The 56,495-nt window shown below is 71.6% G+C and carries 49 protein-coding genes and 4 pseudogenes (1 of these 53 running past the window's edge); 27 read left to right on the top strand and 26 right to left on the bottom strand.

Features of this window, described 5'->3' with window-relative positions; translation table 11 throughout:
* From ABT186_RS20405 to ABT186_RS20390, 4 genes are all read right to left on the bottom strand, one after another.
* Window positions 1–263, bottom strand: the 5' portion of a protein-coding gene (locus ABT186_RS20405; protein ID WP_351224959.1) for a helix-turn-helix transcriptional regulator. It extends 568 nt beyond the left edge of the window; only the first 263 of its 831 coding nucleotides appear in the window; it begins with the start codon at window positions 261–263; its stop codon lies beyond the left edge, outside the window.
* 20 nt (window positions 264–283) lie between these two features.
* Window positions 284–793 carry a TetR/AcrR family transcriptional regulator gene (locus ABT186_RS20400; RefSeq protein ID WP_351926196.1) on the bottom strand — a complete coding sequence of 170 codons (510 nt, stop codon included), beginning with the start codon at window positions 791–793 and terminating at the stop codon, window positions 284–286.
* Between the two features lie 28 nt (window positions 794–821).
* Complete coding sequence (locus tag ABT186_RS20395) at window positions 822–1,250, bottom strand: DUF4260 family protein (protein WP_351926153.1); 429 nt, start codon at window positions 1,248–1,250, stop codon at window positions 822–824.
* Between the two features lie 81 nt (window positions 1,251–1,331).
* Window positions 1,332–1,949 (bottom strand): TetR/AcrR family transcriptional regulator, encoded by a 618-nt coding sequence (locus ABT186_RS20390; protein WP_351926151.1) that lies wholly within the window; start codon window positions 1,947–1,949, stop codon window positions 1,332–1,334.
* Window positions 1,950–2,133: 184 nt separating this feature from the next.
* Between ABT186_RS20390 and ABT186_RS20385 the strand changes: the two genes are divergently transcribed.
* The 3 genes and pseudogenes from ABT186_RS20385 (at window position 2,134) to ABT186_RS20375 (ending at window position 5,163) form a co-directional block, all read left to right on the top strand.
* The gene (locus ABT186_RS20385) at window positions 2,134–3,696 is read left to right on the top strand and encodes an FAD-dependent monooxygenase (RefSeq protein WP_351926194.1); all 1,563 of its coding nucleotides are present in this window, start codon (window positions 2,134–2,136) and stop codon (window positions 3,694–3,696) included.
* 48 nt (window positions 3,697–3,744) lie between these two features.
* Window positions 3,745–4,567, top strand: a pseudogene (locus ABT186_RS20380) (MerR family transcriptional regulator).
* The gene (locus ABT186_RS20375) at window positions 4,564–5,163 is read left to right on the top strand and encodes a hypothetical protein (RefSeq protein ID WP_351926149.1); all 600 of its coding nucleotides are present in this window, start codon (window positions 4,564–4,566) and stop codon (window positions 5,161–5,163) included. The pseudogene ABT186_RS20380 and the gene ABT186_RS20375 overlap by 4 nt, the downstream one beginning before the upstream one ends.
* Here the strand turns inward: ABT186_RS20375 and ABT186_RS20370 are convergent.
* On the bottom strand, window positions 5,114–6,553 hold the full coding sequence (locus ABT186_RS20370) for an RNB domain-containing ribonuclease (protein WP_351926148.1): 1,440 nt from the start codon (window positions 6,551–6,553) through the stop codon (window positions 5,114–5,116). The two genes, ABT186_RS20375 and ABT186_RS20370, sit on opposite strands and share 50 nt — an antisense overlap.
* A gap of 76 nt (window positions 6,554–6,629) precedes the next feature.
* Between ABT186_RS20370 and yaaA the strand changes: the two genes are divergently transcribed.
* Together yaaA and eda are read left to right on the top strand one after the other, a co-directional pair.
* Entirely contained in the window at window positions 6,630–7,439 is an 810-nt protein-coding gene (yaaA, locus tag ABT186_RS20365) for a peroxide stress protein YaaA (protein WP_351926146.1), read from the top strand.
* An 82-nt stretch (window positions 7,440–7,521) separates the two neighbouring features.
* Window positions 7,522–8,220, top strand: coding sequence for a bifunctional 4-hydroxy-2-oxoglutarate aldolase/2-dehydro-3-deoxy-phosphogluconate aldolase (eda, locus tag ABT186_RS20360; RefSeq protein WP_351926144.1), 699 nt, complete (start codon window positions 7,522–7,524; stop codon window positions 8,218–8,220).
* On the opposite strand, the gene ABT186_RS20355 is transcribed toward eda, so the two are convergent.
* The 3 genes from ABT186_RS20355 to ABT186_RS20345 are packed head-to-tail and all read right to left on the bottom strand — an operon-like array spanning window position 8,195 to window position 11,418.
* Window positions 8,195–9,799 (bottom strand): bifunctional RNase H/acid phosphatase, encoded by a 1,605-nt coding sequence (locus ABT186_RS20355; RefSeq protein WP_351926142.1) that lies wholly within the window; start codon window positions 9,797–9,799, stop codon window positions 8,195–8,197. The two genes, eda and ABT186_RS20355, sit on opposite strands and share 26 nt — an antisense overlap.
* A 12-nt stretch (window positions 9,800–9,811) precedes the next feature.
* On the bottom strand, window positions 9,812–10,555 hold the full coding sequence (locus ABT186_RS20350) for a zinc ribbon domain-containing protein (protein ID WP_351228046.1): 744 nt from the start codon (window positions 10,553–10,555) through the stop codon (window positions 9,812–9,814).
* On the bottom strand, window positions 10,552–11,418 hold the full coding sequence (locus tag ABT186_RS20345) for a Nif3-like dinuclear metal center hexameric protein (protein WP_351926140.1): 867 nt from the start codon (window positions 11,416–11,418) through the stop codon (window positions 10,552–10,554). Before ABT186_RS20345 ends, ABT186_RS20350 begins: the two co-directional genes overlap by 4 nt.
* 278 nt (window positions 11,419–11,696) lie before the next feature.
* Here ABT186_RS20345 and ABT186_RS20340 point away from each other — a divergent pair, with 278 nt between their 5' ends.
* Window positions 11,697–13,043, top strand: coding sequence for a hypothetical protein (locus ABT186_RS20340; protein WP_351926138.1), 1,347 nt, complete (start codon window positions 11,697–11,699; stop codon window positions 13,041–13,043).
* A gap of 48 nt (window positions 13,044–13,091) precedes the next feature.
* On the top strand, window positions 13,092–13,256 hold the full coding sequence (locus tag ABT186_RS20335) for a hypothetical protein (protein WP_351227984.1): 165 nt from the start codon (window positions 13,092–13,094) through the stop codon (window positions 13,254–13,256).
* Between the two features lie 269 nt (window positions 13,257–13,525).
* On the opposite strand, the gene ABT186_RS20330 is transcribed toward ABT186_RS20335, so the two are convergent.
* From ABT186_RS20330 to chsH3, 3 genes are read right to left on the bottom strand one after another with little or no spacing between them, the layout of a single operon-like run.
* Window positions 13,526–14,533, bottom strand: a complete 1,008-nt coding sequence (locus ABT186_RS20330; RefSeq protein ID WP_351926136.1) for a 3-oxoacyl-ACP reductase — start codon at window positions 14,531–14,533, stop codon at window positions 13,526–13,528.
* A gap of 44 nt (window positions 14,534–14,577) precedes the next feature.
* Entirely contained in the window at window positions 14,578–15,654 is a 1,077-nt protein-coding gene (locus tag ABT186_RS20325; protein WP_351227988.1) for a Zn-dependent alcohol dehydrogenase, read from the bottom strand.
* 28 nt (window positions 15,655–15,682) lie between these two features.
* Window positions 15,683–16,540, bottom strand: coding sequence for an enoyl-CoA hydratase ChsH3 (gene chsH3, locus ABT186_RS20320; protein ID WP_351926134.1), 858 nt, complete (start codon window positions 16,538–16,540; stop codon window positions 15,683–15,685).
* 240 nt (window positions 16,541–16,780) lie between these two features.
* Here chsH3 and ABT186_RS20315 point away from each other — a divergent pair.
* The 3 genes and pseudogenes from ABT186_RS20315 to ABT186_RS20305 all read left to right on the top strand — a co-directional run bounded on the left by ABT186_RS20315 (window position 16,781) and on the right by ABT186_RS20305 (window position 19,744).
* Window positions 16,781–17,685 (top strand): annotated as a pseudogene (locus ABT186_RS20315) (ABC transporter ATP-binding protein).
* Window positions 17,685–18,401, top strand: coding sequence for an ABC transporter permease (locus ABT186_RS20310; protein WP_351227994.1), 717 nt, complete (start codon window positions 17,685–17,687; stop codon window positions 18,399–18,401). Before ABT186_RS20315 ends, ABT186_RS20310 begins: the two are co-directional and overlap by 1 nt.
* A gap of 17 nt (window positions 18,402–18,418) precedes the next feature.
* Window positions 18,419–19,744, top strand: a complete 1,326-nt coding sequence (locus tag ABT186_RS20305; RefSeq protein WP_351227996.1) for a sensor histidine kinase — start codon at window positions 18,419–18,421, stop codon at window positions 19,742–19,744.
* Here ABT186_RS20305 and ABT186_RS20300 read toward each other — a convergent pair.
* Window positions 19,722–21,308: an alpha-L-arabinofuranosidase B gene (locus ABT186_RS20300; protein WP_351227998.1), complete on the bottom strand. Its 1,587-nt coding sequence runs from the start codon at window positions 21,306–21,308 to the stop codon at window positions 19,722–19,724. The two genes, ABT186_RS20305 and ABT186_RS20300, sit on opposite strands and share 23 nt — an antisense overlap.
* A gap of 321 nt (window positions 21,309–21,629) precedes the next feature.
* Here ABT186_RS20300 and ABT186_RS20295 point away from each other — a divergent pair, with 321 nt between their 5' ends.
* The 6 genes from ABT186_RS20295 to ABT186_RS20270 all read left to right on the top strand — a co-directional run bounded on the left by ABT186_RS20295 (window position 21,630) and on the right by ABT186_RS20270 (window position 28,114).
* Entirely contained in the window at window positions 21,630–22,262 is a 633-nt protein-coding gene (locus tag ABT186_RS20295) for a response regulator (protein ID WP_351926192.1), read from the top strand.
* 278 nt (window positions 22,263–22,540) lie between these two features.
* A complete protein-coding gene (locus tag ABT186_RS20290) occupies window positions 22,541–24,280 on the top strand; it encodes an MFS transporter (protein WP_351228000.1) in 1,740 nt (579 codons plus the stop codon).
* Between the two features lie 132 nt (window positions 24,281–24,412).
* Complete coding sequence (locus ABT186_RS20285; protein ID WP_351228002.1) at window positions 24,413–25,075, top strand: class I SAM-dependent methyltransferase; 663 nt, start codon at window positions 24,413–24,415, stop codon at window positions 25,073–25,075.
* Window positions 25,076–25,085: 10 nt separating this feature from the next.
* A complete protein-coding gene (locus ABT186_RS20280; protein ID WP_351228004.1) occupies window positions 25,086–26,030 on the top strand; it encodes an N-acetylmuramoyl-L-alanine amidase in 945 nt (314 codons plus the stop codon).
* 158 nt (window positions 26,031–26,188) lie between these two features.
* On the top strand, window positions 26,189–26,953 hold the full coding sequence (locus ABT186_RS20275) for a DUF5336 domain-containing protein (protein ID WP_351228006.1): 765 nt from the start codon (window positions 26,189–26,191) through the stop codon (window positions 26,951–26,953).
* Between the two features lie 126 nt (window positions 26,954–27,079).
* Entirely contained in the window at window positions 27,080–28,114 is a 1,035-nt protein-coding gene (locus ABT186_RS20270; RefSeq protein WP_351228008.1) for an LLM class F420-dependent oxidoreductase, read from the top strand.
* A gap of 55 nt (window positions 28,115–28,169) precedes the next feature.
* On the opposite strand, the gene ABT186_RS20265 is transcribed toward ABT186_RS20270, so the two are convergent.
* Complete coding sequence (locus ABT186_RS20265; protein WP_351228010.1) at window positions 28,170–28,721, bottom strand: hypothetical protein; 552 nt, start codon at window positions 28,719–28,721, stop codon at window positions 28,170–28,172.
* Between the two features lie 127 nt (window positions 28,722–28,848).
* On the opposite strand from ABT186_RS20265, the gene ABT186_RS20260 reads away from it, so the two are divergent.
* Window positions 28,849–29,142 (top strand): hypothetical protein, encoded by a 294-nt coding sequence (locus ABT186_RS20260; protein WP_351228012.1) that lies wholly within the window; start codon window positions 28,849–28,851, stop codon window positions 29,140–29,142.
* A gap of 79 nt (window positions 29,143–29,221) precedes the next feature.
* Here ABT186_RS20260 and ABT186_RS20255 read toward each other — a convergent pair whose 3' ends face one another.
* Both ABT186_RS20255 and ABT186_RS20250 read right to left on the bottom strand, forming a co-directional pair.
* Window positions 29,222–31,405, bottom strand: a complete 2,184-nt coding sequence (locus ABT186_RS20255) for a trypsin-like serine protease (protein ID WP_351228014.1) — start codon at window positions 31,403–31,405, stop codon at window positions 29,222–29,224.
* Between the two features lie 16 nt (window positions 31,406–31,421).
* Window positions 31,422–31,931, bottom strand: a complete 510-nt coding sequence (locus tag ABT186_RS20250) for a hypothetical protein (RefSeq protein ID WP_351228016.1) — start codon at window positions 31,929–31,931, stop codon at window positions 31,422–31,424.
* A gap of 309 nt (window positions 31,932–32,240) precedes the next feature.
* Here ABT186_RS20250 and ABT186_RS20245 point away from each other — a divergent pair, with 309 nt between their 5' ends.
* Together ABT186_RS20245 and ABT186_RS20240 are read left to right on the top strand one after the other, a co-directional pair.
* Window positions 32,241–35,618 carry an ALF repeat-containing protein gene (locus ABT186_RS20245; RefSeq protein ID WP_351926132.1) on the top strand — a complete coding sequence of 1,126 codons (3,378 nt, stop codon included), beginning with the start codon at window positions 32,241–32,243 and terminating at the stop codon, window positions 35,616–35,618.
* Between the two features lie 79 nt (window positions 35,619–35,697).
* Window positions 35,698–36,087, top strand: coding sequence for a hypothetical protein (locus ABT186_RS20240; protein ID WP_351926130.1), 390 nt, complete (start codon window positions 35,698–35,700; stop codon window positions 36,085–36,087).
* A gap of 36 nt (window positions 36,088–36,123) precedes the next feature.
* Here ABT186_RS20240 and ABT186_RS20235 read toward each other — a convergent pair whose 3' ends face one another.
* Genes ABT186_RS20235 through ABT186_RS20225 form a run of 3 tightly spaced genes read right to left on the bottom strand, consistent with a single transcriptional unit; the run spans window position 36,124 to window position 39,328 of the window.
* Window positions 36,124–37,194: a prenyltransferase/squalene oxidase repeat-containing protein gene (locus ABT186_RS20235; RefSeq protein WP_351228022.1), complete on the bottom strand. Its 1,071-nt coding sequence runs from the start codon at window positions 37,192–37,194 to the stop codon at window positions 36,124–36,126.
* Window positions 37,191–37,943 (bottom strand): class I SAM-dependent methyltransferase, encoded by a 753-nt coding sequence (locus ABT186_RS20230; protein ID WP_351228024.1) that lies wholly within the window; start codon window positions 37,941–37,943, stop codon window positions 37,191–37,193. Before ABT186_RS20230 ends, ABT186_RS20235 begins: the two co-directional genes overlap by 4 nt.
* Entirely contained in the window at window positions 37,937–39,328 is a 1,392-nt protein-coding gene (locus ABT186_RS20225; protein ID WP_351228026.1) for a glycosyltransferase family 4 protein, read from the bottom strand. Before ABT186_RS20225 ends, ABT186_RS20230 begins: the two co-directional genes overlap by 7 nt.
* Window positions 39,329–39,544: 216 nt before the next feature.
* Between ABT186_RS20225 and ABT186_RS20220 the strand changes: the two genes are divergently transcribed.
* Window positions 39,545–40,174: a TetR family transcriptional regulator gene (locus ABT186_RS20220; RefSeq protein ID WP_351228028.1), complete on the top strand. Its 630-nt coding sequence runs from the start codon at window positions 39,545–39,547 to the stop codon at window positions 40,172–40,174.
* A 337-nt stretch (window positions 40,175–40,511) separates the two neighbouring features.
* On the opposite strand, the gene ABT186_RS20215 is transcribed toward ABT186_RS20220, so the two are convergent.
* Together ABT186_RS20215 and ABT186_RS20210 are read right to left on the bottom strand one after the other, a co-directional pair.
* The gene (locus ABT186_RS20215) at window positions 40,512–40,745 is read right to left on the bottom strand and encodes a ferredoxin (RefSeq protein ID WP_351926128.1); all 234 of its coding nucleotides are present in this window, start codon (window positions 40,743–40,745) and stop codon (window positions 40,512–40,514) included.
* Window positions 40,746–40,748: 3 nt separating this feature from the next.
* Window positions 40,749–42,245: an aldehyde dehydrogenase gene (locus ABT186_RS20210; protein ID WP_351228032.1), complete on the bottom strand. Its 1,497-nt coding sequence runs from the start codon at window positions 42,243–42,245 to the stop codon at window positions 40,749–40,751.
* Window positions 42,246–42,446: 201 nt separating this feature from the next.
* Here ABT186_RS20210 and ABT186_RS20205 point away from each other — a divergent pair, with 201 nt between their 5' ends.
* Entirely contained in the window at window positions 42,447–43,466 is a 1,020-nt protein-coding gene (locus ABT186_RS20205) for a Strvi_7410 family MBL fold metallo-hydrolase (RefSeq protein ID WP_351228034.1), read from the top strand.
* A gap of 40 nt (window positions 43,467–43,506) precedes the next feature.
* Complete coding sequence (locus ABT186_RS20200) at window positions 43,507–43,959, top strand: nuclear transport factor 2 family protein (protein ID WP_351926127.1); 453 nt, start codon at window positions 43,507–43,509, stop codon at window positions 43,957–43,959.
* Between the two features lie 14 nt (window positions 43,960–43,973).
* Here ABT186_RS20200 and ABT186_RS20195 read toward each other — a convergent pair whose 3' ends face one another.
* Entirely contained in the window at window positions 43,974–44,645 is a 672-nt protein-coding gene (locus tag ABT186_RS20195) for a phosphotransferase (RefSeq protein ID WP_351926126.1), read from the bottom strand.
* 117 nt (window positions 44,646–44,762) lie between these two features.
* Here ABT186_RS20195 and ABT186_RS20190 point away from each other — a divergent pair, with 117 nt between their 5' ends.
* The gene (locus ABT186_RS20190; protein WP_351926125.1) at window positions 44,763–48,134 is read left to right on the top strand and encodes an ATP-binding protein; all 3,372 of its coding nucleotides are present in this window, start codon (window positions 44,763–44,765) and stop codon (window positions 48,132–48,134) included.
* A 13-nt stretch (window positions 48,135–48,147) separates the two neighbouring features.
* Here ABT186_RS20190 and ABT186_RS20185 read toward each other — a convergent pair whose 3' ends face one another.
* Window positions 48,148–48,930: a hypothetical protein gene (locus ABT186_RS20185; protein WP_351228042.1), complete on the bottom strand. Its 783-nt coding sequence runs from the start codon at window positions 48,928–48,930 to the stop codon at window positions 48,148–48,150.
* A 52-nt stretch (window positions 48,931–48,982) separates the two neighbouring features.
* Window positions 48,983–50,791, bottom strand: coding sequence for a serine/threonine-protein kinase (locus tag ABT186_RS20180; RefSeq protein WP_351228044.1), 1,809 nt, complete (start codon window positions 50,789–50,791; stop codon window positions 48,983–48,985).
* Between the two features lie 245 nt (window positions 50,792–51,036).
* Here ABT186_RS20180 and ABT186_RS20175 point away from each other — a divergent pair, with 245 nt between their 5' ends.
* Window positions 51,037–51,579 carry a hypothetical protein gene (locus tag ABT186_RS20175; protein ID WP_351225529.1) on the top strand — a complete coding sequence of 181 codons (543 nt, stop codon included), beginning with the start codon at window positions 51,037–51,039 and terminating at the stop codon, window positions 51,577–51,579.
* Here ABT186_RS20175 and ABT186_RS20170 read toward each other — a convergent pair.
* Window positions 51,569–53,479, bottom strand: coding sequence for an ATP-binding protein (locus ABT186_RS20170; RefSeq protein WP_351225527.1), 1,911 nt, complete (start codon window positions 53,477–53,479; stop codon window positions 51,569–51,571). The genes ABT186_RS20175 and ABT186_RS20170 overlap by 11 nt on opposite strands.
* A gap of 644 nt (window positions 53,480–54,123) precedes the next feature.
* Between ABT186_RS20170 and ABT186_RS20165 the strand changes: the two genes are divergently transcribed.
* The 3 genes from ABT186_RS20165 to ABT186_RS20155 all read left to right on the top strand — a co-directional run bounded on the left by ABT186_RS20165 (window position 54,124) and on the right by ABT186_RS20155 (window position 56,094).
* Window positions 54,124–54,543, top strand: coding sequence for an aggregation-promoting factor C-terminal-like domain-containing protein (locus ABT186_RS20165; protein ID WP_351225525.1), 420 nt, complete (start codon window positions 54,124–54,126; stop codon window positions 54,541–54,543).
* A 253-nt stretch (window positions 54,544–54,796) separates the two neighbouring features.
* The gene (locus ABT186_RS20160) at window positions 54,797–55,492 is read left to right on the top strand and encodes a YoaK family protein (RefSeq protein ID WP_351926124.1); all 696 of its coding nucleotides are present in this window, start codon (window positions 54,797–54,799) and stop codon (window positions 55,490–55,492) included.
* A 44-nt stretch (window positions 55,493–55,536) separates the two neighbouring features.
* The gene (locus ABT186_RS20155; RefSeq protein ID WP_351926123.1) at window positions 55,537–56,094 is read left to right on the top strand and encodes an alpha/beta fold hydrolase; all 558 of its coding nucleotides are present in this window, start codon (window positions 55,537–55,539) and stop codon (window positions 56,092–56,094) included.
* On the opposite strand, the pseudogene ABT186_RS47995 reads toward ABT186_RS20155, so the two are convergent.
* Window positions 56,074–56,214: pseudogene (locus tag ABT186_RS47995) on the bottom strand (IS630 family transposase); the annotation flags it as partial. The gene ABT186_RS20155 and the pseudogene ABT186_RS47995 sit on opposite strands and share 21 nt — an antisense overlap.
* Before the next feature lie 151 nt (window positions 56,215–56,365).
* Window positions 56,366–56,495 (bottom strand): annotated as a pseudogene (locus ABT186_RS20150) (IS5 family transposase); the annotation flags it as partial.

The raw sequence follows: 56,495 nt of genomic DNA, 5'->3' as shown, positions 1-56,495 counted from the left end.
GCGTAGCCGTCGGTGGCGGTGGCGGGTGCGCCGGTGTGCATCTCACCGGGGTCGAGGACGACGATGGTGCCCGGGCCGGTGCGGATATGGCCGCCGCGGTAGTCGATGACCTCGGAGCCGCCGACGCAGACACCGATGGTGAACTCCTCATGTGCGTGCGGGGCGTAGACGTGCTTGTCGAAGCGGGCGGTGAGCAGGTCGAGCGGCGGCCCGCAGCGGCCGAGGCGCGCCCTGGTCCACAGTGCCTGTTCCCGTGTGCTCACCGTGCCCCCCTTCCATGGCTCTAGGGGTGCAACGCCTGGAGGCCGCGTTTCCATGCCGCCTCCAGGTCCGCGTCGTCGGGAAACCGTCCGTGGATCTCCAGGATCACCATGCCGTGCGCGAACGCCCAGGCGGCCCTGGCCCGGTTCAGGTCGCCGCCGCAGGTGCGCAGCAGCGGCAGCGCGGCCCGGTCCTCCAGGCCCTGGGGCAGGGACGCGCGGGGCAGCGGGCGCTCGGTGGCCAGGCAGTACAGGTGGGGATGGGCGAGGGCGTAGGTCCGGTAGGCCTCCGCCAGCGCCGGCAGCGACCCGGGGCTGCGGGTCTCGGCGGCTTCCAGGGCCTCGGCCGACTCGTCGAGCATCTGGGCGATCAGCTCGACCTCGACGGCCTGTTTGTCGGGGAAGTGCTTGTAGAGCGACGGGGCCTTGATGCCGAGGTGGTCGGCGAGGGTGCGCATGGTGAGCGCGGACGGCCCGGACTCCTCGAGGAGGGTCCGGGCCGCCGCGACGATCTCCCGCGCCCGGGGCGACAGATGCGCACCGGCTGTCGGGGTGGGACGGTCAGCCACGCTGGAAGCCCTCCTTCGTCCGCAGTCCGTAGCCGAAGGCGCGATCGTACGAGATATGGGCGAGCCAGCCGCACAGGGCCGCGAAGGCCGGGGCCCAGGTGATGGGCGCGACGGTGTAGAGGGCCATCAGGGCCAGCGGCACGAGGGCCCGGTGCATGGCGTTGTAGTACGGCACCGCGCGCGGCGCCAGCTGTCCCTTCGCCATGTGGGGCGCCTCGTCGAGGGCGACCAGGAAGGTCAGGTCCGGCAGCACGAGGAAGACCAGGGCGAGCGTGCCCGCGAGCCAGCCGTGGTTGACGCCCTCCAGCACCGCGAACGCCGTCCAGAACAAGGCGCCGGCCAGCCAGGCCGTGCGGCGGAGGAGGGTGGCGGTGGTACGAGGTGCCTTCACACTCACGTTGATGTTGGTCGTGCTGGTCATGGCTGCCTCCAGAGGGCATTTCAGCTAATGCCGTTAGCCATGACGATATGGCTAACGGCGTTAGCCGTCAAGCGGACGTACTCACAGCCCCATCCGCTCCAGCGCGTCGAACGCCGCCCCCATCCGCTCCCGGTGATCCCCGACGACCTCCGCGAACGGGTCGCCCGCGAGCTGGCGACGCACCGAGACGACACACACCGAGCGGTACGCGGCGACGGTCACGGCCGCCACCAGTTCCGGCTCGGCGAGCCCGGCCTCGGCGAGCGCTCCGGCGAGCGCCTGCTCCACCTCTTCGGCGCCCTCGCGGGCGCGGGCCCGCAGCGCCGGCGAGTCGGCGACGACGTGCCAGAAGCCCGGGAAACCCTCCCCCACCCCACCCAGCGGATGCCGTGCGTCGATGAACCGGAAGGCGAGGCGGCGCAGCGCCGCGAGCGGGGACTCGCCCGGGGCGCGGTCCCGTACCGCCCCGGCGAAGGCCTTGACGGCCTCCGGGATGCGGTCGAGGAACAGATCCTCCTTGCGCGGGAAGTAGTTGAAGACGGTCATCGCCGAGACCCCGGCCGCCTGCGCGACCTCGGCGACCGTCACCTGGTCGAAGCCGCGCTCCCGGAACATCAGCGTCGCGACGTTCGAGATCCGCTGCCGCGTCTCCCGCTTCTTTCGCTCCCGCAAGGACTCCCCTGGCCTGTTTTCATCCATCACAAGAAAACTATAGCCGCTCGAAATTTTTAGTGACTACAGTGAAGGGGTGACCGAGAACCTGACCGAGAACCTGACCGAGAACCTGACCGAGAACCTGACCGAGGACGTGACTGAGAACGTGACTGAGGACGTGACCGAGAACGTGACCGAGAGCATGACGACGACGGAGCGCACGAACGGCATGGACTACGACGTGGTGGTGGCGGGCGGCGGGCCCGTCGGTCTCTTTCTCGCCTGCGAGCTGCGGCTCGGCGGGGCGAGCGTGCTGGTCGTGGAGCGGCTGGCCGAGGTGGACGAGACCATCAAGGCGGGCGGGATCAACACGGCGGGCGCGGTGGCGCTCTACCGGCGGGGGATGCTGCCCGAGCTCGCGGCGGCCTGGGAGAAGTCCCGGTGGCGGCTGCAGGCCTTTCTCGGGGAGCAGGGTGCCGGTGCGCCCCGGACTCCCCCGAAGTTCGCCGGGCACTTCGCCGGAATCATGATGCGCGGTGACCTGTTCGACGACTCCGACCCGGCGTTCGCCGACATCGGCCCTGCCGACGGCGTCGGCCTCGGTGTTCCGCAGGCCGAGCTGGAGCGGATCCTGGCCACCCGCGCCGAGCGGCTCGGCGTCGAGGTCCGCCGGGGCGTGGAGCTGACCGGCTTCGATGCCGACGACGACGGGGTGGTCGTACACCTCGACGGAGACAAGACAATTCGAACCGGCTGGCTGGTGGGGTGCGACGGCGGGCGGAGTACCGTCCGCAAGCTCGCCGGGTTCGATTTCCCCGGTACCGCTCCGGAGATCACCGGCTATCAGGCGGTCGTCGAGATGAGCGGGGGCGAGCGGCTGGGGACGGGATGGAACACGACGGACGTCGGGACGTACGTCAACGGGCCCTTCCCCGGCCGGATCCTCACCGTCGAGTTCGACGGGCCGCCCGCCGGCCTCCCCCACGCTCGACTTCGCTCGCGCGGGGGGACCTCCATCGCGCACGTCACCGCCGAGGAGCTCCAGGCCTCCCTGCGCCGGGTGTCGGGCGTGCCCGAGGTGACCATCCACCAGGTGCACTCGTCGACCCGGTTCACCGACAACGCCCGGCAGGCGACCGGTTACCGCATGGGCCGGGTGCTGCTCGCGGGGGACGCGGCGCATGTGCACTCGCCGTTCGGCGGGCAGGGGCTCAACCTCGGAATCGGCGACGCCATGAACCTCGGCTGGAAGCTCGCCGCCGTCGTACGCGGCCTCGCCCCCGACTCCCTCCTGGACAGCTACACCACCGAACGGCACCCCATCGGCGCCTGGGTACTGGACTGGACCCGCGCCCAGATCGCAGTGATGCGCCCCGACCGGCACGCCCGCGCCCTGCGCCGGGTGGTCACCGATCTCGCGCTGACGACGTCCGGAACGACGCACCTCGTCAAGCAGATCTCCGGCGTCTGGCAGCACTACGACCTACCCGGCGAGCACCCGCTGACCGGCCAGAGCGCCCCCGACCTGGAACTCGCCGACGGCACCCGCCTCGGCGACCATCTGCACGGCGGCCGCGCCGTTCTCCTCGACCTCGCCGACGATCCCAAGCTGCGCGCCCGCGCCGAGGGGTACGGCGACCGGGTGGGCGTTCTGACCGTGGCCTGCCCCGGGCGGCCGGAGCTGGCCGCTCTCCTCGTACGGCCCGACGGGTTCGTGGCCTGGGCCGCAGGTGAAGGCGACACCGGGGACGGGTTGGAGGAGACCCTGAGCCGCTGGTTCGTCGCCGCTTGACCCCTCATCGTGTGACCCTGCCGCGACGTCAGCGTTTGTACTGAACCCATGCGGATCGGAGAACTCGCCGCGGCCGTCGGCGTCACCACGCGGGCCGTGCGCCACTACCACCACCTCGGGCTGCTGCCCGAACCCGACCGGCTCGCCAATGTCCCCCACTCTCGACTGCGCTCGAGCGGGAGGTGCCCCCATCCGGGACTACGGCCTGCGGCACGCCGTCGTCCTCGCCCGGATCCGGCGGCTGACCGAGCTGGGCCTTGGTCTCGCCGAGGTGCGCGACGTCCTCGCGGACGGTGGGGGTCCCCCCTGCTCGAGCGAAGCCGAGAGCTTGGGGGCCGGCCGCGACCTCGCCGAGGTGCTCGATGAGCTGGACGAGGACCTGGCCCGGCAGGAGGCGGCGATCCACGAGCGCCGGGCCCGGCTGCGCACGCTGCTGGGACAGGGGCTGCCCGCCGAGGGTCCCGTCTCCCCCGAACTGGCCGCGCTGTTCGCCGGTATGGAGGACTTCCTCGACTCCCCCATGGCCGCCAAGGACCGCGAGGTGCTGGCGCTGATCGAGACCGCTGCGGCACCGGAGGAGCGGGAGCGGCTGAGCGCCGCACTGGGCGGCGCGTTCGGGGAACCGGGCGCCGTGGAGCGGGCGCAGGAGGCGTACGCGCTGCTCGACGCGCTCGTGGACGCGAGACCGGACGATCCGCGCGTCGACGGGGCGGCCCGGGCGATCGCCGGCCTTCTGCCGGACGCCCTGATACCCGGGGAGGACATCGACCACGACCACGGCTTCCTGCGGGCGCTCTACGCGGATCTGGCCCCGGCCCAGGCGGAGGCGCTCCGCCGGGCGCTGCGGTTGCTCGCCCGGGGCCGGCGATGAGAACGGCGTACCTCCTGGTGCGGCACGAGATGCGGCTCTTCACGAGCCTCGTGCTGTGGGCGGCGCGCCGGATCCATGGGACGGAGGCCGGACAGGCCTTCGGGTACGCACGGGGACAGGGCGCCGTCATGTCAGGGCTCGCGTTCGTGTGCGTGGTCAAGACGCTCACCATGTCCGTGCTGCTGCGCAACTGGCCGCTGCACCGGGTGATGCTGGTCCTGGACGTCTGCACCGTCCTCTTCGTCGTCTCCCTGTACGCGGCCTTCGTGGTCCGCCCTCATGTCCTGGACGCCGCGGGCCTCCGCATCCGCTGCGCCTGCCACGTCGATCTGTGCATACCGCTGGAGAGGATCGCGGCCGTGCGCCGCGAACTGCGGACCACGCACGAGCGGGCCCGCGGCGAACTCGACCTCCCGGTCGGCTCACAGACCTCCGTCACGCTCGAACTCACCGAGCCCGTCGCCCACTTCACCCTGCTCGGCCGCCGGCGGGCGGTCCGCGTCGTCCGTCTCCACGCCGACGACGCCGGCCGTTTCGTACGAGCGGTCACGCAGGCGCGAACCGCAGCTTCGCCGCTCCCGGATCGGCCCGGGTGAGCCGGACCCTCAGCCGCTCCCCCAGCGGCAGCGGGTCCGGTCCGCCCTCGATCCGGGCGACGACGGCCGGGGACTCCAACTGGACGGTGCCGACGGCGGGTTCGTCCTCGTGCACGTCCACCACACAGCCGTCGAAGGTGTCGCCGACGCGGTCCTCGAGCAGGGCGGCCTCGACGATGTCCACGCTCTCGCGCTCCACCGCGGCCGCCCGGCGGGCGCCCTCGGCCATCTCGTCGGGGAGGGCGTCGAGCGCGCCGAGGACCCAGTCGGGCGGGGCCTCGTGCGCGACGGCCGCGAGGCAGATCTCCGCCGCGTACCGGTCGGCGAGGCGGCGCAGCGGGGCCGTGCAGTGGGCGTAGGGCGCGGCGACGGCGGCGTGCGTGGTGAACTCCGGGAGCTTCCCGTCCCGGAAGACGGTGTAGCCCGCGCCGCTCAGCAGCGTCGTGCACTCCTGGAGGAAGGCCGCGTGGTGTGGGCGGTGCGGGTCGAGGGAGCGGACGAGCGCCGCGTACGAGACGTGGTGCGGCCAGTCGATGCGCAGGGCGTGCGCGGTACGGCGCAGCCTGCCGACAGCGCCGTCCGGTGCAGGCAGCAGGGTGCGCAGGACGCCGGTGCCGTGGGCGAGCATCAGGTCGGCCGCGGCCATGCCGGTCAGGAGCGAGATCTGGGCGTTCCAGCCCTCGGCCGGGAGCGGGGCGCGCCAGGTGAGTTCGTATCTGTGGTCACGCTCGACGACCTCCTGCTCCGGCACGACGAGCGAGATTCCGCCGCGCTCGGCCTCCAGCCGCTCGCGCAGCCGCCCGATCTCCTCGAGCAGCGCCACCGGTTCGTCGGCGGTCTTGTCGTCGATCTGCTTCTGTACGCCCTCGTGGTCGAGCTGGGCCCGGCTGCGTACGAGGGCGCGGCGCACGTCGACGGCGAGGGTACGGCCCTCCGCGTCCAGGCCGATGGTCCACAGCACGGCCGGGCGGGTCTGCCCGGGCAGCAGGCTCGCGGCGCCCTCGCCGATGACCGGCGGATGCAGCGGGACCTTCTCGTCCGGGAAGTACAGGGTGGTCACCCGCCGGTGGGCCTCCGCGTCCAGTGCGCCGGACGGTACGACGAAGGCGGCGACGTCCGCGATGGCGTACCGAACGATGTAGCCGGTGCCCTGCCGGGACAGGTGCATCGCCTGGTCCAGGCCGGTGGCGGCGGGAGGGCCGAGGTTGAAGAACGGGATGTCGGTGGCGTCGTTGAGGGGAAGGGCGGGGTCCCTCGCCGCCCGGTCCGCCTCGGCCAGGACCTGCGGAGGGAAGCTCTCGGGCACGTCCAGTGCGGTGCGCAGCGCGGTGAGGGCGGCCCGGAGGGGGGCTTCGGGGGCGCCGGTCACGCGGATGTGGCGGCGGGGCATACAGCGAGCGTAGGGCGGGGGCGGGGAGGTGGCACGCCGTACGCTGTCGCGGAGCCCTACAGAAGGAGAGAACCCCGTGCTTGTCCTGCTGCCGCCGTCCGAAGGCAAGGCCTCCTCCGGCCGCGGTGCCCCGCTGAAGACGGAGTCGCTGTCCCTGCCGGGGCTGACCGCCGCCCGCGAGGCGGTGCTCGGCGAGCTGGTCGAGCTGTGTGCGGGAGACCCCGACGAGAACGACAAGGCGCGCGAGGTGCTCGGCCTGAGCGAGGGGCTGCGCGGCGAGATCGCCAAGAACGCGCAGCTGAGGACGGCGGGAGCGCGGCCCGCAGGGGAGATCTACACCGGTGTGCTGTACGACGCCCTGGATCTGGCGTCTCTCGACGCGGCCGCGAAGAGGCGCGCCACACGCTCGCTGCTGGTGTTCTCGGGCCTGTGGGGCGCGGTCCGGGTGACGGACCGGATCCCCTCGTACCGCTGCTCGATGGGGGTGAAACTGCCCGGTCTCGGGGCACTGAGCGCCTACTGGCGCACCCCGATGGCCGCCGCCCTCCCCGAGGCGGCCGGCGACGGGCTGGTGCTCGATCTGCGGTCCTCCGCGTACGCGGCCGCCTGGAAGCCGAAGGGCGAGGTCGCGGGGCGGACGGCGACGGTGCGGGTGCTGCACTCGCAGATCGTGGACGGGGTGGAAAAGCGGTCGGTGGTCAGCCACTTCAACAAGGCGACGAAGGGGCGGATCGTCCGCAGTCTGCTGACGGCGGGTGCCGCGCCCAGGAACCCGGCCCAACTGGCGGAGGCGCTGCGGGACCTGGGGTACACGGTGGAGGCCGAGGCACCGGCCAGGGCGGGGAAGGCGTGGGCGCTGGACGTGGTGGTGACGGAGATCCACTGAGCCGTTCGGGGCACCCCTCATCGCCGTTGCAACATATGCAACCATCTTTGCGCACCCTGCTTTCCCCGGGCAGGATGAGGCCGTGACCTCGCCGCCCTCGTCGCCGCCGCCCTCGTCGCCGTACGCGGCGCCCGCCGCCTCCGTCCTCGATCTCGCGCCCGTCGTCCCCGTGGTCGTCGTCGAAGACGCCGCCGACGCCGTACCGCTGGCGCGGGCGCTGGTGGCGGGCGGGCTGCCCGCGATCGAGGTGACGCTGCGCACCCCGGCCGCGCTCGACGCGATCCGGGCGATCGCGGCCCAGGTCGCAGACGCGGTACCCGGGGCGGGCACGGTCATCACGCCCCGGCAGGTGACCGACTGCGTGGCGGCGGGTGCTCGCTTCCTGGTCAGCCCCGGGTGGACGGACGCGCTGCTGACGGCGATGCAGGCCTCGGGGGTGCCGTTCCTGCCGGGGGTGTCGACGACGACGGAGGTCGTGGCACTCCTGGAACGGGGCGTACGGGAGATGAAGTTCTTCCCGGCGCAGGCGGCGGGCGGCACGGCGTACCTGAAGTCGCTGGCCGGACCGCTCCCCCAGGCCCGTTTCTGCCCGACGGGCGGGATCGGCCCGGCGAACGCCCCGGACTATCTGGCCCTGCCCAACGTCGGCTGTGTGGGCGGGACATGGATGGTTCCGGAGGATGCGATCACGGCGAAGGACTGGGCGCGGATCGAGTCGCTGGCGCGGGCCGCGGCGGGACTGCGCCGCCGCCCGCTCAGCGCAGGTGGGACGTGTCGTTGAGGAGGCGGAGGCTGGCGTTGCCGTCCGCGTAGTACGCCACCGCGGTCAGGGAGGCCGCGGACAGCTCCATGCGGAACAGCGACTGCGGGGGCGCGCCGAGGGCGAGGCGGACGAGGGTCTTGATCGGCGTGACGTGCGAGACGAGCAGGACCGTGCGGCCCGCGTACGAGGCGAGGAGCCTGTCCCGCGCGGCGGCGACCCGGTCGGCGACGGCCCCGAAGCTCTCGCCGCCGCCGCTGGGTTCGGCCTCCGGGTCGGCCAGCCAGGCGTTCATGTCGTCCGGGTACCGCTCGCGGACTTCGGCGAACGTGAGGCCCTCCCAGGCGCCGAAGTCGGTCTCGCGCAGCCCTTCCTCCACGCCCACGTCGAGCCCGAGGCGCGCGGCGACGACACCCGCGGTCTCCCGGCAGCGGGCGAGGGGCGAGGAGACGACGGCCTGAATGGTCCCGCGCGCGGCGAGCGCACCGGCGACGAGCTCGGCCTGGCGCCGGCCGATGCCGGAGAGGGCCGGGTCGCTGCCACCGCTGCCGGAGAACCGCTTGAGCGGGGTGAGGGGGGTCTCGCCGTGGCGCAGCAGCACGAACGTGGTGGGGGTGCCGAGGTCGGGCACGGCGGAGGCGACGGTACGGGCGGCCCGCACATCGGCACGGCCCCGCTCCGCGGAAACCGCCCCGGCTCCGCCACCGAAACGCCCCGCCGACTCCACCCCCGCACTGACGGCTCCGCCACCGAAACGCCCCGCCGACTCCACCCCCGCACTGACGGCTCCACCACCGAAACGCCCCGCCGACTCCACCCCCGCACTGACGGCTCCACCACCGAAACGCCCCGCCGACTCCACCCCGGCATACACGGCTTCGCCGCCCGGTCCCTCCGCCGCTCCGCCGCGGGACACAGGAACCCCCGGGACGCGAGAACCACCGGAGTCCCCGTCCCCCGGCTCCGCCGCGACGTCCCCCGGCTCCGCCGCTCCGCGGCGGGCAGAAGAAGGAGCCTCGGCACCCGCCGACGCCGCCCGCTCCCGGGCCGCACCCGCCCTCGCGGCGACCGATGGCCCCGCCGGTTCGAGTTCCGTCACGCCGCGCGTACCCGAATCGCCCGCCGCTCCCGCCGGAGTCACCCCACGCGTGGCGGGCTCCGCGGTGGACCGGGAGGCATCCCACTGCTCGCCCCGCTTGCCCGCGTCCATCGCCTCGTTGGCGAGACGGTCCGCGTGCTTGTTCTGCTCGCGCGGAATCCACTCGTAGGTGACCTGCTCGGCCGGGAAGACGGCGCCGGCCTCCAGAGCCAGCGGCTTCATGGCCGGGTGCTTGATCTTCCAGCGGCCCGACATCTGCTCCACGACCAGCTTGGAGTCCATGCGCACGAACACGCGCGCGGCCGGGTCGAGGTCGTACGCCGCACGCAGCCCGGCCAGCAGTCCCCGGTACTCGGCGACGTTGTTCGTGGCGGTCCCGATGAACTCGGCCCGTTCCACGAGGGTCTCGCCCGTCGCCGCGTCGCGCACCACGGATCCGTAGCCCGCGGGTCCCGGGTTGCCCCGGGAACCGCCGTCGGCCTCGACGATGAACTCCCGCACGCCGTAGGCCTCTTACAGACCGGACTCGGACGTGCGCACCAGGATGCGGCGGCAGTTCTCGCAGCGTACGACCGTGTCGGGCGCGGCCGCGCGGATCTCGTTCAGCTCGGTGATCGCCAGCTCCTGGCGGCAGCCCTGGCAGGTGCGCTGGTACAGCTTGGCCGCACCGATGCCGCCCTGCTGCTCGCGCAGCTTGTCGTACAGCTTCAGCAGGTCCGCGGGCACCGACCCGGCGATGACCTCGCGCTCCTTGGTCACCGACGCGGCCTCGCCGTCGATCTCCTCGCAGGCCGCGCCCCGGCGCGCGGTCGCGTCGTCGATCTTCGACTGCACGGAGGCGACCCGCTCGGTCAGCTCGCCGACCCGCTCCTGCGCGGCCTCGCGGCGCTCCATCACCTCCAGGACGACGTCCTCCAGGTCCCCCTGCCGCTTGGCGAGCGAGGCGATCTCGTGCTGGAGGTTCTCCAGGTCCTTCGGTGAGGTGATCGCGCCGGAGTCGAGGCGCTGCTGGTCGCGGGCGGCGCGCTGGCGCACCTGGTCCACGTCCTGCTCGGCCTTGGTCTGCTCGCGGGCGCAGTCGCTCTCCTCGGTCTGCGCGGCCACCAGCAGGTCGCGCAGCTGTGTGAGGTCCTTGGTCAGCGACTCGATCTCGGCGTGCTCCGGCAGGGACCTCCGCTTGTGCGCGAGCTGCTGCAGGCGTACGTCGAGGGCCTGGACGTCGAGGAGTCGGATCTGGTCGGCGGGCGCGGCGTTCAGTTGGGGGCTCCCGTTGCGCTAGTGGTGGCGGTGGACGCCGCGTGGGCGGTCCAGGGGTCGGTGACCGTCTTGGAGACGTGGACGCGCAGGTCCCATCCGTGCCGGTCGGAGATCTCGTCGAGCTGGGCGGCGGCCAGCTCGCACCAGGGCCATTCGGTGGCCCAGTGCGCCGCGTCGAGCAGCGCGAGAGGACTGTGGGCGCGATCCGCAGTGAACTCTGACGCCGGGTGGTGGCGCAGGTCCGCGGTGAGGAAGGCATCGACGCCGGCCGCGCGGACGTCGTCGAAGAGGCTGTCGCCGGAGCCACCGCTGACGGCGACCGTGCGGACGACCGCATCGAGGTCACCGGCGACGCGGATGCCCTGCGCGGTGGCGGGCAGCCGCTCGGCGGCGAGGGCGGCGAACTCGAGGACGGTCAGCGGGTGGTCCAGCTCGCAGACGCGGCCCAGGCCCCGGCGGCCCTCCGGGTCGGCCGGGTCCGGCACGAGGGGGCGCACGACCCGGAGGTCGAGTGCGCCGGCGAGGGCGTCGCTGACGCCGGGGTCGGCGCGGTCGGCGTTGGTGTGGGCGACGTGCAGCGCGATGTCGTTCTTGATGAGGGTGTGCACGACCCGGCCCTTGAAGGTGGAGGCCGCCACCGTCGTCGTACCGCGCAGATAGAGCGGGTGGTGGGTGACCAGCAGGTCGGCGCCCAGCTTCACCGCCTCGTCAACGATCTCCTGCACGGGGTCGACGGCGAACAGGACCCGGGAGACCTCCTGGTCGGGGTCGCCCACGACCGTGCCGACCGCGTCCCAGGACTCGGCCCGCTCGGCGGGCCACAGGGTCTCCAGCGCGGCGATGACTTCAGACAGACGGGGCACGGGGAAAAGGCTACCTGCCCCAGGTCCGTGCACCGTCGTTCACGGGTCATTCGACCAGGCGGGGGACGGGCGGGCGGCGCCCGGGAGGCGACGGGCGACTCACTCGGGAGGGTGTGACGGTTGCGTACGGAGGGGCCGTGCGCCCCCTTGTGCAGCACATCCGCCCCCGTTTCCTCAAGCGAACCGCGGGACGAACACCCTTATGTGTGAAGCGGCCCTCCGCCGAAGTCACGCCTGCGCGTACGAAAACTAGCTTCGTCGCCGGAGGTGACCGAACGATGACTGTCTGTGCCTTCACGGCCGTCGCGGCGGACGGGAACGAGTGGGTGGCCCGGCCCGGATGTGTGATCACCGCGGACGGGTCCTACGCGGCGCGCCTCGCCGTCGACGGCGAGTCCTGGTACCCGGAGCGCTGGACCCTGGACGGCCCCGAACCGTACGCCGTGCCGCTGCCCGGCAACCAGCCGGAGGAACCCGGCACCGAAGTCCAGCCGTTGACCGACGGGCGGGTTCTGATCCACCGCGTCATGGACGGGCGGCACACGTTCTCGCTGCTGTACCCGGCCGGACCGGGGACCGGGGAGCTGCCGCTGGGCGCGGTGGACTGCCCCGACACGGAGTGCCGGCTGTGGCTGCTGCCGCCCGCGCCGACGGGGGACCGTGCGTTCGCGCTCGCGGTGGACCGGGGGTCGACGGTGGTGTGGCTGGTGGCGGGCGGAGCGTTCGGCCCCGAGCGCGTGGCGGAGGTGCCGGGCCGTTGCTCGGGCGGGGTGTGGCTGGACCGTACGGGACGGATGCTGGCCCTGGACCGCACACGGGACGGCGGTCCCACGAAGACGGTGGTGGTGGATCTGCAGCGGGGCGGGGAGGTGTCGCCGCTGCTGCATCTCGCGGACGGGAGCAATGACCGTTTGCTGCTCGCGGATCCGGACAGCGGGCTGCTCCTTGTCCGCTCGGACGCGCCGTCGCCAGGTCGTGACCGGCTGGGGTGGGGGGTGCTGGGCAGCATGCTGCCGGTGCGCTTTCCGGAGTGCCTGTGCCTGGACTGCCCGGTGACTCCGTTCGCGATCCAGCCGGAGCAGGCGCTGATGCCGGAGAGCTGCGCGGTGGCGCTGCGGATCGACGGGGCGGCGGGCAGCTGGGTCGGGGTGTGGCGCCCGGCGGACCGCCGGATCCACCATCTCGCCGCGCCCGAGGGGTGGTTGGCGGGGGCCGGGACGTGGACGCGGGAAGGCGTGCTGCGACTGCCGTATGCGACGGGCGCGGTGCGGTGCGGGGTGGCGCGGGTGGAGTTGCCCCGGGGAACGGTTGCCCCGTCGGCGAAGGCGCCCGGCGCAACGGTCCCGGTCCCGGTCCCGGTCCCGGTCCCGGTCCCGACGGAACGGTCGGCAGGGCACACGGTCCAGGCCCCGGAGTCCACGGAGCAGGGGGCGACTCGACCGGTGCCGTTGCAGGAGGCGCCGCTGCGACAACGTACGACGCCCCGGTCCAACGGAGTCTCCCTGCGCCGCCCGCTCGCTCAGCCTCGCCCCGAGCCCGGCACGCCGCGGCGCCCGGAAGAAACCGGGACGGCGGACAGGGTGGCACCCCTGACCCCCGACACGGCTGTCACTGTCGCCCGTTAGACTCGCCCGGCTGTACGAAGGATCATGTTGACGGGGTGAACACTTCCGATGAGCGACATCAGCACGACACTGACTCTGCGCGACGAGGCCCAGGAGATCCCGGGTCACGGCAAGCACCGCGGCCAGGTCTCCGCCGAGGACTCCGAGGCGGCGGCGCACGGACGGCACCGCAAGCCGTCCGAGCAGCCCGAGCAGACCGGCACGGCGGCCTGAACACCACCAGGTCCGGCGAGCTGACGGTGCACCGATCACCGTAAAGCCCATCACCGTGAAGCCGACCGGTTGTCGCACCACACGGCCCCGCCCGTCCCACGACGGGCGGGGCCGTTCTGTGCGGGGCGCCCCCGGCAGGACGAGTTGCGCATCCTGCTGCGGCACGGTCCGCACATCTGGGGGCGGTTCCGTCCTGTGCCGGGACGCGCACTCCCGGCCCTTCTCCTCCGCAGCTCGCCCGTCCGACCCTGGCCACGGACCGCGACTGCTCAACGATCCGCCGATGCCCCCGCGTGCCTGAGTCCCAGCACCTCCGCCGCCGCGAACGTCTCGCCCTTCGGCCGCCCGGCGTAGTGCGGGGTGAGCAGCGCGTCGAGTTCGTCGTATGTGAAGGCGTCCTGCTTGGTGTCGAACCTGGCCTGGACGCGGGGCCGTTCGACGATCGCGACCAGTCCGCCGTGGACGACGAAAAGCTGCCCGTTGACCTGTGCTGCGGCGGGTGAGGCCAGGTAGCCGACGAGCGGGGCGACATGCTCGGGGGCGAGCGGGTCGAGCCCCTCGTCCGGCCGTTCGAAGCCGGCGAAGACGTCTGCCGTCATCCGGGTCCGGGCGCGCGGACAGATCGCATTCGCCGTCACCCCGTACTTGGCGAGGGCGAGGGCCGTGGACGTCGTGAGACCGACGATTCCACCCTTGGCCGCCGCGTAGTTGGGCTGCCCGGCCGAACCCGCCAGAAAGGCCTCCGACGACGTGTTCACGATCCGCCCGTACACCAGGCCGCCCGCCCGTCTCCCACCACCGCCCTTCCAAGGAAGCGCTTCGCGCCCTTCTTGTTTCTCCTTGGCGCGTGCCCGCCAGTGCGCGGCGGCGAAGTGGGTCATGTTGAAGTGGCCCTTGAGGTGGACCCGGATCACCGAGTCCCACTCGTCCTCGGACATCGAGAAGACCATACGGTCACGCAGGATGCCCGCGTTGTTGACCAGGACGTCCAGCTTCCCGAACTCGGCGACCGCCAGCTCGACCAGCTCGCGGGCCCCTGCGAAGTCGGCGACGTCCCCGGCGTGGGCGACGGCCCGGCCGCCTGCCGCGCGGATCTCGGCGGCGACGTCCTCGGCGGGCCCGGTGGACGCCTCGCCCGATCCGTCCCGGCCCGGCTGCCCGTAGTCGTTGACGACGACGGCCGCGCCGAGCCGGGCGAGCTCCAGCGCCTCGGCCCGGCCCAGGCCCCGGCCCGCGCCGGTGACGACCGCGGAAAGCCCCTCCAATGGCAGCGACATCACGGTCCTTTCGAAGGACATACGAAGGTGCGAAGGAAGGCGGTTCAGATCTCGATGCACGTACGCAGGGCCGTACCCGTCCGCATCTGGTCCAGCGCCTCGTTGATCTCGGCGAGCGGCACCCGATGGGTGATCAGCCCCGCCAGGTCGATGCGCCCGGCCCGCCAGAGCGCGATGGTCCGCTCGTAGGAGCGCAGGACGTCCCCGCCGCCGTACATGGACGGCAGGATCCGCTTCTCGTCGAAGAACAGCTCGAACATGTTGAGCTGCAGGAAGTCGTCCATGGCGCCCGCGCCGACCACGACGAGCGTGCCGCCGCGCCGGGTGTTCTCGTACGCAGTCCGGGCCGTGGCCGACCTGCCGACGACCTCGAAGACGTAGTCGAAGCCCTCGCCGCCGGTGACCTGCTGTTTGGCATCGGGCAGTTCGTCGGGCGAGACGGCCTTCGTGGCGCCGAACCTGAGGGCGGACTCGCGGCGCGTCAGGACCGGGTCGACGGCGACGATCTCGGCCGCGCCCTTGAGCCGTGCGCCCTGGATCGCCGAGATGCCGACGCCGCCGCAGCCGATGACGGCGACGGACGAACCGGCTTCCACATCCGCGGTGTTGAGGGCGGCACCGAGCCCGGTCGTGACCCCGCAGCCGATCAGGGCGGCGATGTCGAAGGGCACGTCGTCGGGGATCGGCACCGCGCAGCCCGCGTCGACGACGACCTCCTCGGCAAAGGTACCGGTGCCCGCGAAGCCGAAGACGTCACCGCCGGTGCGCCGGAAGTTGGGGGTGCCCGCGTTCATGAACCCGGCCAGGCACAGCTCGGTCTGGCCGCGCTTGCAGGCGGGACAAGCGCCGCAGGCCGGCAGCCAGCACACCACCACCCGGTCACCGGGCTTCAAGTGACCCACGTCCTCGCCGACTTCGAGGATCTCGCCCGCGCCCTCGTGGCCGGGTACGAACGGAGCGGGCTGCGGCAGTACGCCGCTCATGGCGGACAGGTCCGAGTGGCACAGCCCGGCGGCGCGCACCCGGATCCTGACCCTGCCGGGGCCGAAGCCCGTCGCCTCGATGTCGTCGAGGACCTCCAGCTTGTCCTGGCCGATCTCGTGCAGTACGGCTGCGCGCATGGTGCGGCTCCCCTCAGTGATACGGGACTCAGGAGTGTTCGACGATGGTGTCGGTGAGGACCGGCGCGTCGCCACGCTCGACGGCCCTCACCGCGACCCGCACCCGGTCTGCCTCACGCCACATGCGGATGCGCAGGGTCTCGCCGGGGTACACGACTCCGGCGAAGCGCGTGGTGTAGGAGCGGACGCGGGTCACGTCGCCGCCGAGCAGTGAGTCGACGACCGCCTTGAGGGTCATGCCGTAGGTGCACAGCCCGTGCAGGATGGGCCGCTCGAACCCGGCGAGCTTGGCGAACTCGGGGTCGGCGTGCAGGGGGTTGTAGTCGCCGGAGAGGCGGTAGAGGAGGGCCTGGTCCTCGCGGATCGGACGCTCGACGACCTTGTCGGGGTCGCCGGCGGGCGGTTCGAGTCTGGTGGCGGGGCCTCGGTCGCCGCCCCAGCCGCCCTCCCCCCGTACGAAGATCTGCGCGTCGTTGGTCCACAGGGGGCCGTCGGCGTCGGCGACCTCGGTGCGCAGGACCAGGATGGCGGCCTTGCCCTTGTCGTAGACGGCGGCGAGCCGGTTGGTGGCCGTCGCCGTGCCCTCGACCGGGATGGGGCGGTGGATCGCCAGCGTCTGCCCGCCGTGCAGGACCTTGGCGAGCTCGACCTCCACGCCGGGCATCGACAGTCCGCTGATCACACCGGGCACGCCGGCGCCCGCGACCGTGGCGAAGCTCGGCAGCACGTGCAGCCGGGACTCCAAGGTGTAGCGCAGCTCGTCGGGGTCGGTCGCCGGGACGCCTGCGCCGATACCGAGGTGATAGAGCTGGACGTCCCTGGCGGTCCAACTGATGTCGCCGGTCCGTGGCTCGGCCGCGAGGGCCTTGGCTGCGTCGATGGGCATGGGGCTCCTGAGAGGTCAGAGACCTCGATGCGGCCGTCCGCACCGTCGGCCGCACCGAGGTCGTCACGGGCCGACCTAGAACGCGTTCCAGTCCGGCGCCCTCTGTATAGCCCAGCCCTGCCCAGTTGTGAAGGCTCCTGACGCCGTGTCAGGTCAGCTCGGCCCCGTGACATTTGTCCTGCCGGAATCCGTACAAGCGCATCTGCCGGGCGGGCGCCCCGGCTCCGTAGCGTCGTGGCCATGATGAAGACGACTGGGACACCACCTGCCGTGTCCTTCACGGGGGCAGTCAAGGCCTACGGCGCCGTACGCGCCGTCGACGGCGTCGACCTGGAGATCGCGCGCGGCGAGACGGTCGCGCTCCTGGGCCGCAACGGCGCCGGGAAGTCCACGACGATCTCGCTGCTGCTCGGCCTGAACGAGCCCGACACGGGCACGGTGGAGCTCTTCGGCGCGCCCCCGGAGCGGGCCGTGCGCGCCGGGCAGGTGGGCGCCATGCTGCAGGAGGCGCGGGCGGTTCCCCGGGTCACCGTGCGCGAGCTGGTCTCCTTCGTGGCCGGCCGCTACCCGGCCCCGATGCCCGTCGCACAGGCTCTGGAGCTGGCCGGGATCGCCGATCTGGCCGGGCGGCGCGTGGACCGGCTCTCGGGCGGCCAGACACAGCGGGTGCGGTTTGCGGTCGCGCTCGCCGGGAATCCCGCACTGATCGTGCTGGACGAGCCGACGGCCGCCCTGGACGTGGAGGCGCGGCACACCTTCTGGGACTCGATGCGGGCGTACGCACGCCGTGGTCACACCGTCCTGTTCTCCACGCACTACCTGGAGGAGGCGGACGCGTACGCCGACCGGATTCTCGTCATCGACCGCGGCCGGATCATCGCGGACGGCACGGGCGAGCAGCTGAGGCGGGCGGCAACCTGGTCTCCTTCGACCTGGCCGGCCGCGGCACGGAAGGCCTGGACCTGCTGCCCGGTGTGCGAACGCTGGAGGTGCGCGGGGACCGGGCGGTGCTCCGTACGGACGACTCCGACGCGACGGTGATCGCCCTCGCCGGACTCGGCGCGATACGCGGCCTGGAGGTCGCCCCGGCGTCGCTGGACGACGCCTTCCTCGCCCTGACGACTCGTGAGACGGAGACGGTGTGATGCTGGACTACCTGCGGCTCGAGGTGCGCCGTACCCTGCGCGACGCGGGCTTTGTGATCGGCGGGATCGCGATGCCGGTGATGATGTACCTGCTGTTCACCAACATCGGTGAGAACGACGGCAGTTGGAAGACCGCGTCCATGGTGGGCATGGCCGCGTACGGCGCGGTCGGCTCGGCGTTGAACACCGGCGGCGGGGTGGCGGAGGACCGGGCGATCGGCTGGCTGCGGCAGCTGAGGGTGACCCCGATGACCCCGCGGCAGGTCGTCGCCGGACGGGCGCTGACCGGTTCGGTGACGGTGCTGCCCGCGATCGTCGCGGTGCTCGCGGCGGGCGCCCTGGTCAACGGCGTACGGCTGGCGGCCTGGCAGTGGGCGGCGATCGCACTGCTGCTGTGGCTCGGCTCGATCCCCTTCACCCTGCTCGGCCTGGGCAACGGCTACCGGCTCACCGCTCAGACCACGGGTATCGCGAACATGACGTGCAACCTCGGGCTTGCGGTCCTCGGCGGCCTGTGGTTCCCCATCTCCCTCTTCCCCGGCTGGCTGCGCTCGCTGTCCGCGTACACCCCGACCCACCGCTTCGCCGAGCTCGGCACGTCCATCGCCGACGGACACGCCCCGGCGCCCGGTGCCATCCTCGTGCTGACGGCATGGCTGCTGGCATTCGGTTCCTACGCTGTGCTGTCCTACCGGCGGAGCGCCGCGAACATCTGATCGGGGGGAGCGGAGACATGTCCTGGATACGCAAGGTCGCCAGCCACTGGGAAGCGTGGCGGCGCACCGTCCGGCTGGCCCGGGAGCAGCAGCGGCACTACAAGGAGGACAAGGAACGACTCAAGGCCGAGTACCGGGCCGCGCGGAAAGCCGGGAAGGCCGCCGAGAACCCGGGCCCGCCGCCCAGCGGCTTCAGCCTGCTGCCGTGGCTGCTGATGGGGATGGGTGCCTTCTCCAACATCTTCCAGGGCAAGACCCCCAACCCGTGGATCGGCGGCACGGGGCTGCTCGCCTTCAACTCCCTCTACATCTACGTGGCGTTCCGCGCCTTCTGCAAGGAGACACGCGAGGCGACGTCCACGCGGGTGGCCCTGGGCCTGATGGCCCTGCTGACCTGCTGTCTGGCCATCGGCTACGGCGGCAACTGGCTGCTGTTCTTCCCGCTGCTCGGACTTGCGACGGGTGCGGTCGTGCGCGGGCCGCACCTGCGCAGCATCGGCACGGCCCTGGCCGTGCTCGCGGCCGCGGTCTGCACCGTCCGCGACGGCTGGAACGGGCTCAACATCGCCTACGCCACCTGGATCTCGACGATGGTGACGGCCGCGATCCTGTCCCTGTCGGAGGCGGTACGGGAACTGCGCGCCGCCCGCGAGGAACTCGCCCGCCGGGCGGTCGAGAAGGAGCGCCTGCGCTTCTCCCGCGACCTGCACGACCTTCTCGGCCACACGCTCTCCGTGATCGTCGTGAAGTCGGAGGCGGCCCGCCGCCTCGCCCACCGCGATCTGGAGGCGGCGCTGGTGCAGGTGACGGACATCGAGTCGGTCGGCCGCCAGGCGCTCACCGAGATCCGCGAGGCCGTGACGGGCTACCGCGAGGGCAGCCTCACCACGGAACTGGACCGCGCCCGCTCGGCCCTGGCCGCCGCCGGGATCGAACCCTTCGTACGCCGCTCGGGCGCTCCCCTGATGCCCCAGACCGAAGCGCTGCTCGGCTGGGTGGTCCGCGAGGCGGTCACCAACGCCGTACGTCACAGCGGCGCGACCAGCTGCGAGATCACCGTCGACAGCACGTCCGAACGCGTCCGGCTGACGATCGCCGACAACGGCAACGGCGAGCCCTCCACGCCACCCCTGTCGGGCATCGGCGGAACCGGCCTGAAGGGCCTGACCGAACGCCTCGCGGCGGCGGGCGGCTCCCTGCGGGCCGGCCCGTCGCCGCGCGGCGGCTTCACGGTCACCGCCGAACTCCCCGTGGAGTCCGAACTCCCCGCGGAGTCCGGACTCCCCGTGGAACCGGTCGGCTCGTCACTCGCCGGGGCGGCTACGGCGCCCAGGGCTGACTGACCACCCAGCTCACGTCGTCGGTCCACGACGTGGCGCTGTCCCAGGCGTTCGAGCCGCCGTCACTGGCGATGTAGACGTTGTAGTTGTAGTGGCGGATGTATTTGCTCGGGTAGTTGGACGATGCGAACGACGTCCCCGTCCCGCTCTTGCCGGTCCCGGGGCAGAACGTGGCGTCGGATCTGAACGTCGCGCTGCCGTCCATGGGCTGCCTGAGGAGCTGGAAGTTGTAGTGCCGCAGGAAGTCACCCGGGTAGTTCCTGGACTCGAAGGAGACGCAGGAGCTGTTGGCGAGGCCCTGGCGGACGATCCAGGTGGCGTCGTTCTTGTCCAGGCTCGAACTGCTCGACGTGATCGAGGAGATGACCGCCGCGTTGTTCTGGTGGCGGATGTAGTCGCCGGTGCAGCACGAGGTCGTGGCGCGCAGCGAGATCTCCGAACCCGGTGTCAGCGAGCCGGTGGAGCCGGTCGAGCCGCCGTAGCCGACGGAGACGATGTTCGCCTGCACGGAGTTGTCGGCCGCGTCCGTCGGGATGCCCGAGGTCATCACGCCCTCGAAGAAGGACCCGATCGAGCCGTTGCTGTTGTCGCCGCCGATGCCCAGGATGATGGCGCCCTCCTGGTGCATGGGCGAGTACCCGCCGCCGTTGACCGTCGGTTCACCGCCGGAATATGTGGTGGTGAGTCCACCTGACTGGGCATTTCCGTATTTCAGCGCGAAATGGTTCTGACCGTTGTTCTTCAGCAGTGCGGTCACGAACGGCATCGGGCCCGTGCCGGTGTTCGACGAGTTCTTGCTGTAGCCGGAGTCGGACTGGAACAGCCCGTTCTCCAGGTCGGCCTGCACCCACGGGCCCGCCCCGTTGCACGGCGAGAACCAACACTCGGTGCCGAAGTTGATTGCGTCCATGTGGCCGTTGCCGGTGTCCTTGTTGTTGGTCTCGGCGTTGCCGTAGTCGAAGCAGCACCGGCCGTTCACATGGGTGCCGGAGGTCACCATGTACATCCCCTCGGGCTGCCCGTTGACGGCCACACCCGAGGTGGAGTTGTTCCGGTAGCCCATCCCGGCCGAGATCTCCAGCCCGTAGACCTGGTGTCCGCCGACGGTCACCGGCAGCGCGTCCGCGGGCGCGCCGACATCGGCGGCGCCGGCACCGCCGGCCGGCGCGACGGTGAGGTCGTTGTGGCGGGACGACTGGTCGTAGATCCTGGTGATGATGCACGTCGTGCCGCCGCAGAAGGAGTCCTGGGCGGCCGCGTTGGCATAGCCGCCCGCCGCCAGCAGGCCGATGTTGCTGGTGGCGCTGTCGGAGGCGCGCTTCACCTGGTAGAGCGGGCCGTTGTAGGACGAGTAGAGCGCCCTGACGAGGCTGTGCGCGGCGACGCAGGGCGTGCCCGCCGAGGCGTAGATGTCACACGGGAGGGACCCCGCGGCGGCGGCCTGGGGGGCGCCGACGCCGACCGAGAGGCCGAGGACGAGGGCGACCACGGTCGCGAACGCCGACAGCGCGGACAGGACCGTGCTTCTGAAGCGTTGTGGTCGGGGGCGGCGGAGTCTGCGGATCACGGTTGTACCTCTTCCGTTCCTGGTGGGGCAGTGCGGGTATCCGGTCGAAATATCGGACAGCGTTCGATCGAAATGCCGAACCTATTCCCGGTCGAAATGCCGAACAAATACGGGACTTGGCACGGCACAGGAATTGCATAGGCGATCACTGAATGCCGGAGCCGATTGTTTGCCCACTGTCAGAAGCCGTCAAGACTCGCGGTACGGAACTGTGACGACTCTTTAATTGCCCACCGCCTCAGGCGCATTGGCCGCCCGGGGCCGGGTCCTGTCGTCCACCACTGCCGGACCCCGCGCCGTACGCTTGGCCTCGTGGATGAGATGCCCAGAAGTCACCGGCCGACGAAGTGCATCCGGGTCCTGCTCGCCGAGGACCAGGGCATGATGCGCGGCGCGCTTGCCCTGTTGCTCGGCATGGAGGAGGACATCGAAGTCGTCGCGCAGGTCTCGGCGGGCGACACGATCGTGGACGCCGTGCTGACCCACCGCCCGGACGTAGCCCTCCTGGACATCGAACTGCCGGGCAGGAGCGGCCTGGATGCGGCGGCCGAGCTGCGCGAGCAGGCCCCGGACTGCCGGGTGCTGATCCTCACCACCTTCGGCCGCCCCGGCTATCTGCGCCGCGCCATGGAGGCGGGTGCCGCGGGCTTCCTGGTCAAGGACGGGCCGGTGGAGGACCTGGCCGCCGCGATCCGGAGGGTGCTCACCGGCGAGACGGTCGTCGACCCGGCGCTGGCCGCGGCGGCCCTCAGCGCCGGTCCCAGCCCGCTGACCGCGCGCGAGTGCGATGTCCTGAAGGCCTCTGCGGACGGTGCGACCGTCTCCGACATCGCCGCCAAACTGCATCTCTCCGAGTCCACGGTCCGCAACTACCTCTCCTCCGCCATCGGCAAGACGAGCACCCGCAACCGCATGGAGGCGATGCGGGAGGCCCGCCAGCAGGGGTGGCTCTGAGCGCCGCCGGCAACATGAACCGCCCTTGCATCGGAATGTCGCCCCACCTGTGCCTCGGTCGTGCGTCCTGGACCTCTCGCAGCGGCGTCGCACGAGACCAGACCTGACGGAAGATCAGATCTCGGAATGGTCAAGAATTCGTTAGTACGCCAAAGCATCGGAATAGTTGCCCGTGCATACGAGGTTTACCCAGCACTTATCCCGCACGGGTCTCGTACGACGCTCTCACCGACGACCCCTGCCGCACCGCTTCACTCCCGGCCTGGAGGCCTCGCCCAATGACGCACACAACGACCGACCAGCCCGCTCGGAGGCCATCCGGCGCGATCGTGCCGGTGCTCGCCTTCGCGGGCATCGTTGTCGCGGTGATGCAGACCTTGCTCGTCCCGGTCATCAAGGATCTGCCGCAACTGCTGAGCACCGCGCCCAGCAACGCCACCTGGGTCCTGACCTCGACCCTTCTCTCCGGCGCCGTGGCCACCCCGATCATGGGCCGCCTCGGCGACCTCTACGGAAAGCGGCGCATGCTGCTCGCCAGCCTGGCCGTGATGGTGATCGGCGCACTGATCAGCGGCCTCACCAGCGCCCTGATGCCGATGATCGTCGGGCGTACGCTCCAGGGCTTCGCGATGGGTGCGATTCCGCTCGGCATCGGCCTGATGCGGGACATGCTGCCCCGTGAGCGGCTCGGCTCCGCGATGGCCCTGATGAGCTCCTCGATCGGCGTCGGCGGCGGACTCGCGCTGCCCGCCGCGGCCCTGGTCGCCCAGCACACCAACTGGCACGCCCTGTTCTTCGGCGCCGCCGGACTCGGCGCCCTCTCGATCCTCCTCACCCTCCTCGTCGTGCCGGAGTCCCCGATGCGCGCCGAGGGCTCCTTCGACCTGCTCGGCGCGCTCGGCCTGTCCGCCGGCCTGGTCCTGCTCCTGCTGCCGATCACCAAGGGCAGCGACTGGGGCTGGTCGTCCGGCACCACGCTGGGCCTGTTCGCGGCCTCCGTCGTCGTCCTCGTCCTGTGGGGCGTACTGGAGCTGCGGGTCAAGGCGCCGCTGGTCGACCTGCGCACCACGGCCCGCCGCGAGGTGCTGCTCACCAACCTCGCCTCGATCATGGTCGGCGTCTCGTTCTACGTCGTCTCGCTCGTTCTGCCGCAGCTGCTCCAGCTGCCCGCCGCCACCGGCTACGGCCTCGGCCGGTCGATGGTCGTCGCGGGCCTGTGCGTGGCCCCGCTGGGCCTGACGATGATGTTCACCGCGCCGGTCTACGCCCGCCTGTCCGCCAAGTACGGCCCGAAGGTCACCCTGATCACCGGCCTGCTGATCATCGCGATCGGCTACGGCGGCGGCCTCGGCCTGATGGACGCCGCCTGGCAGACCGTGGTCACCTCGGTGGTCCTGGGCGCGGGCATCGGCCTCGCCTACTCCTCGCTGCCCGCGCTGATCGTCGGCGCGGTCCCGGCCTCGGAGACCGGCGCCGCCAACGGCCTCAACACCCTGATGCGTTCGATCGGTACGTCGGTCTCCAGCGCCGTCATCGGCATGGTGCTCGCCAACACCGCCAACCATGTGAACGGTCTCGCGATCCCCACCATGCACGGCTTCCGCGTCTCCTTCCTGATCGCGACGGCCGCGGTGGCAGTCGGTCTGCTGCTCGCTCTCTTCCTGCCCAACGCGCGCCGGTCGGCCGCCCCGCAGCTGCGCGCGAGCAGCGAGGAGGACGCCAACCTGGAGCGTGCCGAAGAGGTGCTGCGCGGCTTCCGCGGCCGGGTCCTGGACGCCGGCGGCGCACCGGTCGCCCGCGCCAAGGTCACGCTGATCGACCGCAGGGGCCGCCAGGCGGGCGCCACGCTCTCGGCGGAGGACGGCAGCTATGCGCTGGCCGTGCCGGCGAAGGGCCCGTACGTCCTGGCCGCCAAGGCCGCGGGCCACGCCCCGCTCGCCTCGTCGGCCACCCACACGGGCGACGACCGTCCGGTGGATCTTGACCTCTCGCTGCCGGGCGAGACGGTCTCCGCCTGACCCGGCTCCGGACACCTGACCCGGCTCCGGACACCTGACCCAGTTCCGGACACCCGCACCCCCCGTCGCGCGCGCGGCGGGGGGTGCGGCAGCATGGAGCGCCCATACATACGTACGACCGGAAGGACCCCTATGCCCGCGGCACCAAAGCCCGAGATCCTGGCCGCCTTCGAGGCCGCGAAGGGCTTCATGCCGCTCCGCGAGGGGCTCGCGCTGTACGAGGCCGCGGTGCAGGCCGGGCGGCTGGGACTCCCCCTGCTGGAGGTCGGCACCTACTGCGGGCGGTCCACGATCCTGCTCGCCGACGCGGCCCGCGCCGCCGGGGTGACCGCGCTCACGGTCGACCACCACCGCGGCAGCGAGGAACAGCAGCCGGGCTGGGAGTACCACGACCCGGAGACGGTCGACCCCGAGATCGGCCTGATGGACACGCTGCCCACCTTCCGGCGCACGCTGCACAAGGCGGGCCTGGAGGACCACGTGGTCGCGCTGGTCGGCCGTTCGCCGCAGGTGGCCAGGGTCTGGAACACCCCGCTGGGCCTCGTGTTCATCGACGGCGGCCACACCGACGAGCACGCAGGCGCCGACTACGAGGGCTGGGCCCCCCATGTGGCCGAAGGCGGGCTGCTCGTCATTCACGACGTCTTCCCGGAGCCGGAGGACGAGTTCACCGGCCAGGCCCCTTACCGCGTCTACCTCAGGGCGCTGGAGTCCGGCGCGTTCACGGAGATCTCGGTGACCGACTCGCTTCGCGTGCTGAGGCGAATCGAGGCGGGGAGGGCATCGCGCGGTTAGGGTCGCAGGCATGTCGTACGTAGGACCGGACTTTGAACCGCCCGAGCCGCGCCGTCCCCGGCGTGGGCCGTTGACCCTCGCCGTCGCCGCGCTGGTGCCGACCGCGCTCGTGGGCTGGCTGGTCTATGAGGCGGTGGCCGACACCGGCCGCGGATCGGCCGGCGCGGCGCCCGCGACACGCTCCTCGGCGTCCGCGCCGACGTTCGCCTCGCCGACGAACGACGGCAAGCAGGGCACGTCCCCCGGACAGACGCCGACCGCCGTCACCCGGTCCGCCACCGGGCCCCTCAAGGGCAAGGTCGTCCTCGTCGACCCGGGACACAACCCCGGCAACTTCCGGCACACCTCCGAGATCAACCGCAAGGTGGACATCGGGACGAACCGGAAGGAGTGCGACACCACGGGCACGTCCACCAACGACGGCTACACGGAGGCCGAGTTCACACTGGACGTCTCGCGCCGACTGCGCACGCTCCTCGAACAGCAGGGCGCCACGGTGAAGTTCACGCAGGACGGGGACCGCCCGTGGGGCCCGTGCGTGGACGAGCGGGCACGGATCGGCAACGAGGCGCACGCGGACGCGGCGATCTCCATCCACGCGGACGGCGCGTCCGAGGGCGACCGGGGCTTCCACGTCATCCTCCCGGCCTCGGTGCACAAGGGCGTCGCGGACACCCGGCCGATCGTGGCCCCCTCCCGCGACCTCGGCGAGCGCGTCGCGGGCAGCTTCGTCCGCGTCACCGGAAGCGCGCCCTCCAACTATGTGGGGAAGGGCACCGGTCTCGACGTACGCAGCGATCTCGGCGGTCTCAATCTGTCAACGGTTCCCAAGGTGTTCATCGAGTGCGGCAACATGCGCGATAGCAAGGACGCGGCATTGTTGACCAGCGGCGCGTGGCGGCAGAAGGCGGCGCAAGGAATCTCCGAAGGAATCGTGAGCTTCCTGCGCGGGTAGCGATCACCCGTCCGATCCCGGCGGACACCCAGGTCGGGCTGACGATAATGTCGTCCCTACGATGAGGGGCCACCCCCGCGCTTCACACCGCGGCCCGAGGGCGACATGGTGACAGCGACGCCTCCACCGACGACGAGACGACAGACGAAGGACCCGAAGTGAATATCCGCTCCCTCACTAGAGGCGACGGCGTGGTGATCGGAGCAGCGGTATTGCTGTTCATCGCGTCGTTCCTCGACCTCAGCGGCTGCAGCGGCCCCGACCAGTTCTGCAGCCAGGTCAACATCCCCAACTCCTGGGACAGCCTCGGACTGGGGCTCGGCACGTACATGAGCGGCGTCATCGGTGGTGCGCTCGTCGTGTTCTCCCGACTGCAGCCCGCGCCGCGCAAGGTCGTGGGCCTGGACCTGGGAGCTGTCGGGGTCACGCTGACCGTCGCCTCCGCCTGGGTGCTGCTGTGGACGCTCATCGACGCCACCGACTCGGGCTCCGGTCTCATCCTCGGCTTCATCGCCGCCCTGATCCTCGCCGGCGGAGCCATCGCCACCCCCCTCGTCCCGGCCTTGCAGGCGGCCCTCGTCCCCGCGCCCAAGCCCGCTGCCCCTCAGCCCTACGGGGCGCAGCCGCAGGGCGGTTACGGCTACCCGGGCGCCCAGCAGCAGCCGTACGGCGGCCAGCCGCAGCAGGGTCAGCAGTTCGGCGGGCAGCAGCAGGCTCCCGCCGCGGACTTCTCGCCGTTCTGGTTCGCCGTGCCGGTGCCGCGTCCGCTGTACCCGGAGGACGGCTCGCAGACGCCGATCGCCGAACTGGCGCCTGGCACCTGGTACTTGGCCGTCGAGCAGCACGGCCCCGGCCTGGTGGCACAGACGCAGGACGGCCGCCGCGGTGTGCTGCAGGACACGAGCGGAATCCAGCGCGGCTGAGCCGGCCGCCTTCCGCGCACGGCCCCTCGCCCTTCCGGGCGGGGGGCCGCTGTCGTACAGTCGCAGCCCGGACAGCGAACTGACGAACCGTCAGACATCCGTGGGACATCTGCGCCTGGAGGCGACATGCGGCTCGGACTCGCGCTCGGCTACTGGGGCCGTGGCCCCGCGACGGACCATGTCACGCTGACGCAGGAGGCCGAGCGGCTCGGCTACGACTCCGTGTGGACCGCAGAGTCCTGGGGGTCGGACGCCTTCACCCCGCTGACCTGGATCGCGGCGCAGACGTCAAGGATCAAGCTGGGCACGGCGGTTGCCCAGATGGCCGCCCGCTCCCCCACCACGACGGCCATGCACGCCCTCACCCTCGACCACCTCTCGGGCGGACGCATGATGCTGGGCCTCGGGCTGTCGGGGCCGCAGGTCGTCGAGGGCTGGTACGGGCGGCCGTTCCCGGCGTCACCGCTGACCGCGACCCGGGAGTACGTCGACGTCGTACGCCAGGTCCTGCGGCGCGAGGGCCCGGTCGTGCTGGACGGCCGCTTCCACGCCCTCCCGTACCCGGGCGCCGACGGCACGGGCCTCGGCAAGCCGCTGAAGCCGATCACGCACCCGCTGCGGGCCGGCCTGCCGGTTCTGCTCGGTGCCGAAGGGCCGAAGAACGTGGCCCAGACGACCCGGATCGCGGACGGCTGGCTGCCGCTGTACTGGTCGCCGACCCGTCCCGAGGTGTACGAGGCGTCACTGAGCGGGCTCCGGGACGCCCGCGGGGGATCGAGCAAAGGTGACTTCATCGTCGCCCCCATGGCCCGGGTGAAGGTCTGCGACGACGTGGCCGAGGGGCTGCTGCCGGTGAAGGCGATGCTCGGCTTCTACATCGGCGGGATGGGGCACGCGGCACACAATTTCCACGCCGACCTGATGGCGCGCATGGGGTACGAGGAGGAGGCGCGGCGGATCCAGCGGCTGTTCCTGGAGGGCCGGCGGGAGGAGGCGGTGCTGGCCGTGCCCGACGCCTTCGCGGACGAGATCTCGCTGGTCGGACCGCGTGAACGCATCGCGGAACGGCTGGAGATGTGGCGCAAGGGCCCGGTGACGGACCTGCTGGCCCTGGCCCCGGACCCGCACACGCTCCGGGTGCTGGCCGAACTGAACGCGTAGGGCACCGCCCCGCGGCGCTGCGCGGCGGTGCCCCGTGCGGTCGCGTCGGCCGGTGTCAGCCGGACGCGAGCTGCCGGGCCGTGGGGACCTGGTTCCTGACCGGGGCGCCCGCGCTCTTCCCCGCGTCCTTCACCTTGCCGATGACGTCGTCGAAGGAGCTCACGGCCGCCGCGTCGCCCTTGCGGAGCTTGGCCGGCAGACCCTTGAGCCCGTCGATGCCTGCGGTGAGCGGGGCGAGGGCCCGGGACAGCTTGGGGTCGCCCTGGGCGTTGCGCGCGGCGGCCTGGAGCCGGTGGTACGCGAAGGTGCCCGCGAGCCCCGCCTTGACGAGAGCAGCCGTCCGCCCCTTCGCGCCCTTCTTGAACGCGCCGGCCTTCCAGGGCTTCACGATCCACTGGTACGTCGCCCCTGCCGCGAGCCCCGCGTTCGCCACGAAGCGGGTCCTGGCGAACTTCTGCCGCTGCGCGGAGGTGGTCGGGGACGGCGTGGCCACCGCTATGTAGGCGGCGGCCTCCTGCGCCGTACTGCCACCGCAGGCGGCGGCGCCGACGAACAGCATGCTGCACAGGGCGAGCGCCACGGCGAGGGCTCGTATCGGTACACGCACGGTGGGCCTCCGGATCTCGGCTCTACCGGCAGCCTCACCCGCCCCGCCCGACGCCGCCGCCCCGGCGCGCCCGTTCGGGTGACTGCCCGGCAGGTTTCGGCCAGGGACAACGGGCAACCCGAAGGGCATGTCCCCTCGATATCGCAACGGCGCCAACCAGGCCGGCTCGGTCATCGCGATCGTCGCCGACGTCATGGCCTTCATCCTCGGCCTGTGGATCCTGATGTACCTGCTGGACGCGAACCCCGCAAACGACCTGGTGCAGTTCGTGCACGACGCGGCCGCATGGCTGGCGGGGTGGTCGCACGACCTGTTCACGTTCCACGAGGCGTGGGCGCGGGTGGTCGCCGGATACGGTCTCGCCGCGGTCGTATACCTGTTCGTGGGCCACGCGATCGCCAACCGGATCCACCGGCACTGAGCACCCGTTTCCGGAGCCCGGGCCCCGCACTCACTGCCGAGTGCGGGGCCCGGGGCCGTCGGCGCGGGCCCGGCCGCCGTCAGCGGATCGCGGTTCCGAACGCCTTGCCGCCGGACGGGATGCCGTCCTTGCCCGGCTGGTACACCGTCACCGGCTGCTTCGCACCGGAAGCCTCGTAGGAGGTGACGTTCTGCCACGGCACGCTGTAGACCGCGCCCTGCGCGTGCGGGCCCGTCGGCATGCCCACATAAATGTGGGTCGGGGAGACGCCGATGGCCTGGCCCATCCGCTGGTTCGCGCCCGGCGTACCCGGAACGCCGTTGTGTCCCGCATACAGGACGTCGTTGTGCGGGCCGGGAGCCCCGAGGAGGGTCATGGTCTGCACCGCACCCGCAGCGGCGACCGATCCCTGGGTCTCGCCGGGGACGCCCACGACGAGCTGGAGCGTCTGCCAGGTGGGAGTGGTCCTGGGCGACAGGTTGATCGCCTGAAGCGTCTCGCCGAACCGGTCGTTGGTCTCGACGCCCCCGATGACGTCCGGCTGGTCCTGGTGAATCACCTGGTACTGGGACCAGTTGCCGGTGGCGGGGATCTTGAATGTCATCACCTCGCCGGCGTTCTTCACATCCGTCCCGGCCGCATTGGTGATCGACTCGCCCGGGACACCGGCGGCCAGGATGGAGTCGCCGTTCGTGCCGTTCTCCACCAGAGCGACGGAGGTGCCGAGGGCGTCGCCGGCCTCGGAGCCTCCTGAGACCTTGTCGGTGTTCTGGTTGATGTCCGCTCGCTCCGTCGGCCTGCCGTCCGACTGGAGCTTGTGCGACAGCACCCACACGGCACCGGCGTCGGCGGCCTTGCCGATGTCCTCGCCCGGTGCGCCGATGGCGATGTTGTTCGCGTCCGCGGCGACGGACCAGCCCACCTTGTCCCCGGCCTCCAGGCCGCCGGTCATGCCCGCGCCCTGTGCCAGGGAGACGCTCGTGCCGCCGCGCACGTAGAAGACCACGCCCGCGTCCTCCTTGTCGCCGACGGACTCACCGGGAACACCGATCACGATGTACGGGCTTCCGTCCCGGGTCTGCCCGGCCGCGACGGAGTAGCCGAGCATGTCGCCCTTCTCCTTCGCCGCCGCCTTCAGTGCGCCGTTGCCCTCGCCCTCCACGTAGTAGTCGGAGGCGCGGCCCTTGCCCAGCCCGGCGGCGGAGCCGTAGATGACGGAGACCATGCCGGTGTCCGCGATCGACCCGGCATCCTCGTACGGCACGCCGACGACGAGGTCGGTGTAGCCGTCCTTGTTGTAGTCCACCGTGGCCAGCGAGTGGCCGAAGCGGTCGCCGGCCTCGGCATCGCCCGGGACGGAGGACAGGCTCTGGTCGAGCTGGACGTTGCCCTTGCCGCCGCCGTAGACGACGTGCACGGCACCGGCCTCGGCCTTGTCGTCGACGGTCGCCTTCGGGTCGCCGATGGCGATGTCTTCGATGCCGTCTCCGTTGAAGTCGACGAACGGGGCGGTGTCGATGGTGGAGTTCACCCAGGAGGCGAGGTCGTCGGTGCGGGCGGCAATGCCCTTGGTGGACGTCTGCGCCTTGTCGATGCCGAAACAGCCGCCCTGGTCGGAGCGGGAGGCCACCGAGACGATCTGGGCGATGTCCCCGGCGGTGCGGAACAGGGGCGCACCGGCGTCGCCGGCGCAGATCGCGGCGTTGTCACCGGTGACCTCCACGTCGCTGCCACTTGGGGCGGTTGCGGTGAAGGTCCCGTTGTGTGCCTTGAGAGGGGCCCACTCGTCGTTCGTACGGCCGTAACCGGTCAGCGTCAGCTTCTCGCCCGCCTGTGCGGGAGCGGTGGCGATCTGGGCGGGGCGGACACCCGTGACCGGGGCGGACAGTTTGGCCAGCACCACATCCCGGTCATCGCGGGGGACCAGCTGGACCACGGTGCGCTCCGCGCCGTCGGCCTTGGTCAGGTCGGTGCGGCCGATGACGGCCTTGGTGGCGAGCTTCGGGGCCCCGGCCGGGATCTTGACCGACTCGCCGGGGTTGTCGGCGAAGCAGGAGGCGGCGGTGATCAGCCACTCCGGGTCGATCAGGGCGGCACTGCACGCCTTGGTGCCGTTGCCGATGTCGAGGTGTGCGGTGAAGCCGTGCGTGCCGTCCGCCTCGGCAGGTCCGGTGACAGCGTGGGCGGACAGAGCGGGGGCGCCGATCGCGGCAGCGGCGACCAATGCCGCAAAGGCGGTACGCCGTCTTGGAGTTGTGCGCATGCTGTGTGGCCCCCGGCTAGTTGCTCGTACGGATCTCGACGAGTTCGAATTCGCGGGCCTGCGGGTCGGCGGACTCTCCGACCGGCGTCCAGTTGCCCTTGGAGACCTGCACCTCCTGCGGCGTGTTGTCGGACGCGTGGAGGGTGACGTCGGCGGCGTGATCGGCCGAACCCTTGACCGCGAACACCGAGGGGATTTCCAGGGTGAGGTAGCCCGAGGTGCCGGTGGTGCGGAAGCAGATCTTTTCGTTCTTCCGCGACCACACCTCCATCAGCCCGGTGCCGGAGGAGCAGTCGGCGAGGATGATGTGGCCGTCGCCGCGCTTGAGGACGATCCCCTTCTCCTCCTTGATCTTGTCGGCGCCCGGGTAGTTGAAATCCTCGACCGCATAGCCGGGTTGGTCGTTGGCGACCGTCACCGGGGTGCGGGATGCGCTGTCGTGCGAGGAGGAGGTGGCGGCGACGATCGCGGCTGCGCAGGCCGCGGCAGCCGCTCCGGTGGCGATGATCCGCCGTGCGAGCTTCATGCAAGTCCCTTGTGTGGAGGGTGGGTTGAGCGCGAATCCAAACACGCGTTCCCCCTTTCCGCCACCCAATTAACCGGGCATCCAGCAGTAAATCGTCACATGTGAGGCGTGTGGCCTTTCTCATTGCCCTCACAGGCAACTTACAAGTGGTCAACAGACTCTTCACTTGCATATGTTCACGACGCGCACATGCCATGTTTCCACTCAACTCCCGTACCAGTAGTGGGACATGGGCGGCTGACACACACCTCATGTCTGGCGGAATGCCGCCGCACGCGCGCCGCCAGGCATCGATCCCGAAGGACAACTTTGGACAGCACTTACTGGAGCAGGCGGCGCGTTCTCGGCGCCCTCGCGGCCACCACTGCCGTCGCCGCCACCTCGAGCCTCGTGCTCAACCCCGTGGCCGCCAGAGCAGACACCCCACCGGCCGACGACGACAGTGACCCGTTCAACCTGCCCGACACAGACCGGGCGAAAGCCGTCAAGGCGTGGCTGCTGGGCGGCAAGTCCGTCCGCGCGGCGGCGGAAGCGGCGCTGATCGGCTCCGACACCGACATCCAGACCTTCCTGACCACCGAACTCCCCAAGGCCACGTCGGAGGACAACCTTGTCGCCGTCGTCACCTCCCTCTCCGGAGGCGGCAAGGGCACCCGGCGCGAGGCCGCCGCGGCGATCGACGGCGGCGACGCCGCCATCGCGGACTTCCTCAACGGCGGCTTCAAGGCCGCCATCATGGAAGACCTGCGCGTGGCCACCACGACCGTGATGGCCACCGGCGACAAGGCCGTACGCCGCGACGGCGGCGCCGCCCTGGACGCAGGCACCCAGGCCGCCCTGGAGAGCTTCCTCACCGACGGCCAGTACACCGCCCGTGAGGAGGACATGCGCGTCGAGGTGTCCAAGCTCATGGTGCAGGCGGGTCCGGAGGTGAGGAAGTACGCCTCCCGAGCCCTCTCCGGCACCGCGAACGACATCGAATGGTTCCTCGACACCGGGCAGCACATCGCCCGCGCCCGCGACCAGGAAGCCACGACGATCGAGGAGCTCGTCGCGGTCGTCGAACGCGAGGGCAAGAAGGCCGACGCGAAGACGAAGCAGGCCGAGGAAGCAGCCGCCCGCGCCGCGGAGGCCGCCGCGAAGGCCAAGGAAGCGGCGGAGAAGGCCGCGGCCGAGGCCCAGGCGGCCCAGGACGACGTGGCCAAGTCCGGCAGGGCGGCCCGCAAGGCGGCCGAGTCCGCGAAGGGTGCGGCCGACTCGGCCCGTGTCGCCATCCGCGCCTCCCACGCCGCCGTCCAGGCGTCCCGCCGCGCCGCCTACGCCGCCACCGCCGCGAGCCAGGCCGCAGCCACCGCCGGATCCGCCGCCGCCAGGGCATACGGCGCTGCCATCGCCGCCTCCAAGGACGCCACCAAGGCATCCGCCGCCAAGGACGCCGCGGTCGCCGCACGCAACGCCGCGGCCCAGGCCCGTAGCGCAGCCAAGGCCGCCGACTCCGCCGCCACCGCTTCGGCCCAGGCCGCGAACGCCGGGTCCGCTGCCGCCTCGGCCGCCCGTAACGCCGCCGCTGCCGCAAATGCTTCCGCCGCAGCCGCGTCCGCCGCGGGCAGGGCACAGGCGGAGGCGGCGGAGGCCAAGCGGCAGGCGCAGATCGCGAGCACCAACGCCGAGATCGCCACCAACGCCGCCGGAACGGCGCAGGCCTTGGCGAACACGGCGGCGGCAGCCGCCCGCACCGCACGCGACGCCGCGAACAGCGCTGCCGACCACGCGGACAAGGCTGCGGACGCTGCCGAATGGGCTGTCAAGAACGCGGGCAAGGCTGTCGAGTACGCGAAGAAGTCCACCGAGTTCGCCAACGAGGCCACCAAGGCCGCGAACACCGCCACCGACGCCGTCACCCAGGCGGTCGAGGTGGAGAAGAAGGCGCGGGAGGCCGAGTGGCAGCGCCTGGACGAGGACATGAAGCAGGCGATGGAGGAAGCCCGCCTGCTCGCGCAGATCGAAGAGCTGGAGAGGGCGGAACTCGCCGACAGGCGTACCCAGGCCGAGCAGGCCGAGCAGGCCACGAAGGACCTCGTCTCCCGGGCCGAGTCGGCACTGAAGGCGGGCGACACGGGCCTTGCCGCCACCCTCGGGCGCAAGGCGGCCATCGCCCTGATGAACTCCCGCGGTACCTGGTCGCGTGAGGCAGCGCGGTTCGCCCTGTCCGGCGCGGACGCCGACATCCACGGCTGGATCGACACCGACCGGCAGGTCGCGCAGAACCAGGACGACCGGGAGACCGTCCTCTACCTGGCCCAGGTCTCCGCCCCGGACGTCGCCGACGCCGCGGCCAAGGCGTTGGACAGCGACGACCCGGACGCCGCGACGAAGTTCCTCACCGCCAACGCCATCCAGGCCGCCGCGATGGACAACCGCGTCGCGGTCTCCCGCGTCCTGACCAACAGCCCCGGCAGCGCCGTGACCAAGGCGGCCAACGACGCGATGAACGCCGGAACCGCCGAGGCCCTGGACTCATTCCTCCGCGTCACGTACGAGGCGGCACAGCGGGACGACGACGCGGTCGCCACCGCCGCTCTCATCGGCAAGGCGGGCCCGTACACCAAGGCCCACGCCCAGGCCGCGATGGAGGGCCCGGCCTGGATGCGCCGCAACTTCCTCGCCTCGGTCCAGCACAAGACCGCACAGCTCGACTACGACTCCGCCACCCACATCGCCGCCCTGCAGGGCGCGATCGCCGCAGCCGCGAAGATCGCCCACAAGGCGCAGGAAGACGCCGCCCATGCGCAGGAGGCGGCTGCGAGGGCCCGCAACTCCGCCACGGAGGCGCAGCAGTGGGCGGACAAGGCGAAGAAGTCGGCCGACAAGGCCGCCACTTATGCCAAGCAGGCGGACGCGAACGCGGACGACGCCGAGCAGTCGGCCAAGGACGCGCAAGCCTCGGCCGACAGGGCGAAGCAGGCGGCCGCCACCGCTCGCACGGCCGCGCGCTCGGCGAACTACTCCGCCAACCGCGCTGTGGATGCCGCCGCGCGCGCGGTGGCATCCGCCAACTCGGCCCAGGCGTCGGCCGCTTCCGCCCGCGCCTCCGCCATCCAGGCGGGCAAGGACGCGCAGACGGCGGCGGCAGCCGCAAGCCAGGCGCACCAGATCGCCACGGCCAAGCGGAAGGCCGAAATCGCGGAGGCGGCCAGGAAGGCGGCCGAGGAAGCGCGCAAGGCCAAGGAAGCCGGGAAGAATCCGGCCGACTCGCCCGACAACGACAACGTCAAGGGCGGCCTTCCCTGGTGGAAGAAGGACGCGCGGGTGGCGGCGAACGTCACCAACTGGCTCAGCATCGGTACCGGATTCGCCTCCGCCGGTTTCGGCATAGCCGGAGTGATCTTCCCGCCGGCCGCGCCGATCCTGGAACCCATCGCCGGCTACTTGGCGTACTCGTCCCTCGCCTTCGCCGGACTCAACGTCGTGTTCACCGGAATCGGCTACGGCTGGACGAGCGGCGAGTTCAAGTCGTCCCTGGCAAGCGCCGCGCTGGGCCTGCTCACCTTCGGCCAGTCCAAGTGGATCGGAGAGCTCGGCAAGGTCGGTGAGGAGGTAGTGGCTCCGGTGGCCACGAAGATCACGCAGTTCGGACACGATCTCATATCGCCGGTCACCGGTCTGCTGGGATCCCTCGGATTCTGAAAGAGTGTGACCCAATAGCTGCACCAAGGGCTGGCGGCGGAGTGCCGCCGGCCCTTGTGCGCTGCCGAAAGGACCGATCTTGCTTGCACGGCTGCCCCTCGCCTACCTGTTGTTCATGGCAGGTTTCGCCACCTTCGTCCTCTGCCTCGCCATACACAGGTGGATAGGTGCACGGAAGCTTACGGTGGCCTTCCTTGTCATCTCCGTCGCATGCTGCCTCGGCATGATCGCGGTTGGAGCCAACCAGCATCAGGGCTGGAATGCTCGACAGATGCTGGTTCTGTATTCCTTCACATGGATCGGAATCGCGATCGGCTTCTTCCCGTCCAGGAAGATTTTGCTCGAATACAGCGATGAATGGCGTCGAGGCGTGAAGAGGGACCAATACGAGTACCCCGCGCGGTACCCGGCGGCCGTATGCGCTTCGGTCATTGTCATGGATGTCCTGGCATTCATTCTTGCGACATGACCGCACACCGTCCGCCCGGCGTACCCAAGTGACCCTCTAGGCGCAGCAGTCCGCGTCCAGGCCCCGCGGCAGGCGGTCGCCGCCGAAGACCGCGCACGTGGGCTCGTCGCCACCGAGCGCTGCCACGGCGAGCAGGAGCGAACCCGCGGTCCACGTGGTGAGTTCCCTCGGCCAGATGGCCTCGTCCTCGAAGACGTAGCCCGTCCAGTAAAGGCCCGTCTCCGGGTCCCTCAGATGCTGGATCGACTGGAGGATCTCCAGCGCGCGGTCCGACTCGCCCATCGCCCAGAGCGCCAGGGCGAGTTCGGCCGACTCGCCGCCGGTCACCCATGGATTGGGGACGACACAGCGCACGCCGAGGCCGGGGACGACGAAACGGTCCCAGTCCGCGTAGATGCGCTCCTTCGCCTCCGGGCCCGTCAGGGCGCCGCCGAGGACCGGGTAGTACCAGTCCATCGAGTAGCGGTCCTTGTCCAGGAACCGCTCGGGGTGCCGGCGTATCGCGTGCCGCAGCGCGCCGACCGCCAACTCCCAGTCCGGTTGCGGCTCTTCGCGCTGCTCGGCGATGGCCAGCGCACAACGCAGCGCATGGTGGATGGAGGAGCATCCGGTCAGCAGCGCGTCCGCCGTGCCCGTGCCGTCGTCCTCCCGCTTCCAGCCGATCTGCCCGCCGGGCTGCTGCAGCAGGAGCACGAACTCCACGGCGGCGAACACCGTCGGCCACATGCGGTCGAGGAACGTGTCGTCGCCGGTGGCCAGGTAGTGGTGCCAGACGCCGACGGCCACGTACGCGACGAAGTTCGTCTCACGGCCGCGGTCGGTCACGTCCTCGGGGTCACCGTCGGCGTAGGCCGCGTACCACGATCCGTCCTCGTTCTGGTGCCGTGCCAGCCAGTCGTACGCCCTCTCGGCCGCCGCGTGCTCACCGGCCGCGTCGAGCGCCATCGCCGCCTCGACGTGGTCCCACGGGTCGAGGTGGTGCCCGCGGAACCACGGTATGGCTCCGTCCTCCCGCTGCACGGCGAGGATCCCGCCGACAGTCGCGGCGGCCTGCTCGGCGGTGAGGACCCCGGGCAGGACGAGGTGTTCTGTCCGGGGAGTCGTCACCGGGCGGCCGCCTCGGAGGCCTCGGACAGCAGCGGCAGGTGCGGCTTCGTCGCGTACGCCACGAAACTCTTTCCGATCAGCGGGTTGAGCGCCTGTTCGGCGACCCGGGTGGCGAGCGGCTTCTTCATGATGTCCCAGACCAGGAGCTTGTGGTACGCGCGCACCGGCAGCGCCTTGTCGTTGTCGACGCCGAACGCGCACTTCAGCCACCAGTACGGCGAGTGCAGCGCGTGCGCGTGGTGAGTGCCGTACGGTTCGAGCCCGGCGCCCCGGATCTTCGCGAGGAGTTCGTCCGCCTTGTAGATACGGATGTGGCCGCCCTCGACCTCGTGGTAGGCGTCGGACAGGGCCCAGCAGACCTTCTCGGGGCCGTAGCGCGGAACGGTGATGGCGATGCGCCCGCCCGGCTTCAGCACCCGCACCATCTCGGCGAGGACGCCCTTGTCGTCGGGGATGTGCTCCATGACCTCGGAGATGATCACGACGTCGAAGGACTCGTCGGGGAAGGGGAGCGCGAGGGCGTCCCCTTCCATGGCGGTCGCGGTGGCGCCGGCCGGCGCCTCGCCCGCCTCCTTCATCGCCGCGAACCACTTGGCGACCTCACGGATCTCCTCGCCGTTCCGGTCGAGCGCCACGACCTGCGCGCCGCGCCGGTAGCACTCGAACGCGTGCCGTCCGGCACCGCAGCCGAGGTCCAGGACACGGTCGCCGGGGGCGAGCGGGAACCGGGAGAAGTCGACGGTCAGCACGTGGCCCTGCTTTCGGGATCGGGTACGAAGATTTCTTCGAGTCCAGTGGTGTGTACCGGTTCGGCGACCGGCCGGGCGAGGGGCTGGGCCATGGCCTCGCGGTACCGCGCCACCGTGCCCTCGGCGGCCTTCGCCCAGGTGAACCGCCGCAGTACCCGCTCACGGCCCGCCGCGCCGAGCCGGACCCGGAGCTCCGGGTCGCCCAGCAACCGGCTCAGCCCGGCGGCCAGCGCCCCCGCGTCGCCCGGCGGTACCGCCAGGCACGTCTCGCCGTCCGGCCCGGCGACCTCCGGTATGGCCCCACCGGTCGTGGCCACCAGCGGCGTACCGGTCGCCATCGCCTCCGCCGCCGGCAGCGAGAAACCCTCGTACAGCGAGGGCACGCACGCCACCTCGGCCGAGCGCACCAGGTCGACCAGCTCCGCGTCGGAGATGCCCTTCACGAACTCGACGGCGCCCTCGAGGCCGTACCGCTCGATCGCCTGCGCGACCGGGCCGTCCTCCGCGCGCTTGCCGACGACGACGAGGTGCGCCCCGGGGTACTCGGTGCGCACCTTGGCGAGCGCCTCGATGAGGAAGACCAGCCCCTTGAGCGGCACGTCCGCGCTGGATGTCGTCACGATCCGGCCCGGCACCTGCGGCACCGAGGGATCCGGCGAGAAGAGGTCGGTGTCGGCGCCGATGTGCACGACGTGGATACGGTCCTGGGAGACGCCCAGGTGGTCGACGATCTCCTGACGGGACGTGCCGGAGACGGTGAGGACCGAGGGCAGCCGGCGCGCGACCCGCTTCTGCATGCGCGTGAACGCGTACCAGCGCCGTACGGACGCCCGTCGCTGCCATCCCCGGGCCGCGTCCAGCTCCAACTGCCGGTCCACGGTGATGGGGTGGTGGATGGTGGTCACCAGCGGTGCGCCCACGTCGCCCAACAGGCCGTACCCGAGCGTCTGGTTGTCGTGCACGATGTCGAAGTCGCCGCGGCGGGCGCGCAGATGGCGGCCGGCGCGCAACGAGAACGTCAGCGGCTCGGGGAAGCCGCCGGTCCACATCGTGGCGACCTCGAGGGCGTCGATCCAGTCCCGGTACTCCTCGCGCCGCGGGGTGCGAAAGGGGTCGGGCTGGCGGTACAGGTCGAGGCTGGGCAGCTCGGTGAGGGAGAGCCCCTCCAGGCCGTCGCCCTCGTCGAGCACGGGGTAGGGCTGCGCGCCGATGACCTCGACCCGGTGGCCGAGCCGGACCAGCTCGCGCGAGAGGTGCCGTACGTACACGCCCTGGCCGCCGCAGAACGGGTTTCCCTTGTAGGTGAGGAGCGCGATGCGCAACGGGCGGTCCCCGTCGGCGGCCGAGCCCTCCTCGGGGCCTGCCTCCCTGGCCTCAGCGGTCACTCTCGGCCCCTTCTTCCTGCCATTTCCCGCGAGATTACGCCGGGACGGTAATGTAGAACAAGTTTCAGACTTGATCGTTCAGGAGGCTCTGAATCTACCGGCAGGTAAGGGCACTGTGAGCAGTGGATCAGGTGATTCGCGCCACGGCGCGGAGCCCTACCATGCTGTCTGATCACTCGCCCTCACCGACTGTCACGGAACAACGGAACGGGACCCATGCCTACGGAAGCCAAGGTGCCAGCCAGTACCGCGCGACCGGCGGCGCAGCCGGCCTCATCTCCGCTCACCGAGCGGCAGGAGGCGCGCCGCCGCCGGATCCTGCACGCGAGCGCACAGCTGGCCGGCCGAGGCGGTTTCGACGCGGTGCAGATGCGCGAGGTCGCGGAGTCCTCGCAGGTGGCCCTCGGCACGCTGTACCGCTACTTCCCCTCCAAGGTGCACCTGCTGGTGGCCACCATGCAGGACCAGCTGGAGCACCTGCACGGCACCCTCAAGAAGAAGCCGCCGGCCGGGGAGACGGCGGCCGAACGGGTGGCGGAGACCCTGATGCGCGCCTTCCGCGCGCTGCAGCGCGAGCCGCATCTGGCCGACGCCATGGTCCGCGCCCTCACGTTCGCGGACCGCAGCGTCTCCCCCGAGGTGGACCAGGTCTCCCGCCAGACGACGGCGATCATCCTGGACGCGATGGGCCTGGAGAACCCGACTCCGGACCAGCTCTCCGCGGTCCGCGTGATCGAGCACACCTGGCACTCGGCCCTGATCACCTGGCTCTCCGGCCGGGCGTCCATCGCCCAGGTCAAGATCGACATCGAGACGGTGTGCCGGCTGATCGACCTCAGCGCATGAGCTGATCGACCCGGGCATACAAAAAGGCACAAAAAGACCTACGAGACGGGTTCGGATGACTTTCCGGTCTTTCAACCTTCCAGCCCCTCGGCCGACCGATGTCGGCCCCAGCGGAAACCGAAGCTTCACGCCAAAGTCGGCAACTTCCGGTCGAGTTTCCTTGCTCGCCCCGTAGGCAACTTTCAGGATATAACGTCCACCGCCGGATGGAACCCCCTGAACCATGATTCTTTTGCCCAAACCATGATTTTTTGGACAAATCCGGCGGATGCCCCGATGATCCGGTCCCGATCCAGACTCGCGCGGGGGCGAACGGCGAACGTCGCCCGATGCGGCACTAGTCCTCCGGCGGAAACACCGGCTCCCCGCTCCCCGCCACCGTGATCACGATCGCCTCCACCGGGCAGGTCTCCGCCGCCTCCAGGATCTGCTCCGCCGCGTCGGCGTCCGGTTCGACGGGGTGGGCCTGCCGGGCGGAATCGAGGCGGAAGGCATCGGCCGCGCGGTGGACGCACTGCGCGGAGCCGATGCAGACCGAGCGGTCGACCTCGATGTGCCAGCGGTCTCCCATGCGCTACGCCTCCCCGTACCCAGCCGGCAGGTGGATCATCTTGTGCTCCAGGAACTCGCCGTACCCCTCTGGCCCGAATTCGCGCCCCAGGCCGGAGTTCTTGTAGCCGCCGAAGGGACCGAGCATGTCGAGGCTGAAGGTGTTCACCGAGTACGTGCCGGTGCGCACCCGCCTGGCGATCTCGATGCCGTGCTCGACGTCCGCCGTCCACACGCTGCCGCTCAGCCCGTAGTCGGAGTCGTTCGCGATCTTCACGGCCTCGGTCTCGTCGCCGTACGGGAGCAGACAGATCACGGGCCCGAAGATCTCCTCGCGCGCGATGCGCATGGTGTTGTCGACGTCGCCGAAGAGGGTCGGCTCCACATACCAGCCGCGGTCCAGGCCGGGCGGACGCCCACCGCCGGTGAGGATCTTGGCACCCTCCTCCTGGCCGATGCGGATGTAGTCGAGGTTGCGCCGCTGCTGGCGCCTGGCCACCAGCGGGCCGACCTGGGTCGCCGGGTCCAGCGGGTCGCCGACCACGAGGGCGCCCGCCGCCGCGGCGAAGGCATCGGCGAACTCGTCGTAGCGCGAGCGCGGCACGAGGATGCGGGTCTGGGCGACACACGCCTGGCCGTTGTTCATCCAGGCGGCCGGGACGATCCCCGGCACGGTCGTCGCCACGTCCGCGTCCGGCAGCACCACGGCCGCCGACTTGCCGCCCAGCTCCAGCGTCACCCGCGTCAGGTTCCGGGACGCGACCTCCATCACGCGCTTGCCGGCCGCGACCGAACCGGTGAAGGACACCTTGTCGACGCCGGGGTGCCCGACGAGATACTCGCTCACCTCGCGGTCGGCGGGCAGGATCGACAGCACACCCTCCGGCAGCCCGGCCTCGCGGGTGATCTCGCCGAGGATGTACGCGTCCAGCGGTGACTCGGGCGACGGCTTGAGCACGACCGTACAGCCGGTGAGCAGCGCGGGCGCGAGCTTGGCCGCGGCCACGAACTGCGGCACGTTCCACGGCACGACGGCCGCCACGACCCCGACCGGCTCACGCCGCACGAGGATCTTCCCGAGGACGCCGTCACGCCGCTCCTCGTAAGTGCTGTGCTTCCCCGGGGGGCGACCCCCGGAACCCCCGAAGGTCCGGGCGACCGTGATCGCCGCGTCCCACACCATCATCGCGCCGAGCGCCTGCGCGAGGACGCTCCACGAGTACGGGGAGCCGTTCTCGGAGGAGATCACACGGGCGATCTCCTCGTGCCGTACCGCGATCGCGTCCTTGATCCGGGTGACGACCTCGATCCGCTCGTCGAGCGTCATCCGAGGCCAGGGCCCCTCGTCGAAGGCGCGGCGCGCGACGGCGACGGCCCGGTCGACGTCCTCCCGCGAGGCGTGCGGGACCCGCCCGATGACCGCCTCCGTGTGCGGCGAGACCACCTCGATGACGTCCTTGCCCAGGGGGTCGGTCAACTCCCCGCCGATGAACAGCTGTCCGTGTTCCACGAGCTCGGTCATGGCCGACCGCCTCCCCGGGCGTTCTCGAACTTCTCTCGAATTTCTGACGATCCATCAGGTTTCACGGATACCGAAACTGATACCAGTTCCGGCCTACGGAGTCCACGGCCGGGACGCGGGCCCGACAGGGAAGGTCGACCCGGGCTACCGTGGAAACGTGTTCTAGTTATAGTGGGCCCGGAGACGGCGATTGGGGAGCCCATGGCGCAGACGGCCGATCACGGTGGGGGCGTACGTTCCCTCAGGGTTCCCATTCCTGACAATCCTCTCGGCCACACGCTGGTGTACGTCGTCGACACCGACCGCGGTCCGGTGCTGGTCGACACCGGCTGGGACGATCCGGACTCCTGGGACGCCCTCACCGAGGGACTGGCGGAGTGCGGCACGTCGGCCGCCGAGATCCATGGCGTGGTCATCACCCACCACCACCCCGACCACCACGGTCTGTCCGGCAAGGTGCGCGAGGCCTCCGGTTCGTGGATCGCGATGCACGCGGCGGACGGCGCGATCGTACGACGGACCCGGGAGACCCGCCCCGAGCGGTGGTTCGCCTACATGGCTGCCAAGCTGGCGGCCGCGGGCGCGCCGGAGGAGCACCTGGCGCCCCTGCGCACCCCCCGTCCCCTGCCCGGCTTCTCCCCCGCGCTCCCCGACCGCGAGATCGTCCCCGGCGAACTCCTCGACCTCCCCGGCCGCCGCCTGCGCGCGATCTGGACCCCGGGGCACACGCCCGGCCATGTGTGCCTCCATCTGGAAGAGGAGCACCCCTGCGGCCTCCCGGGCCACGGCCGCCTGTTCTCCGGCGACCATCTGCTCCCGGAGATCACCCCGCACATCGGCCTGTACGAGGACCCGGACGACACGACCGTGACCGACCCTCTGGGCGACTACCTCGACTCCCTTGAGCGCGTCGGCCGCCTCGGGCCCGCCGAGGTGCTCCCGGCCCACCAGCACGCGTTCACCGACGCACCGGCCCGCGTACGGGAGTTGCTGGCCCACCACGAGGCCCGGCTGGCCGGTCTGCTGACCCTGCTGACCACCCCGCTCACCCCCTGGCAGCTCGCCGAGCGGATGGAGTGGAACCGCCCCTGGGAGCAGATCTCCTACGGCTCACGGCACATCGCGGTCTCCGAGGCCGAGGCCCATCTGCGCCGGCTGGTGAAGCTGGGGCGGGCGGAGGCGGTGACGGGCAGCGACCCGGTGGCGTACGTGGCCGTGTAAAACGTTGGCGCCCCGCGATCGCGCGCTGCTACAACGCCTTATGGACCCCTTGGAGCAACTCCTCGCCGAGCGTGCCTGCGAGCGCGTCGTCCTCGACTTCGTCCACCGCCTCGACCTGGGCGAACCCTCGTCCGTGGCCGAGCTGTTCACCCAGGACGGCATCTGGGAGTGGCCTGCGCCCGGGGACTGTCGGCGGTCCGAGGGAAGGGAACAGCTGCGGAAGTACTTCGGTTCCCGGCCGGCGGACCGGCTCTCGCGCCGGATCATGTCCAACATCCGCGTCACGGTCACCTCGGCGGACACGGCCGAGGCCACGTCGTACTTCACGACCTACCGCGTCGACGGCTATACGGGGGGCATGGTCCCGCCCGGCGCCCCGGTCCAGGTCGGCCATTACCAGGACGCGTTCCGCAAGGTGGACGGCACCTGGCTGCTCGCCTCCCGCGCCCTCTTCCTCCCGTTCGGCGGCCCGACGACCCGGCTGCCCGGCTAGTGCCGGGGCAGGCACTAGCTCCCGATCAGCCCGCGTATCAAGTGCTCCGCCTCGCCGAGGAGTTCGACCTCCCGTGCGGTCATGGTCGGGTTCGCCGCGCGGCGGGCGCGGGCCTCCAGCAGCCCCTCCTCCGTGAGAGCCGACGCGCCCCGCTGTCCCGCGAGCATCGCGGCCAGCAGGGCGCGTACGCCGTCCACCCGGGGTTCGCCGGCCACGGCGGCCTGGGCGAGGATCACCGCGGACATGCCCCAGTCGAGGCCCGGCGCGCCCTCCTCGGCATTGGCCCAGTCGATGACCTTCGGGCCGTCGGCGGTCATGATCACGTTCTGCGGGTGGAGGTCGAGGTGGAGGACGCGGACGCCCGGGTCGGCGGAGCGGCGGGCGGGCAGCGCATGCAGCTCGCGCAGGAGCCGCGCGAGCATCGCCCCGGCCTCCTCGGGACCGAACCGCCCCTCCAGGAGTGACTCCAGCATCGTCGGCCCCGGCAGCCGCTGCATGACGAGGTCGCTGCGCGTCGCGGCCCGCACACCGGGCACGGGGTAGCCGTGTCCGCGGACATGGTCCATGACCACCGCCTCGGCGGCCGCGTCCCCGTACGAGTCCCGGTAGCGCCGCAGCACCCAGGTCTCGTCGATCTCGTACACATCGGCCGTGCGCCCCGACCCGAGCAGTCTCCCCGTCCGCATGACCGGACCCTATCGGGGCCGGGCCCTCGTGCCGGTCGACACGATTTCGGGGCTGCCCTCGGTAAGGCTGTTTGGTGCATTCTGTCGCTGCCCGAACGACCACAAAGGGGGGCGGCGGTGGACGACGCGTTGCGGATAAGCGTGCTGGGTGAGGTACGGGCCACGGTACGGGAGCGGGCCGTGGATCTCGGAGGACGCCGGCAGCGGGCGGTGCTGGCCCGGCTGGTGGTGGCCGACGGAGGAGCCGTGTCCGCCGACCGGCTGATGGAGGCCGTGTGGCCGACGACGCCTCCGCCGAGCGCCCCCGGGGCCCTGCAGGCGTACATCTCTCGTCTGAGACGCGGACTGGAACCGGGCAGCACGGCCAGGAACCGCAGCGGCGTCATCGTCCGCGACGGTGTCGGCTACGCCCTGCGCATACCGGACGAGGCGGTCGACGCCCGGCGGTTCGAGCGGGCGCTGCAGCACGCGGCGACACTGACCGGCCCCACCGAGGCTGCCCTGGTGCTCGGCGGCGCGCTGGCGCTGTGGCGTGGCACTGCCTTCGCCGAATACGCGGCCGAGCCATGGGCGCGCGCGGAGGCGTCCCGGCTGGCCGAACTGCACGAGGTGGCCCGTGAGCGGCTGCTGGCGGCCCGGCTGGACAGCGAGGAGAGCGCCGTACTCGTCCCCGAGGCCGAGGCGCTGGTCGCCCAGGACCGGCTGCGTGAGGAGCGCTGGCGGCTGCTGGCGCTGGCCCTGTACCGCTCGCACCGCCAGGCCGACGCGCTGGGCGCGCTGCGGCGTGCCCGGCAGACGCTGGCCGAGGAGCTGGGAGCCGAACCGGGCGCCGCGCTGCGGGCCCTGGAAGCCGATGTGCTGGCCCAGTCGCCCGCCCTGGACCGGACGGACCGGTCGCCGCTGTCCGCCCCGGCCGCCGCCGTCGCCGCCCGCCCCAACGCCGATGCGCTGGTGGACCGGGGCCCGCAACTGGCCGAGCTGGACGAGCGCGTGACCGGCGCGCTCAAGGGCAATGCCGGGGTCGTACTGGTGGAGGGGCCGGCCGGGATCGGCAAGAGCCGCTTGCTGAACGAGGCCCGCCAACTGGCGGCGGACCGCGGGATGCTGACCCTGACCGCCCGTGGCAGCCGCCGTGAGAAGGACTACGGTTTCGGCGCGGTACGCCAGCTGCTGGAGAATCTGGTCGCCAGGCGCGGCGACGAACTGCTCACCGGTGCCGCCGCCCCGGCCGCGGTGGTCTTCGACCACGGTGACCCCACCGCACCGCCCACCGCGGTCCCCCAGGGCTTCGCCGTCCTCCGCGGCCTCCACCAGCTGATCGTGCGGCTCGCCACAGAACAGCCGCTGCTGCTGGCCGTCGACGACCTGCAGTGGTGCGACACCGGCTCGCTGCGCTTCCTCGCCCATCTCGCCCGCAATCTGCGCGGACTGCCCGTGCTGGTCGCCGTCACCCTGCGCACCGGAGAACCCCACCACCACGGGCCCCTGCCGCCCGAACTCACCGAGGCGCCTCCGGCCTTCAGGGTCCGGCCCACTCCGCTCACCGTCGCCGGCGTCACCGACATGGTCGGCCGGGTGCTCGGCGAGGACCCGCACGAGGACTTCGCCGCGGCCTGCCACCGAGCCACCTCGGGCAACCCGCTGCTGCTGCGCCAGCTGCTGCGCGCCCTGCGCTCGGGCGGAGTCCGGCCGCACGCCGCACGGGCCGCCACCGTCACCGACGTGGGGTCCCGCGCCGTCTCCCAACTCGTCCTCAGCCGCCTGGGCCAACTGCCCGACCTGGCCATGGCGGTGGCGCGGGCCGTGGCCGTACTCGGCGACGGCGCGGCGCTACGGGACGTGGCCACCGTCATGGAGGTGTCGGAGAACGACGTGGCGGACGCCCTGGCCCCCCTGGTGCGGGCCGAGATCATCCGCGACCGGTATCCGCTCGGCTTCGTACATCCGCTCGTCGGTGACGCCGTCTACCGTGATCTCGCGCCGGGCGAAAGGCAGTTGCGCCATGAGCGGGCCGCCCGTGCCCTGCACGCGGCCGGCGCGCCGCCGCAGCAGATCGCCGCCCATCTGCTGCTCACGCCCCAACGGGGCGACCTGTGGGTGGTGGACCTGCTGCGTACGGCGGCCCGTGAGGCCATCGGCCGTGGCGCCGCCGATGCCGCCGTCACCTATCTCACCCGGGCCCTGAACGAGGCGACGGGCCCCGAGCGGCGGCCCGATGTGCTCCTGGAACTCGGCCGTGCCGAAACACTCGGCAACGGCCCCGCCGCCGTGGAGCATCTGAGCCAGGCCTACGAGACCCTGCCCGACCCGGCCCGCCGGGCCACCGCCGCGCTCGCTCTCGCCCGCACCCTGGTCTTCGCCGGAGGACCCGGGCAGGCCACCGCGTTCGCCCGGCGCGCGGCGGCGGAACTGCCCGCCGAGTTCACCGACGAGCGGCAGGGACTGCTCGCGCTGGAGCGGACCAGCGGCTTCATGCACGGCCTGGACCCGCAGCTGTGGCGCTCCGAGGAGACCCCGGCGATCAGCGGCGACGGCCCCGGTGCCCGGATGCTCGCCGCCAACCTGGCCCGGGAGTGCGCCTATGACGGCAGTGACCGCGTCCGGGCGGTCGAACTCGGCCGGTTCGCCGTCGCCGACGACGTGCTGCTGGACGCCGGCGAGGAGATGCTCTGGTACACGGCCGTGATCGTGCTGCACCTGGCCGACGAGGAGGTCGGCGGCCTGTGGGACGCGCAACTGGCCCGTGCCCTGCAGCGCGGCTCGCTGTTCTCCGTCCTCGCGACCAACCTGTGGCGGGGCTTCAGCCAGTGGAACCACGGTGATCTGCGCGCGGCCCGTGTGTCGCTGGCCACCGCCATCGAGCACTCCGAGACCTGGGGCCTGGCGCCGGGCGCCCCCCAGGGCCGGACCTTCATGACGGGGCTGTTGCTGGACCTGGGCGATGTGGAAGGGGCACGCGCCTGCCTGGAACGGATGCGCAACTATGTCACCGGCACCGAGGGCACCCGGCTGCTCGGGGAGAGCGAGGCCAGGGTGCTGATGGCGGAGGGGCGCCACGAGGAGGCACTGGCCGGCCTGGACGGCGTACGGCACCTTCAGCCGCCGGTCGGCAACCCGGCCTGGTGGCCATGGGGACCGCTGCGGGTGCAGGCCCTGGCAGGTCTCGGAGAGCGGGCCGAGGCGGAGAAACTCGCCGAGGAGCAGCTGCGGGTGGCCCGGGGCTGGGGCGCGCCGAGCACCCACGGCCGCGCCCTGCGGATGCTCGGGGAGCTGCGGGGCGCCGACGGCGTGCCGCAGTTGAAGGAGGCGGTCACGCTGCTGGCCTCCGGCCCGGCACGGCTGGAACACGCTCGGGCCCTGTACGCCCTGGCCGTGCACGGCCCCGTGGCGGAGGCCGGTGCGGCGCTGCGTGCGGCCCGCGCCATCGCCGGGGAGTGCGGGGCCGAGGGGCTGCTGCGGTCGATCGCCGAGTGCGAGGGTCAGCGGTAGCGGCAGGTGAGGATCAGCGGCAGCGGTAGGTGAAGGTCGCGGAGGCGGTGACCGGGTCGGGCGACAGCACCTCAAGGGTCGCGGTGGCCCGCATCGTGCCATGACCGTTGAAGGTCCAGCGCAGTACGACGTCGGGGTGCCGGGTGCCTCGGGCGATCTGCTGGTGGAGGGTGTCCGAGACGGTGCCGTCGCTGCGCTTCCAGCGGTAACTGACGTCGCCCGCACGGCCGTTGGTGCGCAGGGTGCCGGTGATCGCGGCGGTGCCGTCGCAGCCCGGGCCGCCGGGGTCGGTATGGACACTGGCCCCGGTCACCGCGAGCGGCGGCCCGTAGCGCTGCCAGGCCAGGTAGCCAAGTACCGCGATCAGCACGGCCAGCGGGAGCAGCCAGCCGCCCAGCAGACGGCCCCGCCGACGCCGACGACGACGCTCGTCGCCGGGCGGCGGACCCTCCGGGCGGGCGGTGCCGTGCCAGACCTCGGCGGCCGACCCGGCGGTGGCACCGGTCCGGACCGCGGCGGGCACACCGGGGCCGAAACGGATCTCCGGTCCGGTCACTGCCGTCGTCGGTACGACTTCGGGGACACCGTGTTCCGGCAGGCGAAGCGTGACCGCGGGCTCCTGGGCCGTGGCTGGGTCGTCCAGCCGTACGGTGTCGAGCTGGTCGGGGTGCGGGAGCCGTACGGTGCTCTCGTCGGTGACCTCGGTGACCTCGGTGATCGCGGAGCCGTCCTGCGGGTCGGTGTCGGCTGGGGACGGCAGCGCGAAGTGCCGCCTGGGGTCCTGGGGTGCCGTCATGGAGGCCTCTTGGGTGCGGGTCCTGTTGTGCGGAGTCTTGTTGTGCGGCGTCTCAGCGGATCGGGTTGCAGCTGCTGGGCGCGGTGATGGTGGCGATGGAGCCGTTGCCGGAGTCGGCCGCCGGGCTGGTCGTCACCTTGACTCCCAGGTACGGGTACGGGTCCGGGGTGCTGAAGGTGTGGGTGTAGCGGCCCGAGACCTGTGTCTGCCCCTTGGGCAGCGTGATCGACTGGGTGCCGTCGGTCGGCCCCGCCTGACCGGCCGACGTGCTGTCGAACCAGGTGAGGGTCATGGTGCCGTCGGCGGCGCCGTTGGTCTTCACGGTGACCGAGACCACCATGGCGCAGCCCGAGCCGAACGGCCCGCTGGCCTGGATCGTCACGGAGGCCACGTCGAGCTGCGGAGGCGCGGTGGTGACGGGGGCGGTGGTGGACGGTGCGCCACCGCCCCCGCCGGAGGTGCCCCCGCCGGAAGAGCCCGAGGAGCCGCCCGAGGTGCTGCCGCCTGTGCCGCCGCCCGTCGAGCCGCCGGAAGAACCGCTGGAGGAACCGCCGCCGGAGCCGCCCGTGCCGGCGTCCGCGCCGGAGGGCGCCGACGCGGAGGGGGAAACGGACGCCGACGCGGAGGCGTCGGCCGAAGTGCTCGCCTTCGCCGAGACGGACGCCGACGCGGACGCGGTGGCGGAACCCGTGTCCGTGGGCGACTGACCGGAGGGCCCGGCCGAGGACGGGAACCCGGCGGGGCTCGACGCGCCGCCCGTGGTCCGGGAGCCGCCCCGGGCGTCGGACGGTTTGCCGGTCGCGACCGCGGTCAGCGTGAGCGCACCGGCGAGCAGCGCCCCCGCCGTGGCCCCGGCCAGCACCTTGCCGCGGACCTTGCCGTGGTGCTTCAGCGACAGCCGTCTACGGGCGCCGGAGCCAGAACCCGGTCCGGACGTCCCGAGCGTGGTCTCGGCCAGCGCGGTCGTGCCCGAGGCGCCGGGCTCGGACAGCGGGAACAGCAGCGGTAGCAGGGCCGCAAGGGCGGCGAGCTTGCGCCGGCCGCGTTCCTCCCAGTCGTCGCCGTACGCGGCCGTGGCCACCGCCTCCAGTTCGGCGACGAACCCGGCGGCGGTGGCCGGGCGTTCCTCGGGCGTCTTGGCGAGGCCACTGCGGATCAGCGGCCGCACCGCCTCCGGGGCGAGCTCGTCCGGGATGGGCGCCTCCATGTGCTGGATCGCCAGCTCCATGGCGGTCGTCCCGGAATACGGCTTGGCGCCGGTGAGGCATTCGAAGAACGTGGCGGTCGCCGCGTACACGTCCGAGGCCGGACTGGCCGGCCGGCCGGTCCACTGCTCGGGCGCCATGTACACCGGGGTGCCGACCAGTTCTCCGCCCTTCTGGCCGCTGGGCACGGCGATACCGAAGTCCACCAGCTTGGACGAACCGTCCCCGGCGACCAGGACGTTGTCGGGTTTGTAGTCCCGGTGCACCACCCCCGCCGCATGCGCGGCGGCCAGGCCGAGCAGCGAGCCCTTGAGCACGGTGAGAGCCGCCTCGGGCCCGGTGGCGCCCTCCTCCCGCAGCAGCGCCCGCAGCGGGACGCCGTCGACCAGCTCCATCACGATCGCGGCGCCCTGCGGGGTCTCCACGTACTCGTACAGCTGGACCACATGCGGTGAGCCGAGGGTGCCCAGCAGCCTGGCCTCGGTGCGGAATCCGGCCAGGAACCGTTCGTCATCGCACAGCCGGTCGGAGAGGTACTTGATGGCGACCGGCGTCCCGGTCGCATCCTGCGTGGCGAGCACCACCCGTCCGCTGCCTCCCGAACCCAGCTCCCGTACGGCGGTGTAACCGCCGACCGTCCACTCGGGCACTCCCACCGTTCCCCTTCTTCCTGTTCCGCCTGTTTCGCATGACGTCATGACGTAATCAAGTAATCACGTAATGGCGTAATGACGTGCGAGCGGACGAGGCCACCCGCACGGTGAATCACGGTGAATGCTGCGCCACCCCGCTTGCAGCTCACTTGCAAGTGAGCTGCAAGCGGGGTGGCGCACTCTGGCCGCGTTGAACCGGTGGGCGCCGGCCGGAGGGGGATCGGCGCCCCCACCGCAAGGGGGAACAGATGCAAGGAACGCGTACCGGCTGGGCCGTCGCCGCGCTGGCCGTCACGCTCACTACGGCAGGCTGCGGGTCGTCGGGCTCCGCGGCCCCGGCCTCGTCGTCGCAGTCGTCATCGGCCGCGAAGCCGGCGTCCACCGGGTCGGCCGCGCCCGCCGCGGTGGCCGGCGGCTGTGGCTCGTACACGGCGGGCAAGAACGGCGTCGTACGGACCTTCTGCGAGGGCCCGGCCCAGGCCAAGGTCACCGTCGGCGGCCGCGACTACGTGCTCAAGGGCGGCACCTGCGAGGCAAGCGGCGGACTGTGGTCGGTGAACATCGGTGTCGTGATCGACGCCACCCACAAGGGCGCGCCGCCCGACTACTTCGGCGCCAACCTCCCCTTGAAGGGTGGCGCGTTCTCCGGAGCCGACATGGATGTGAACGTCGGCGGCAAGGGATATCCGCTCAAGGCCTCGGGCACGGTCTCCTCCGACCGCAGGAGCGGTACCTTCAGCGGCAAGCAGATCCTCGGGGATGCCACGGTCACCGGCAGCTTCACCTGCTGAGCAGCGGGGCCGACGGGCGGACGGCGTCGGCGACGATCGGGTGGACAAAACCCAGCGGGTACTGGTCGCGTATCACCTCTGCCCGTACCAGCGGGGCCATGGCCTCGGCGGCGGCGCTCTCGGACAGGCCGGTGAGCTGTGCGACGGCGGGCAGTTCGGCGCCGTCACCGAGGACGGCGATGGCCCGTGCCACGGTGGCCGAGGCCGGGGGGAGCTCTGCCAGGCGCGCCAGGACCAGGCCGGACACGGCACGCGGGCCCAGCTCGGTCACCGTCCCGACCTGGTCCGCGTGCGGGCGTACGCCCGCGGCGCGCAGGGCGCGCAGCAGCAGGTGCAGCAGCAGCGGATTGCCCGCCGTGGTGCGGTGGCAGGTCCCGGTGAACGTGTCGTCGGCGGCTTCGCCGAGTCTTCGGTGCACCAGGGCGGCGACGGAGCCGGCACCGAGCGGCTCCGGGTGGATGCGTACGGCGGCCGGGTCCTGGGCCAGTTCGGTGAGCGCGGCGTCCGGGTCGGGCTCGCCGGTCCGTACGGTGGCGGCGACGAGGACCGGCAGTCCGTCGAGGCGGCGGGCGAGGTAAGCGAGGAAGTGCCGGGAAGCGGTGTCGCACCACTGCAGGTCGTCGACGCAGAGCAGGACCGGGCGTTCGGCGGCCAGCGTCACGACGATGCGGTACAGGCCGCTCAGCACCGTGAACCCGTCCGGGCCGGGGCCCCCGCCGTCCGGGTGTCGGCCGAAGACACCGGCCGCCGGAGCCGCCGGGCCGGCCGGCAGCCGGTCACCCGACCTGGCCACGGCATCCTCCAGCAGCCGGCGCACGGCGCCGAATCCGTGCTCCATCTCACGCCTGCTGCCGCGTGTATGCAGTACGAGGACGCCGTGGTCGTCGGCGAGCCGCCGCAGCTCGGCCAGCAGACGGCTCTTGCCGATGCCCGCCGGGCCCTCGATCAGCACAAGGCCCGATTCGCCGGCGAGCAGCCCGGTGACGCAGTCGCGCAGGTCGGCGAGTTCCCGGTCGCGGTCGAGAAGGTCCTCGGGGGCGGCCGGACAGGGCAGGGCGGGGTGCGGCGGCAGGGCCGCGGGCGGTGCGGGGGCCGGGCGGTCGGCCTCAGGCGGCATCAGGGCGGGAGACCGGGCCAGCACATCGGCCTCCAGGGCGAGCAGCGCGGGACCGGGATCGATGCCCAGGTCCCGGGCCAGCAGCGCCCTGGCCCGCCGCAGGGCGCCCAGCGCGTCGCTCTGGCGGTGCGACCGGTAGAGGGCGAGCGCCAGCAGCCGCCAGCGTTCCTCCCGCAGCGGGTCCTGGGCGACCAGCGACTCGGCCTCCGGGACCAGCAGGGCGTTCTCCCCGCAGTCCAGGCGTGCCGCCAGCAGCCGTTCCCGGGCCACCTCGCGCAGCTCGGCCAGGCGGGCCGCCTCGGGTGCCACCCAGGGCCGGTCCGCGTACTCGGCGAGCAGCGGCCCCTGCCACAGTGCGAGCGCACCCCGCAGGGTCGCGGCCGCCCGCGCGGGGTCGGTGAGCGTGGCGGCGTGCCCTATCGCCCGCTCGAACCGCCAGGCGTCGACCGCGTCGCCGACGAGCCGGAGGGCGTAGCCGGAGCCCTCGCGAACGATGAAGCCGTTACGGTTCTTGGCCGCCCGGTCCGGCTCCAGCCTGCGCCGCAGATGCGAGACATAGGCATGCAGCGCGCTCAGTGCGCTCGGTGGCGGTGCCTGGTCCCACACCGAGTCGATCAGCTGGTCGGTGCTGACGATACGGCCGCGCGCGAGCACCAGCACGGCCAGTACCGCGCGCTGCCGCCGGCCACCCAGGTCCAGGGGCGCGCCCCGGCCGGTGGCGGTGAGCCCGCCGAGGATGCCGATCCGCAACTCCTGCTCTCCGGCCTCCGGTTCGTCCGCCATGCCGTCGCTCCGCCCGTGCGCTACGAGTCCCCTTCACACGGTGTCGTGGACCGCATGACCGCATGCGTCCGCTTCCGTGCGGGACTGCGTTGAGGACGAAGTATTGCCGGATTCCGGTTCCGCCGCGCGGCAAGCAGGGTTCAGCAGGCCACCGGCGCCCACAGCCTCACGATGCGCGCCGCTCTTGCAGCCGGCTTGCGCGGCGACTTGAGGAAGGCGCGGTCGAAGGGCAGTGGCGTGCGACGCCGGTCACATTCCAACTGCCGCGCATGCGGCGCAGGTCACACCGTCCGATATCTGCCCGTATAACCCCTATAGGCATTCCGTGACCTAAACCGTGACGAGCCCCACGTGACCACGGTCACTTACGACCCGGGGTCGTAGATCGAATCCAGTGACATGCACTCGTCGATATGGCCCCTGACCTGGGGATTGAGAGCCAGATCACACAGGCGGCTTTCAGTGCGGATGCGACCACAACTAGTAAAAGGGGTCATTGCGGACAGATCCGGCGGCTGCTTATCTGGTTCTCGTCGCAAGGCGCCGACGAGCCCACCCGGGCCGCGGCGCCAGTGCATGCCCCTCCACCTCGCGTGGTTCCGACATGTGCGTGACGCCCTTGTCCCCAACGAAAAGGTTTCTCTGTGTCCGTCTCCTTCATCCGCCGCATCGCTTCCCCGAAGAAGGCCATCGCCGCTGCCGCTCTGGCCGCCGCTTCGACCGGCATGGTTCTGACCTCGGCCCCCGCCCAGGCCGCCACGCCCGCCGCCACGCCTTCTTCCGCCCAGGCGGTTGCGCACCAGATGATTCCGGACGCCACGCAGTACGAAGCGTTCAACAAGATCGTCAGCCACGAGAGCGGCTGGAACCCCCAGGCCACCAACAGCTCCTCCGGCGCCTACGGCCTGGTCCAGGCCCTGCCGGGCTCCAAGATGGCCTCTGCCGGTTCCGACTGGAAGACCAACCCCGCCACCCAGATCAAGTGGGGTCTGAACTACATGAACTCCCGCTACGGCAGCCCTGCCGCGGCGTGGAACTTCTGGTCGACCCACCACTGGTACTGATCCGGCCGGTCTGACGCGACTGCGCAGGCGGCGGTCCCCGAATCCGGGGCCGCCGCCTTCGGCGTATCCGGAGTGCCGCGACGGCGGCGATTCCCCGCCCGGCCTGCCAACTGGTGTGCTTTTCCTGGCATCAGCGGGTGTCATCACTCATGCCCCGACGCTACGGACGCGCCGTTCGCCCGGACATCCGAGAGTCCCCCGCGTCCATGGTGGACTTGGGTGCACCGCACCCGTCCCGCTGACCGGAGGCGACATGACGACGACGGAGACGACCGACGCGCAGGAGCACGACCCGGACGCGCGGGGACTGCGCCTGGTGCCGGTGCTCCTGGCGCTGACCGTGGTCAGCGGGATCGTCGACGCGGTGAGTTATCTGGGGCTCGGGCATGTCTTCACGGCAAACATGACGGGCAACGTGGTCGTGCTCGGCTTCGCCGCCGCCGGGGCACCGGGCTTCTCGGCGCCGCACTCGCTCGTCTCGCTGGGGTCGTTCCTGCTGGGGGCGGTGGTGGGCGGGCGCCTGAGCAGACGGCACGCCGACGGCTCGCGACGCACCTGGACCCGGGTGACGCTCGTGGCCGAGGCCGTGCTGCTGGGCGCGTCGGCGGCGGTCGCCTTCGCCGCCCCGGGCGCCACCGGCACGGTGTACACGCTGATCGCGGTCACGGCCTTCGCGATGGGCCTGCGCAACGCGACGGTGCAGAAGCTGGGGGTACGCGACCTCACCACAACCGTGCTGACGATGACCCTGACGGGACTGGCCGCCGACTCCCGCCTCGGCGGCGGCGCGGGCACCCGGTCCCCCCGCCGCACGGCCTCGCTCCTGGCGATGCTGGGGGGCGCCGTGCTCGGCGGCTGGCTGGTCCTTCACCACGGCCTGGGCATCCCGCTGCTGATCACGGCGCTGACGTCGGGGGTGTTGGCGGTGACGGCGTCGGGACGGGAATGACGTTCGTTCGTCCGCCTCCTCCTGCCGACGCTCCGGGCGGGTGGGTGCACGAATGGTCCGGCCTCGCCGCCGGGTACGACACGGAGGGTCGCCATGATCTGTCCTACCTCGCCTACGGCTGGGCCAAGTTCCCGGTCTTGGCCGACAAGGGCAAGCGGACGGCCCTGACCCGGCAGATCGAGCAGTACGAGCGCGCCGCGCCCGGCTTCCCGGTGCCCTTCGAACGGCACGTGCTCGACCTCCCCCACCAGGGCGGCACCACGCCGGTCGCTGTCCACCTGCTCGGCCCGTCGGGTCGCCCGGTGCTGGTCGCCAGTGGTGGGCTGGACTCCTGGAAGATGGATCTGCACCCGCTGCTGGTCCAGTTGGTACTGCACGGCGGGGTCCGGGTCATGGCCTTCGACCACGCGGGCACCGGCGAGTCGCAGGTGCCGATGACCGCCGCCGGCGGCTTCGAGATCGTCCAGGGCCTGATCGAACACGCCCGCACCATCGGCAACGGCAAGGTAGGTCACTTCGGCTTCTCCATGGGGGGCTACTACGCCGCCCACTCCGGCCTGACCGGCGCGGTCGACGCGGCACGACTTCCGCGACACCCGTAACCTGCGGGCCACCTCCGGCGGCCGCACCCCTTGCTCGAACATCTCCGCGGCCTCGAAGCGCACCGCCTGACGCTTCGCCCGCCCCACGGCGGTCAGGCCGCCGCCATCCGCATACCGCATGATGACGACGTACCACCACCAGCGCCCGCCGTCACCCCCGCCTTTCAACCTCAGCGGCAACTACTGCCGTCAGACATCCAAGAGGCCCCACCGGAAACGAGTCCGATGGGGCCTCCGCCTGCCTGCTAAGAGGTCGTTTTCTCCCGTTGTTTCATCCCGTGATGCGGATTTGATCCGGTGATGTCGGGTCGCGCCAGGAGATGGTGGCTTCGCCGGTGAGGCGGCGGGCCATCAGGTCGGTCATGGCTAGGTGGATCATGGCTTCGGAGCGGGCCGGTAGG

This window comes from Streptomyces sp. NPDC001634, from assembly GCF_040298185.1.
Taxonomy (GTDB): Bacteria; Actinomycetota; Actinomycetes; order Streptomycetales; family Streptomycetaceae; genus Streptomyces.
The sequence above is the reverse complement of the archived record's forward strand: the minus strand, read 5'-3'. Positions and strand labels throughout refer to the sequence as shown.

Coding starts and splice junctions, on each gene's coding strand:
- ABT186_RS20395 (WP_351926153.1), bottom strand. CDS start 1,250: ATGACCAGCACGACCAACATCAACGTGAGTGTGAAGGCACCTCGTACC.
- ABT186_RS20390 (WP_351926151.1), bottom strand. CDS start 1,949: ATGGATGAAAACAGGCCAGGGGAGTCCTTGCGGGAGCGAAAGAAGCGG.
- ABT186_RS20385 (WP_351926194.1), top strand. CDS start 2,134: ATGGACTACGACGTGGTGGTGGCGGGCGGCGGGCCCGTCGGTCTCTTT.
- ABT186_RS20375 (WP_351926149.1), top strand. CDS start 4,564: ATGAGAACGGCGTACCTCCTGGTGCGGCACGAGATGCGGCTCTTCACG.
- ABT186_RS20370 (WP_351926148.1), bottom strand. CDS start 6,553: ATGCCCCGCCGCCACATCCGCGTGACCGGCGCCCCCGAAGCCCCCCTC.
- ABT186_RS20340 (WP_351926138.1), top strand. CDS start 11,697: ATGACTGTCTGTGCCTTCACGGCCGTCGCGGCGGACGGGAACGAGTGG.
- ABT186_RS20335 (WP_351227984.1), top strand. CDS start 13,092: ATGAGCGACATCAGCACGACACTGACTCTGCGCGACGAGGCCCAGGAG.
- ABT186_RS20330 (WP_351926136.1), bottom strand. CDS start 14,533: ATGTCGCTGCCATTGGAGGGGCTTTCCGCGGTCGTCACCGGCGCGGGC.
- ABT186_RS20325 (WP_351227988.1), bottom strand. CDS start 15,654: ATGCGCGCAGCCGTACTGCACGAGATCGGCCAGGACAAGCTGGAGGTC.
- chsH3 (WP_351926134.1), bottom strand. CDS start 16,540: ATGCCCATCGACGCAGCCAAGGCCCTCGCGGCCGAGCCACGGACCGGC.
- ABT186_RS20310 (WP_351227994.1), top strand. CDS start 17,685: ATGCTGGACTACCTGCGGCTCGAGGTGCGCCGTACCCTGCGCGACGCG.
- ABT186_RS20305 (WP_351227996.1), top strand. CDS start 18,419: ATGTCCTGGATACGCAAGGTCGCCAGCCACTGGGAAGCGTGGCGGCGC.
- ABT186_RS20295 (WP_351926192.1), top strand. CDS start 21,630: ATGCCCAGAAGTCACCGGCCGACGAAGTGCATCCGGGTCCTGCTCGCC.
- ABT186_RS20290 (WP_351228000.1), top strand. CDS start 22,541: ATGACGCACACAACGACCGACCAGCCCGCTCGGAGGCCATCCGGCGCG.
- ABT186_RS20285 (WP_351228002.1), top strand. CDS start 24,413: ATGCCCGCGGCACCAAAGCCCGAGATCCTGGCCGCCTTCGAGGCCGCG.
- ABT186_RS20280 (WP_351228004.1), top strand. CDS start 25,086: ATGTCGTACGTAGGACCGGACTTTGAACCGCCCGAGCCGCGCCGTCCC.
- ABT186_RS20270 (WP_351228008.1), top strand. CDS start 27,080: ATGCGGCTCGGACTCGCGCTCGGCTACTGGGGCCGTGGCCCCGCGACG.
- ABT186_RS20260 (WP_351228012.1), top strand. CDS start 28,849: ATGTCCCCTCGATATCGCAACGGCGCCAACCAGGCCGGCTCGGTCATC.
- ABT186_RS20255 (WP_351228014.1), bottom strand. CDS start 31,405: ATGCGCACAACTCCAAGACGGCGTACCGCCTTTGCGGCATTGGTCGCC.
- ABT186_RS20250 (WP_351228016.1), bottom strand. CDS start 31,931: ATGAAGCTCGCACGGCGGATCATCGCCACCGGAGCGGCTGCCGCGGCC.
- ABT186_RS20220 (WP_351228028.1), top strand. CDS start 39,545: ATGCCTACGGAAGCCAAGGTGCCAGCCAGTACCGCGCGACCGGCGGCG.
- ABT186_RS20215 (WP_351926128.1), bottom strand. CDS start 40,745: ATGGGAGACCGCTGGCACATCGAGGTCGACCGCTCGGTCTGCATCGGC.
- ABT186_RS20210 (WP_351228032.1), bottom strand. CDS start 42,245: ATGACCGAGCTCGTGGAACACGGACAGCTGTTCATCGGCGGGGAGTTG.
- ABT186_RS20205 (WP_351228034.1), top strand. CDS start 42,447: ATGGCGCAGACGGCCGATCACGGTGGGGGCGTACGTTCCCTCAGGGTT.
- ABT186_RS20200 (WP_351926127.1), top strand. CDS start 43,507: ATGGACCCCTTGGAGCAACTCCTCGCCGAGCGTGCCTGCGAGCGCGTC.
- ABT186_RS20195 (WP_351926126.1), bottom strand. CDS start 44,645: ATGCGGACGGGGAGACTGCTCGGGTCGGGGCGCACGGCCGATGTGTAC.
- ABT186_RS20185 (WP_351228042.1), bottom strand. CDS start 48,930: ATGACGGCACCCCAGGACCCCAGGCGGCACTTCGCGCTGCCGTCCCCA.
- ABT186_RS20175 (WP_351225529.1), top strand. CDS start 51,037: ATGCAAGGAACGCGTACCGGCTGGGCCGTCGCCGCGCTGGCCGTCACG.
- ABT186_RS20170 (WP_351225527.1), bottom strand. CDS start 53,479: ATGGCGGACGAACCGGAGGCCGGAGAGCAGGAGTTGCGGATCGGCATC.
- ABT186_RS20160 (WP_351926124.1), top strand. CDS start 54,797: ATGACGACGACGGAGACGACCGACGCGCAGGAGCACGACCCGGACGCG.